Source organism: Cyclobacterium sp. SOCE241 (assembly GCF_056867545.1).
Genome location: NZ_CP149779.1, coordinates 3,287,268 through 3,344,938, shown reverse-complemented (window position 1 = coordinate 3,344,938; position 57,671 = coordinate 3,287,268). Strand labels below are relative to the sequence as shown.

At 38.4% G+C, this 57,671-nt stretch carries 34 protein-coding genes and 19 pseudogenes (1 of these 53 only partly in view); 28 read left to right on the top strand and 25 right to left on the bottom strand.

The genetic code is table 11. The annotated features are described in order from the left end of the window. Nucleotides 1–709, bottom strand: partial view of a hypothetical protein gene (locus WG932_RS16660; RefSeq protein ID WP_483084734.1) — the 5' portion only. Its footprint begins 611 nt before the window's first position; 709 of the gene's 1,320 nt are visible here — the first part of the coding sequence; the start codon lies at nt 707–709; its stop codon lies beyond the left edge, outside the window. A 172-nt stretch (nt 710–881) separates the two neighbouring features. Here WG932_RS16660 and rbfA point away from each other — a divergent pair, with 172 nt between their 5' ends. From rbfA to purU, 4 genes and pseudogenes are all read left to right on the top strand, one after another. Then, complete coding sequence (rbfA, locus tag WG932_RS16655; RefSeq protein WP_014019167.1) at nt 882–1,268, top strand: 30S ribosome-binding factor RbfA; 387 nt, start codon at nt 882–884, stop codon at nt 1,266–1,268. A gap of 73 nt (nt 1,269–1,341) precedes the next feature. Beyond that, a pseudogene (locus WG932_RS16650) lies at nt 1,342–2,564 on the top strand (FtsX-like permease family protein). A gap of 98 nt (nt 2,565–2,662) precedes the next feature. Beyond that, nucleotides 2,663–5,596: pseudogene (locus WG932_RS16645) on the top strand (DEAD/DEAH box helicase). A gap of 50 nt (nt 5,597–5,646) precedes the next feature. Continuing rightward, nucleotides 5,647–6,501 (top strand): formyltetrahydrofolate deformylase, encoded by an 855-nt coding sequence (gene purU / locus WG932_RS16640; protein WP_149392050.1) that lies wholly within the window; start codon nt 5,647–5,649, stop codon nt 6,499–6,501. 83 nt (nt 6,502–6,584) lie between these two features. Here purU and WG932_RS16635 read toward each other — a convergent pair whose 3' ends face one another. From WG932_RS16635 to WG932_RS16625, 3 genes and pseudogenes are all read right to left on the bottom strand, one after another. Then, nucleotides 6,585–6,989, bottom strand: coding sequence for an META domain-containing protein (locus tag WG932_RS16635; protein WP_149392049.1), 405 nt, complete (start codon nt 6,987–6,989; stop codon nt 6,585–6,587). Nucleotides 6,990–7,068: 79 nt separating this feature from the next. Beyond that, nucleotides 7,069–8,222 (bottom strand): annotated as a pseudogene (gene alr, locus WG932_RS16630) (alanine racemase). 3 nt (nt 8,223–8,225) lie between these two features. After that, the gene (locus WG932_RS16625; RefSeq protein WP_483084733.1) at nt 8,226–10,046 is read right to left on the bottom strand and encodes an amidohydrolase; all 1,821 of its coding nucleotides are present in this window, start codon (nt 10,044–10,046) and stop codon (nt 8,226–8,228) included. Between the two features lie 151 nt (nt 10,047–10,197). Between WG932_RS16625 and WG932_RS16620 the strand changes: the two genes are divergently transcribed. After that, nucleotides 10,198–11,160, top strand: a complete 963-nt coding sequence (locus tag WG932_RS16620) for a pyridoxal-phosphate dependent enzyme (protein WP_483084732.1) — start codon at nt 10,198–10,200, stop codon at nt 11,158–11,160. A gap of 1 nt (nt 11,161) precedes the next feature. Here WG932_RS16620 and WG932_RS16615 read toward each other — a convergent pair. From WG932_RS16615 to WG932_RS16605, 3 genes and pseudogenes are all read right to left on the bottom strand, one after another. Continuing rightward, nucleotides 11,162–12,309 (bottom strand): annotated as a pseudogene (locus WG932_RS16615) (cysteine desulfurase family protein). Between the two features lie 24 nt (nt 12,310–12,333). After that, nucleotides 12,334–13,721: pseudogene (glmM, locus tag WG932_RS16610) on the bottom strand (phosphoglucosamine mutase). A gap of 49 nt (nt 13,722–13,770) precedes the next feature. Beyond that, a complete protein-coding gene (locus WG932_RS16605) occupies nt 13,771–14,001 on the bottom strand; it encodes a hypothetical protein (protein ID WP_014019156.1) in 231 nt (76 codons plus the stop codon). Between the two features lie 134 nt (nt 14,002–14,135). Between WG932_RS16605 and mazG the strand changes: the two are divergent. After that, nucleotides 14,136–14,886 (top strand): annotated as a pseudogene (mazG, locus tag WG932_RS16600) (nucleoside triphosphate pyrophosphohydrolase). Between the two features lie 621 nt (nt 14,887–15,507). Here mazG and WG932_RS16595 read toward each other — a convergent pair. From WG932_RS16595 to WG932_RS16565, 7 genes and pseudogenes are all read right to left on the bottom strand, one after another. Beyond that, nucleotides 15,508–17,025, bottom strand: coding sequence for a GH3 auxin-responsive promoter family protein (locus WG932_RS16595; protein ID WP_149392044.1), 1,518 nt, complete (start codon nt 17,023–17,025; stop codon nt 15,508–15,510). Nucleotides 17,026–17,045: 20 nt separating this feature from the next. After that, nucleotides 17,046–17,776: pseudogene (gene lptB / locus WG932_RS16590) on the bottom strand (LPS export ABC transporter ATP-binding protein). Nucleotides 17,777–17,778: 2 nt separating this feature from the next. Beyond that, nucleotides 17,779–19,478 (bottom strand): annotated as a pseudogene (gene recJ, locus WG932_RS16585) (single-stranded-DNA-specific exonuclease RecJ). 108 nt (nt 19,479–19,586) lie between these two features. Beyond that, nucleotides 19,587–19,991: an SPOR domain-containing protein gene (locus tag WG932_RS16580; protein WP_483084731.1), complete on the bottom strand. Its 405-nt coding sequence runs from the start codon at nt 19,989–19,991 to the stop codon at nt 19,587–19,589. Beyond that, the gene (locus WG932_RS16575) at nt 19,942–20,181 is read right to left on the bottom strand and encodes a hypothetical protein (protein ID WP_483084730.1); all 240 of its coding nucleotides are present in this window, start codon (nt 20,179–20,181) and stop codon (nt 19,942–19,944) included. Before WG932_RS16575 ends, WG932_RS16580 begins: the two co-directional genes overlap by 50 nt. A 243-nt stretch (nt 20,182–20,424) precedes the next feature. After that, entirely contained in the window at nt 20,425–21,303 is an 879-nt protein-coding gene (gene lipA, locus WG932_RS16570; RefSeq protein WP_014019150.1) for a lipoyl synthase, read from the bottom strand. Between the two features lie 68 nt (nt 21,304–21,371). Continuing rightward, a pseudogene (locus tag WG932_RS16565) lies at nt 21,372–22,092 on the bottom strand (hypothetical protein). A gap of 414 nt (nt 22,093–22,506) precedes the next feature. Between WG932_RS16565 and WG932_RS16560 the strand changes: the two are divergent. The 3 genes from WG932_RS16560 to WG932_RS16550 all read left to right on the top strand — a co-directional run bounded on the left by WG932_RS16560 (nt 22,507) and on the right by WG932_RS16550 (nt 25,334). After that, nucleotides 22,507–23,055: an RNA polymerase sigma factor gene (locus WG932_RS16560; RefSeq protein WP_014019148.1), complete on the top strand. Its 549-nt coding sequence runs from the start codon at nt 22,507–22,509 to the stop codon at nt 23,053–23,055. After that, complete coding sequence (locus tag WG932_RS16555; RefSeq protein WP_149392042.1) at nt 23,036–24,355, top strand: outer membrane beta-barrel protein; 1,320 nt, start codon at nt 23,036–23,038, stop codon at nt 24,353–24,355. The genes WG932_RS16560 and WG932_RS16555 overlap by 20 nt, the downstream gene beginning before the upstream one ends. Before the next feature lie 85 nt (nt 24,356–24,440). Further along, entirely contained in the window at nt 24,441–25,334 is an 894-nt protein-coding gene (locus WG932_RS16550) for an FKBP-type peptidyl-prolyl cis-trans isomerase (RefSeq protein WP_483084729.1), read from the top strand. A 223-nt stretch (nt 25,335–25,557) separates the two neighbouring features. Here the strand turns inward: WG932_RS16550 and WG932_RS16545 are convergent, their stop codons facing one another. From WG932_RS16545 to WG932_RS16525, 5 genes and pseudogenes are all read right to left on the bottom strand, one after another. Continuing rightward, on the bottom strand, nt 25,558–25,842 hold the full coding sequence (locus WG932_RS16545) for a hypothetical protein (RefSeq protein ID WP_483084728.1): 285 nt from the start codon (nt 25,840–25,842) through the stop codon (nt 25,558–25,560). After that, on the bottom strand, nt 25,839–26,324 hold the full coding sequence (locus WG932_RS16540) for a sodium:calcium antiporter (RefSeq protein WP_483084727.1): 486 nt from the start codon (nt 26,322–26,324) through the stop codon (nt 25,839–25,841). The genes WG932_RS16545 and WG932_RS16540 overlap by 4 nt, the downstream gene beginning before the upstream one ends. Next, nucleotides 26,294–26,764 carry a sodium:calcium antiporter gene (locus tag WG932_RS16535; RefSeq protein ID WP_483084726.1) on the bottom strand — a complete coding sequence of 157 codons (471 nt, stop codon included), beginning with the start codon at nt 26,762–26,764 and terminating at the stop codon, nt 26,294–26,296. Before WG932_RS16535 ends, WG932_RS16540 begins: the two co-directional genes overlap by 31 nt. Before the next feature lie 12 nt (nt 26,765–26,776). After that, a pseudogene (upp, locus tag WG932_RS16530) lies at nt 26,777–27,417 on the bottom strand (uracil phosphoribosyltransferase). Between the two features lie 70 nt (nt 27,418–27,487). Then, nucleotides 27,488–28,759, bottom strand: coding sequence for an OmpA family protein (locus WG932_RS16525; RefSeq protein ID WP_483084725.1), 1,272 nt, complete (start codon nt 28,757–28,759; stop codon nt 27,488–27,490). Between the two features lie 175 nt (nt 28,760–28,934). On the opposite strand from WG932_RS16525, the gene WG932_RS16520 reads away from it, so the two are divergent. From WG932_RS16520 to WG932_RS16470, 11 genes and pseudogenes are all read left to right on the top strand, one after another. Continuing rightward, nucleotides 28,935–29,852: a M20/M25/M40 family metallo-hydrolase gene (locus WG932_RS16520; protein WP_483084724.1), complete on the top strand. Its 918-nt coding sequence runs from the start codon at nt 28,935–28,937 to the stop codon at nt 29,850–29,852. A gap of 79 nt (nt 29,853–29,931) precedes the next feature. Further along, the gene (hpt, locus tag WG932_RS16515; protein WP_014019140.1) at nt 29,932–30,468 is read left to right on the top strand and encodes a hypoxanthine phosphoribosyltransferase; all 537 of its coding nucleotides are present in this window, start codon (nt 29,932–29,934) and stop codon (nt 30,466–30,468) included. Nucleotides 30,469–30,495: 27 nt separating this feature from the next. Further along, nucleotides 30,496–31,067: pseudogene (locus tag WG932_RS16510) on the top strand (adenylate kinase). A gap of 115 nt (nt 31,068–31,182) precedes the next feature. Next, the gene (gene obgE, locus WG932_RS16505) at nt 31,183–32,172 is read left to right on the top strand and encodes a GTPase ObgE (protein WP_014019138.1); all 990 of its coding nucleotides are present in this window, start codon (nt 31,183–31,185) and stop codon (nt 32,170–32,172) included. 80 nt (nt 32,173–32,252) lie between these two features. Continuing rightward, nucleotides 32,253–32,819: a nucleotide exchange factor GrpE gene (locus WG932_RS16500; RefSeq protein ID WP_014019137.1), complete on the top strand. Its 567-nt coding sequence runs from the start codon at nt 32,253–32,255 to the stop codon at nt 32,817–32,819. A gap of 6 nt (nt 32,820–32,825) precedes the next feature. Continuing rightward, nucleotides 32,826–33,936, top strand: a pseudogene (dnaJ, locus tag WG932_RS16495) (molecular chaperone DnaJ). Between the two features lie 107 nt (nt 33,937–34,043). Next, the gene (locus WG932_RS16490) at nt 34,044–34,808 is read left to right on the top strand and encodes a hypothetical protein (RefSeq protein ID WP_483084723.1); all 765 of its coding nucleotides are present in this window, start codon (nt 34,044–34,046) and stop codon (nt 34,806–34,808) included. 147 nt (nt 34,809–34,955) lie between these two features. Beyond that, on the top strand, nt 34,956–35,858 hold the full coding sequence (locus WG932_RS16485; protein ID WP_483084722.1) for an ABC transporter ATP-binding protein: 903 nt from the start codon (nt 34,956–34,958) through the stop codon (nt 35,856–35,858). Next, nucleotides 35,848–37,155, top strand: a pseudogene (locus WG932_RS16480) (ABC transporter permease). Before WG932_RS16485 ends, WG932_RS16480 begins: the two are co-directional and overlap by 11 nt. A gap of 130 nt (nt 37,156–37,285) precedes the next feature. Beyond that, nucleotides 37,286–38,493, top strand: a pseudogene (locus WG932_RS16475) (sensor histidine kinase). 14 nt (nt 38,494–38,507) lie between these two features. Continuing rightward, nucleotides 38,508–40,018, top strand: a pseudogene (locus WG932_RS16470) (glycoside hydrolase family 32 protein). Between the two features lie 48 nt (nt 40,019–40,066). On the opposite strand, the pseudogene pruA reads toward WG932_RS16470, so the two are convergent. The 3 genes and pseudogenes from pruA to WG932_RS16455 form a co-directional block, all read right to left on the bottom strand. Continuing rightward, a pseudogene (gene pruA, locus WG932_RS16465) lies at nt 40,067–41,702 on the bottom strand (L-glutamate gamma-semialdehyde dehydrogenase). A 147-nt stretch (nt 41,703–41,849) separates the two neighbouring features. After that, a complete protein-coding gene (locus WG932_RS16460) occupies nt 41,850–42,545 on the bottom strand; it encodes a YjjG family noncanonical pyrimidine nucleotidase (RefSeq protein ID WP_483084721.1) in 696 nt (231 codons plus the stop codon). Between the two features lie 6 nt (nt 42,546–42,551). After that, nucleotides 42,552–42,935: an ArsR/SmtB family transcription factor gene (locus WG932_RS16455; protein WP_014019128.1), complete on the bottom strand. Its 384-nt coding sequence runs from the start codon at nt 42,933–42,935 to the stop codon at nt 42,552–42,554. Nucleotides 42,936–43,082: 147 nt separating this feature from the next. Between WG932_RS16455 and WG932_RS16450 the strand changes: the two are divergent. Beyond that, nucleotides 43,083–43,725, top strand: a pseudogene (locus WG932_RS16450) (carboxypeptidase-like regulatory domain-containing protein). A 121-nt stretch (nt 43,726–43,846) separates the two neighbouring features. Continuing rightward, nucleotides 43,847–45,487, top strand: a complete 1,641-nt coding sequence (gene pafA / locus WG932_RS16445; RefSeq protein WP_483084720.1) for an alkaline phosphatase PafA — start codon at nt 43,847–43,849, stop codon at nt 45,485–45,487. A 340-nt stretch (nt 45,488–45,827) separates the two neighbouring features. Here pafA and WG932_RS16440 read toward each other — a convergent pair whose 3' ends face one another. The 3 genes and pseudogenes from WG932_RS16440 to WG932_RS16430 all read right to left on the bottom strand — a co-directional run. Next, on the bottom strand, nt 45,828–46,205 hold the full coding sequence (locus tag WG932_RS16440; protein ID WP_483084719.1) for a nuclear transport factor 2 family protein: 378 nt from the start codon (nt 46,203–46,205) through the stop codon (nt 45,828–45,830). Between the two features lie 1,584 nt (nt 46,206–47,789). After that, entirely contained in the window at nt 47,790–48,035 is a 246-nt protein-coding gene (locus WG932_RS16435) for a glycoside hydrolase family 95-like protein (protein WP_483088665.1), read from the bottom strand. A 54-nt stretch (nt 48,036–48,089) separates the two neighbouring features. Beyond that, nucleotides 48,090–50,089: pseudogene (locus WG932_RS16430) on the bottom strand (glycoside hydrolase family 95 protein); the annotation flags it as partial. A 323-nt stretch (nt 50,090–50,412) separates the two neighbouring features. On the opposite strand from WG932_RS16430, the pseudogene htpG reads away from it, so the two are divergent. The 6 genes and pseudogenes from htpG to WG932_RS16400 all read left to right on the top strand — a co-directional run bounded on the left by htpG (nt 50,413) and on the right by WG932_RS16400 (nt 57,310). Further along, nucleotides 50,413–52,294, top strand: a pseudogene (gene htpG / locus WG932_RS16425) (molecular chaperone HtpG). Nucleotides 52,295–52,537: 243 nt separating this feature from the next. Then, nucleotides 52,538–52,948: an RrF2 family transcriptional regulator gene (locus WG932_RS16420; RefSeq protein WP_483088664.1), complete on the top strand. Its 411-nt coding sequence runs from the start codon at nt 52,538–52,540 to the stop codon at nt 52,946–52,948. A gap of 129 nt (nt 52,949–53,077) precedes the next feature. Next, complete coding sequence (locus WG932_RS16415) at nt 53,078–53,803, top strand: phosphoadenylyl-sulfate reductase (protein ID WP_483084718.1); 726 nt, start codon at nt 53,078–53,080, stop codon at nt 53,801–53,803. 37 nt (nt 53,804–53,840) lie between these two features. Continuing rightward, nucleotides 53,841–55,943 (top strand): HEPN domain-containing protein, encoded by a 2,103-nt coding sequence (locus tag WG932_RS16410; protein WP_014019120.1) that lies wholly within the window; start codon nt 53,841–53,843, stop codon nt 55,941–55,943. Next, the gene (gene cobA, locus WG932_RS16405) at nt 55,940–56,716 is read left to right on the top strand and encodes a uroporphyrinogen-III C-methyltransferase (protein WP_483084717.1); all 777 of its coding nucleotides are present in this window, start codon (nt 55,940–55,942) and stop codon (nt 56,714–56,716) included. Before WG932_RS16410 ends, cobA begins: the two co-directional genes overlap by 4 nt. A 6-nt stretch (nt 56,717–56,722) precedes the next feature. Next, on the top strand, nt 56,723–57,310 hold the full coding sequence (locus tag WG932_RS16400) for a precorrin-2 dehydrogenase/sirohydrochlorin ferrochelatase family protein (protein WP_014019118.1): 588 nt from the start codon (nt 56,723–56,725) through the stop codon (nt 57,308–57,310). Nucleotides 57,311–57,671 lie beyond the last annotated feature (361 nt).

The window sequence follows — 57,671 nt, the reverse complement described above, 5'->3', positions numbered from 1 at the left end:
CCATGATTGCGATGAGTAAAGGCAACATAAATATATAGCCGAGATCTTTGTAGGTGACATGGTAGATTTTTTCCAGCTTTAAGGCTAGCGTAAAATACATTTCTATAAAGTTTGATAAGGCGTCATGCCAAAAGAAAAACAAGGCACAGAAGGCTGTAGGTAATAAAAATGCTGTCAGAATAAGTGCGAGTTGTTGAAAGGAAAATCCATTTATAAGTAATCCTGAAAAAATTAATAGGGGTAAAAATAATAGGTAAGGAAAATGAAAACAAAAGGCAATTCCCGCATATATCCCCATAAGTAGGACAGAAGGTACGGTGTTTGTATTGACTGAGGTTTGACTTAATAATTTTGAAAGGGCCAACAGAACAAATGTGCTCCCCATTAAAGCAGGGGAGAGGGTCATGAAGTCAAAAGAAAGCTGGTACAACAACAGCATAAAAAATGCCGGGAGATAATTGGATTCATCATAAGCATTGTTTTCAATGAACATATGATTGGTATAAAATACTTGGAAAAAAATGATGGCTGATGCAATCATACGGAAGGAGAGCCATGAGTTAGAAAATAGGATATCATTGAACCAATAAACCATAGCTGATAATGGACCGGTATTGTCAATGATAGCCACATAGGGTATATCTCCTGAATTGATTTGTTGCCCTAAAAGTTTCCAGATAAATTCCGGTTGCAATGTAGGAATCTCCATTAAATAGTAGGGTGTTTGTAATAGAATGAAAAGGATTAGAATTCCTATCATTCGAAACGGGTCATTAATTTTGAAAAATTCCAGCAAGGTCTATATTTATTTTAAACTCAATTTACGAAATTAAAGGTTACCCGTATATTTCACTAAATTTGTAACGATTAAATATTTAAAAATGGAAAGTAAAAGACAACAAAAATATTCTAAGTTGATCCAAAAGGAGTTGGGCGAAATTTTTCAGAAAGAGGGAAGGCCTATTGTGGATAAGGCGATGGTCACAGTGACCCGTGTTTTAATGAGTCCTGACTTGGGATTGGCAAAAATTAATTTGAGTTTCTTGTTGGCTGATCCTGCAGAATTGATTGATAAAGTGGATGATAACAAGAGCCAAATCCGAAAATTTTTAGGGAGAAGAATTGGTAAATCAGTAAGGGTTATTCCCGAATTGGCCTTCTTCTTGGATGAGTCTGCTGCGTACGCTCAACATATGGATGCTGTGATCTCTAAACTTGACATCCCCGAAGCCCCGGAAGAAGATGAAGATGACGATGAAAACATTTAGTTGTAAGTATGGGTTAATATTTTCATTTTTAAGAATGTTATTGAAAAATCAACAAGGCTAATTAAATCAAGCATTGAATCTCTCCTATTTTATAGCATCAAGGTATTTTAAAAGTAAAGCCAAGAAAAATTTTATCACCGTTTTGTCGAGAATATCGATGGTAGGCGTTGCTGTGGGGACCATGGCCTTGGTGGTAGTGTTGTCAGTCTTTAATGGCTTAGAGGATTTGATCAAAGGCTTGTATGCCTCCTTTGATGCTGATCTAAAGGTGATGCCGTTGGAAGGCAAGTCTTTTGAAGTAGATGATGTCTTTATTGAGCAAATTGAAGCCATAGAAGGCGTGGAGATTCTAACTGAAGTAATCGAAGACAATGCATTGGTACGATACGGAGATCATCAGGTGGTGGCCACATTAAAAGGAGTTTCAGATAATTTTATAGCACAAGATAGGTTTAAAGCAGGCTATCTTAGTGGGGAAATGAGCTTGGGAGAGGAAAAGAAACCAAGGGCTTTGATTGGGCGAGGGCTGTCATATTTTTTATTACTTAACCTGGATAATGAATTTGAGCTGATCCAGGTGTTTTATCCCAAGGATCCGAAGTCAGGAAGCTTGACCCCTCAAGTATGTACAATAGGGAAGTGATCCAGCCTGCAGGTATTTTTAGTGTTGAAAAGCAAATCGATGATGAATATTTGATCGTTCCTTTGAGCTTTGCTTCCAAATTATTGGAGTACGGGAATCGAAGAACAGGTTTGGAAATAATGGTTTCTCCGGATTACAATGTTCAAAAAGTGAAGACCGAACTTAGACAATTACTAGGAGAAGCGTTTGTAGTACAAGATAGTGATGAGCAACACGCAAGTCTATTGATGACCATTAGGTTGGAAAAACTATTTGTGTTCCTTACCCTTACTTTTATTTTGGCCGTGGCATCCTTCAATATATTTTTCTCATTGAGTATGCTTGCTATAGAGAAGAAAAAAGACATAGCCGTTATTTTGGCCATGGGAGGGACAAAGAAATTGATACGTTCCATCTATTTAAAAGAAGGTGCAATCATTGCTTTTTCAGGAGCTTTGGTTGGCCTGGTTTTAGGATTTTTGATTTGTTGGGTCCAAGACAATTATGGATTGGTATCGCTGGGTGTGACTTCGTCGGTGGTAGACGCTTATCCTGTGAAAATGCAATGGACAGATTTTTTATATACAAGTGTTAGTGTAGTAATAATCACCATCATAGCCTCGTATAGACCGGCTTTGATTGCATCTAAAGTGAAGACTACCCTTCATCTGTAAGGTTTAAATGCAGTATTTATTTATTTCTTTTAAATAATTCTGTAATTTGCAAACTGCCAATTTTTAAAAAAGCACCATTTAGTTTAAATCTTGTTTTAATGAAAGTAGCTTCAGATAAGCCATTTGAAATCGTTTATTCCCTATTTAACCACGAGTTATTGGGGATTCTTTTGAATCTTTTGCTATCCAATTGGATGAGAAAGGAAGATTGTCATTTGCTTACCAGAATATTTCTTATCAAAATGCAAGAGAGTTTGGGGAAGGGCTAGATGATACAGACTTGGAATTAATTAAGCTGATGGATAGCATGCAGCAGGAAGCCATTGTCAAAAAGTACAATGTAAAAAATACCAAGCCTAAAGAGTTTTTAAGGAAGGTATTTGATAAAGATCATGTGACCCAGTCTAACAAGGAAGTTCAGAAACTAATAGAAGGTAAACTTGAAATTACAAGGGCCAAGATTTTGGATAAAATCCAAAACAAGCGGCTTTTTGAAATGGGAAATGATGGAAATCCTGTATGGAAAGAAATAGCCATTATGCCTGAAAAAGCTTCCGTATTATTTCATTTTAGAAGAAATGAAGAAAATACCCACTACTTTCCTACAATAAAATACCAAGGCGAAAAGTTGGAGTGGCAGTATAAAGGCAGTTATTTAATTTGCCACCAACCTGCTTGGTTGGTAGTTGATTCCATGTTAGTGAGCTTTGAAAAAGCTGTAGATGGGAAAAAATTGAGGCCTTTTTTAAACAAAAGGTTTATTGTCATTCCCCGAAAAGTCGAAGATTCTTATTACCGGAAGTTTGTCACTCAACTTGTTGCTTCATTCGATGTGTATGCCAAAGGGTTTGAAATAAAAGTAGCACGAGACAATCCTGAACCTGTATTGTATCTGGGCGAGTTGCCAAGGAATCCTACAGTGGATATGTTTGGAAAAAGATCGCTGATGAAGATGAAGAAAAAATGGTATTTGATCTAAGGTATCATTATGGAGATTATTCTTTTAGAGCAGACCAGGTCAAACCTACCAATGTTGAGATTGAGAAAATTGGTGATGAATATGTCTTTTATAAAGTTGTCAGAAATTTAAAAAAGGAAAGCTTCTACGGAGATTTTTGAAAAACAATGGACTGGCAGTTCGTGTAGGGAGACAGTCAATGCCCAAACGGGAAGCCTATGATTGGATAATTAATAATAGACCCCAGCTGGAAGATTTGGGAATAAAAATTAAACAAACAACCAGCGACAGCGGAAAGAAATATTTTATGGGTACCGCCAAGATTTCTGTTAATATAAAAGAGAAAATTGACTGGTTTGATGTAGAGGCAGTCATATCTTTTGGTGACTATGAAATATCCTTTCAAAAGTTCAAGAAGTTATTGCTTAAGGGGAAGTCAGAAATAGAATTGCCAAATAAAGAAGTTGGGATCATTCCAAAATCATGGTTTGTGAATTATGGGGAGATTTTTTCATTTATTGAAGACGAACAGAATGAGGATGGGAAATACAAATTAAAAAAACACCATATAGCCTTGGCACAAGAGCTGGAAAAGGGAAATCTGCTTAAACTCGGTCTAAGTGAGAGATTAAACAAGTTAAAGGACTTTTCTACAATTGACGATTATGAATTGTCTAGCTATTTTAAGGGAACCTTAAGACCCTATCAAAAAGCAGGGTACAACTGGATGCGATTCCTCAATGAATACAACTTTGGTGGTTGTCTGGCAGATGATATGGGACTGGGTAAGACCGTTCAGACATTGGCCTTATTGGCCATGGAGAAGGAGCGCTCGGAAGGTACTACCTCATTGCTGGTTATGCCAACTTCCTTGATTTACAACTGGGAGCTTGAAGCAAGAAAATTTACGCCCAAATTAAAAATATTAATATATACAGGAACCCAGCGAATTAAGGATTGTAGGCTTTTTGAACGCTATGATTTAGTGCTTACTTCCTATGGAATTACAAGATTAGATATAAACATTCTCAATGAATTTTATTTCAATTACATTATTCTCGATGAAAGTCAGGCTATAAAAAATCCAGACAGTATAATTTCCAAGGCTGTGATTCAATTGAAAAGTAACCATAAACTAATACTAACGGGTACACCCGTGGAAAATGGGACAATGGATTTGTGGTCACAGATGAATTTTATTAATAGAGGTCTTTTGGCAGGGCAAACAGCTTTTAAAAAGCAGTTTTTATTGCCCATTGAAAAAAAGAACGACAAAGATAAGATTTTGAAACTCAATGCCATGATCAAGCCTTTTATTTTGAGAAGGTTGAAATCTCAAGTTGCTACAGATCTGCCAGAAAAAGTAGTAAACGTGAAATATTCTTCAATGACTCCTGATCAAGAGCAGGCTTATGAAGATGTAAAAAACTATTTTAGAGAGAAGATTATTGATGAAGCCAGTATGTTGGGTAAATCCCAAAAATCCCTTACTTTATTGCGTGGACTAACTCAATTGAGGCAAATGGCCAATCATCCTAAAATGGCCGATGATAATTATGCTGGAGATTCGGGGAAATTGGAAGACATTTCTCATATGGTGAAATCTACTGTCAGTGAAGGTCATAAAGTGTTAATATTTAGTCAATTTGTAAAGCATCTTGGCATCGTTAAGGAATTTCTTAAGGATGAAAAAATACCTTTCGCCTATCTTGATGGAGCGACAGTAGATCGGCAAAAGGAAGTGGCTTCCTTTCAAGAGAACCCAAATATCAAAGTTTTTCTGATTTCATTGAAAGCAGGAGGAGTAGGGCTTAATTTAACAAAAGCAGAATATGTATTTTTGCTGGATCCTTGGTGGAATCCTGCCGTAGAGGCCCAAGCCATTGATAGAGCACACCGAATAGGACAAAAAAATAAAGTGATTATTTATAAGTTTATCACCCGTAATTCTGTTGAAGAAAAAATAATGGAACTTCAAGAGCGGAAAATGGCCCTTGCAGGAGAGCTGATTAGTACCGAAGAGAGTTTTATTAAAAGCTTGAATCAGGAGGATATCGTTGCTTTACTTGACTGATAATCCTTAGTTAATAAATAAAAATTCAATCACAATAGCACTATAACAAAATGCATACAGCCATTTTAATTGTACAATGTAAGGATAATAAAGGTATAGTTGCCGCCGTTTCCCAATTTCTATATGAGAACAATGGGAATATATTAGCTGTAGATCAGTACATTGACGAGGAATTAGGTGATTTTTTTATGCGTGCTGAGTGGGAACTGGAAACTTTTGCCATAGAAAAAGACTCCATTTTAGAAGAATTTAAGAAAAATGTAGGGTTCAAATATGAAATGCAATATTCCCTGTCATTCAATTTCCCGAAACCTAAAATGGCACTTTTTGTTTCTAAATTGTCTCATTGTCTTTTTGATATATTGAGTCGGTATTATTCCGGACAATTCAATGTGGAGATTCCTTTGGTTATTTCCAATCACCCGGATTTAGAGCCTGTAGTGAAAGCTTTTGGAATACCTTATTATCATTTGCCTGTTACCAAGGAGAACAAGTTTACCCAAGAGAAAAGACAGCTTGAGCTTATGAAAGAGCATCAAGTTGATTTTGTTGTTTTGGCCAGATACATGCAGATTTTATCCGGCGACTTTATTAAAAACTTCCCCAACAACATTATCAATATTCACCATTCATTTTTACCTGCTTTCGTAGGGGCAAAACCCTACCATGCAGCCTATAAGCGAGGGGTTAAAATTATTGGCGCTACTGCCCACTACGTTACCGAAGAACTAGATGCAGGACCTATTATTGAACAGGATGTAGCTAGGGTTCGTCATCACAATACGATTGACGAATTGGTGCAAATAGGTCAGGATGTGGAAAAGGTCGTGCTTTCCAAAGCTATCAAATACCATTTGGCAAGAAAAATTCAAGTGGTGGGCAATCGCACAATTATTTTTAACTAATCTAGGCAATAAAGGATTTTTAATCCGGTGCCAAAATTTATAGCCCTTTGGGAGTGCCCTGTCTGAAATGCCATAGGGCATTTTTATAATTGCTCCAGTTCTACAAGTATATTCCCACTTTCATCTTGTAAAATGAGTTTACCTGCGTAATAGGAGTATTGCTTACTGGATTCTAGATTGGATAAAAACCTTTGTTCCAATTGCTCAAGTTTACAGGACCTATTGTCTGTGTATAAAGTCGAAAACTGAATCTGTTCCTGATTGTAGGTCGCTCCTCCCCTAAAATTGTTGCAGCCTGCAAATCCACCGATTTCTTTTCCATCTTTAAACTCTAAAGAGAGTTTTGCCAATTCACTTTTGCTTGCAGGAGATCCGGAGAGATCTGTAACCTTCCAGTCATGATCAGCTAATTCTACAGGTTCTGAATGGCATGAAAATAAGAAAACAGCTATTAATAGAACAAGACTCGATTTAAAATATAAATTCATTGTAAAATGGGTTTGGTTATACATATGGGATTAAAATCCACTTTTAGTATACTACCACAAACACCATTCTAAAAATGAATTATGTAACAATTTTTCTTGGAATATCATGAGGAAGTCTGGTCAATAATTCATAATTGACTTGTTGGGTGGACTCCCCAAAAGAGGCAACAGTAATTTCATTTCTTTTTTGGCGGCCGATAATCACAACTTCGTCTCCCTTATTTACTTTTTTAAGGTCTGTGACATCTACAGAGATGGTATTCATGGTAACATTACCAACCACAGAAAGCACCTTTCCATGTATTAAAACCTTCCCCAGATTACTTAAACTTCTACCAAACCCGTGGCAATACCCTACCGGTACCTGAGCAATAAGCATGTCCCTAGACGCCATATAGCTGTTACCATACCCTATAAAATCACCTATTTTAATTTTTTCAGACTCATAACTCGGCTTTTCCAGCTAATGAGCCTCCTGAGCGGATTCTTTTTGTTTGGTGCCAGTTGCTTAAATTTAAACATATAGGTCTCCTGACTTGGCCAAAAACCATACTGTGCAATTCCAATTCTCACCATATCCATGATGGTTTCGGGGTAACTTAGTGAGGCTGCTGAACAAGCAGTGTGGTAGCGATCAAAGTGAACCCCCTTGCTATTGAACCAATCTTTGAACTTATGGTATTGCTTGATCTGATTCTGTATCCTAACATAATTGGCGACACTTTCTGCTCCGGCATAGTGGGTGCATAGACCGCATAGTTGTAAGTGATCGCTATTTTCTTCCAAACTAGCCAATAGTTCTTCCTTCTCGTCCCATTCAAAACCGGTTCGATGAAAACCTGTTTCCACCTCAATATGAATTTTTGCTTTTATTCCCAGTTCTTTACTTTTCTTAATGGCTGCTTCCAGTCTATCCATTTCAAAGCAATAAAAGCTTATTCCATTTTCAATTAAATAGGGGAGGTTTTCATTTTCTACCATCCCCATTACCATAATCTGGCTGTTCTTTTTCGAGGAATTTTTAGCCCTGATGGCCTCATCTGTACTAAAAGCACTAAAATGTCTTATGCCTACATTTTCAGCGATTTTTACGATGTTTTCTATTCCGTGACCGTAAGCATTACCCTTAATTACTGAAGAGATCGTTACATTATCACCTATTTGACTTTTTATAAACCGTATATTATTACTATATGCACTTTTGCTAATCGCTAGGAATGAGGTGTGCTCCATTTTTTAATGATTTAATCTTTGAATAATTGCGCAAAATATATCGACACCTATAGGTAATAATTCATCAGGGAAGTCATAGCTGTTTTCATGTAGCTGGGGATGATTTTTTCCCGAGCCTAGACCAAAAAGATAGCTTTGGGTAGTAGCTGATAAAACTCCAAAATCTTCAGACCACCTAAACGGTTCATTAGCATGTCTTTTTGCTAATTTCAAATGCTCTACTGCTTCATTTACCAATTCTCCGGCATCTGTATCGTTTTCCACCACTTGAAACTCTTCAGTGAAACTGATGGAACATTTTAAACCTTGGTCTGCAGCTATTTTTCTTGATATTGAACAAGCCCTTTCCGTCAAACTTGTCATGATATCATTGTCAAAAGTCCGAAGGGTAGCCATCACTTTGGCTTCTCCGGGTGTGGTGCCAAAAGCTACTTCACCCAGTTGGGCATGAATAATAGTCACAAGAGAAAAGCCAGGCATCTGTTTTGGGAGCTCTTGTAATCCAGAAATCAACTGACAAATAGCATTTGCGGGACTTATGGCATCCTCCGGGTGAGCGGCATGACTTGTTTTGCCCTTTAAAGCAATGATCATGCCTTTGGAAGCAGCCGTAAATGCTCCTTCTTTTAATACCACTTCTCCCAAAGGATATCCGGGAAGGTTATGCAATGCAAAGGCATAATCCGGCTTTATTTTTTGATAGTGTGGGGACTCGATAACTTCTTTTGCCCCCATACCTGTTTCTTCTGCAGGTTGGAACAATAAGATTACCCTTCCTTTTTTTGGTCTTTGCTTACTTATTGTCAAGCCAATCCCACAAAGTATGGCCATGTGACCATCATGTCCGCAAGAGTGTGCTACTCCCGGAATATTGCTTTTATAATTAAAGTCGTTATTCTCAGTAATAGGTAAAGCATCAAGCTCAGCCCTGAACAGGGTGCTTGGTCCTTTATCTTTGCCATTGAACACTATGGCCAAACCATGTGTGCCCAAGTCTTCTACAATTTCATCCGGTGATAAAGCTTCGAAATAGGACTTGATTTTACGGGAAGTGTATTTTTCCTTTCCTGAAATTTCCGGTGCCTGATGCAGCTGTTTTCGAAGTTTGCTTATTTCTTTAATTATAGAATTCATTATGTGTTTTTCTATTGACATTCTCAGCTTGAAATCCAAGCCATGCTGTTGGGTCCGGGCAGTTTTTTTGTACCAATCTTTTTGTGAGCTTGAGCATACTCCCGGATAGTCTCCTGATTCTCCTTTTAAATTTTTTATCAATTGAAAGTGCAGGTGAGGAGGCCAGTTCCCATTTTCAAAGGACGATCCTAAATGTCCAATTTTTTCGCCTTTTTCAAAGATCTGCCCCACTTTTAAATGTTGCAGGTCTATATGACTTAAATGTCCATAAAGACTGTAAATTAATTCCCCATGAAATGAATGCATGAGTATTATTGTAGGACCATAATTGCCATAACCTTTATTGTCTCGGAAACTGTGAAGGGTACCATTTATCGGGCAATGGACTGCTTTTCCGGAAGTAGACCAAATGTCTATTCCTAGGTGGATGTTTCGAAATTTACTTGCTGAACTGTCCTCAAAAACCCTGCTTCTTTGGTAAATGTTACGCATTTCTAAATACCCGCCGATGCCATACACTTTTTTGTTTTGGACCAATTGGTTGTTGATATAATGCTCAAAAGCATGGGTGTCTAAAAGATCAATTTCCTTTAACTCCAAATTGGTTGTACTCATGTCTAGCGAAATGGTGTTGTTTCCATTCAACTCTTCTCCCATGATAGGGTAAAATTCCAGGTGATTTATTGACATATTGCTTAAATAAAATGCAAACCTAAGTCAAAAATTTTTTTCAATATAGGGAATATAGTTTGTTGCAAAATGGCAGTGGCCATTTTTCTTCCTTTTTGATATTCCTTGTAGAATAATTGTCTGTTTTTTAGATTATATGCAATTTTGGAAGATGAAGAAACAGCCAAATATAACAGCCAAAAGTATTCGAGAAGCAAGAGAAAGAATTGATCATATGGTTCATTATACGCCTGTTTTGCATTCTGAAGCTATCAGCAAAGTGGCAGGGTGTGATTTGGTTTTTAAATGTGAAAACTTTCAAAAAGTCGGTGCTTTTAAAGCAAGAGGAGCAGCCAATGCCGTGCTTAAAATGTCTCCCGAGGAAAGGAGGAAGGGAGTTGCCACCCATTCTTCCGGTAACCATGCTGCAGCCTTGGCTCGAGCTGCACAGGTTGCAAATATTCCATCCTATATCGTGATGCCTTCAAGTGCCCCACAGGTAAAAAGAAATGCAGTGGAGGGTTACGGTGGAATAGTAATTGAGTGTGAACCTAACTTAAAGGCAAGGGAAGAAGGTTTAAAAGCTGTGGTAAACCAACATGGAGCCACTTTTATACCTCCCTATGACCATCCCGATGTGGTGGAAGGTCAGGCTACTTGCGCCTTGGAGCTTTTGGAGACTTATCGTTCTCTAGATTTTTTAATCGCCCCCGTCGGTGGAGGTGGTTTATTGGCGGGTACGGCATTGGCTACAAAATTTTACTCACCAAATACCAAAATCATTGGGGCAGAACCAGAGGGTGCTAACGATGCAAAGATGTCATTTGAAGCCGGTTATAGAATTCCTGTTCAAACACCTAACACCATTGCTGATGGTTTGCTTACTTCATTAGGAAAGTTGAATTTTGAAATTATCTTCAAAAATGTTGACTATATACTTACAGTATCAGACCAAGAAATCATATCAGCCATGCGCCTGATATATGAGCGTATGAAAATTGTGATTGAACCAAGTAGTGCTGTGCCTTTGGCTGTTGTTCTGAAAAATAAAAATCTATTTGCTAATCAAAATGTGGGCATTATCCTTTCAGGAGGTAATGTAGATTTAGCCGGCTTGCCTTTTAAATCTTCTTGATTTAAGGAAGGTACAGATCAGCCAAAGTTTTCACTACACGGTCAACTTCAGCTTTTGTGTTAAAGCGACTAAATGAAAACCTAACGTTTTCTCTTTGTGGATTTGTTCCGAGCGCATTCAGTACATGTGAGCCTAATTGAGCCCCACTAGAACATGCAGATCCGCCCGAAACTGATATCCCATTTAGATCCAGATGAAACAAAAGCATGCCTTCGTTGCTCTCAGATGGAGGGAAGCTTACATTTAACACGGTATACAAGCTCTCATCTAGATTACCCGATAGCCCATTGAAAGTTACTTCCGGGATGGCTTTTATTATTTGATTTTTAAAGTATGTTTTTATCCCTAGGATCTCCTCAGCGTGGGCCGTTTGGTTTTCATAAGCCAGTTCAAGGGCTTTTGCTAAGGCAATGATCCCCGCAACATTTTCAGTTCCTCCTCTAAAGCTTCTCTCTTGTCCGCCACCAAAAATAAAAGGGTCAATTTTTTTATTCTTGTTGATGTAAATAAATCCTACTCCTTTTGGTCCATGAAATTTGTGTGCCGAACCCGAGAGAGAGTGAATTGGTAATGTTTTTAAATCAATCGGGTAATGCCCCATTGTTTGAACCGTGTCCGAATGAAAATAGCTGCTGTGCTGTTCACACAGTGCAGCTATTTTCTTTATGTCATTTAGATTTCCGATTTCATTGTTTCCATGCATTAAACTCACCAAGCTATTGGGTTCATTTTCCAATAGCATTGCCAATTGTTCCATATTTAGTCTGCCTTGGTTATCACATTCCAGCAAGCTTAACTTTAAGTTTTGCTTCTTAGCAAGTTGTTCTGCTACATGCAAGACAGCATGATGTTCAATGGGTGAAGTGATGATATGTTTTATATTATAGGTGGCTATTGCTCCACAAATAGCCATATTGTCAGCTTCTGTGCCACCTGAAGTAAATATGATTTCCCTGGGCTGACATTCAGTAAACCTGAAATTTTTTTTCTGGCTTTTTCCAATGCAGCTCTAGCATCTCTCCCATGACTATGTACAGATGAAGGATTGCCGAAATTATGCTTAAGGTAAGGTAACATTTCCTCAAGCACACGTTCATCTATAGAAGTTGTTGCTGCATTGTCAAAATATAGACTAGCCAATTCATTCATGTTTAGTGTATGGATAGTTTCAGATTATTTTTCTGAAATTATCTCTTTAATATCTAGGATAATTTTATTTGCCAAGTGCTCAGCGGTTGCTGAGGTGCCGGACTCAGAATAGATTCGTATTATAGGTTCTGTATTAGATTTTCTTAAGTGCACCCATTCTTTATCAAATTCTATTTTCACCCCATCAATGGTATTGATTGGATATTTTTGGTATTTACGCTGAATTTTCTCCAAAATGCTGTCTACATTGATTGATGGAGTAAGTTCAATTTTATTTTTCGAAATAAAATATCCCGGATAACTTGCTCTTAATCTGCTTGCAGATTTACCAAATTTTGCCAAATGAGTTAGGAATAAACCTATACCCACCAAGGCGTCTCTTCCATAGTGAGATTCAGGATAGATTACTCCACCATTACCTTCACCTCCAATGATTGCATTGGTGGCTTTCATTTGGTTGACCACATTTACTTCTCCAACTGCTGCTGCATTGTATTCTCCTCCCCTAAGTTCAGTTACATCTCTTAAAGCTCTTGTGGAACTAAGGTTTGAGACAGTATTTCCTTTTTGTTGCGACAGAACATAATCTGCCACTGCAACTAGTGTGTATTCTTCTCCGAAAAAGCTACCATCCTCATTTAAAAAGGCCAGCCTATCTACGTCCGGATCTACTACAATTCCAAGATCAAAATTTCCATTCTCCAATTTTAAGGAAATATCTCTAAGGTGTTCTGGTAATGGTTCAGGGTTATGAGGGAAGTCACCATTTGGTTCACAGTACATTTTTTCTATGACCTCTACTCCTAAGGCTGTTAATAACTTAGGTATGACCAGCCCCCGGAAGAATTGACACAATCAATGACTATCTTAAATTTTCTCGCAGCGATGGCAGCAGGGTCAACGAGTTTTAAGTCCAATACATGTTGGATATGGATGTCCAAGTAATCTTCTCTCTGAGAATAATTACCTAATTTTCTTACCTCTGCAAAAGTGAAGTCTGCATTTTCAGCCTTTTCTAATACTTCTTTGCCTTCACTATCTGAAATAAATTCACCTTGCGAATTGAGAAGTTTTAGTGCATTCCATTGAATGGGATTGTGGCTAGCAGTAATGATTATTCCACCTCCAGCGTTTTCTCTAGGTACAGCAAGCTCCACAGTTGGAGTCGTACTCAAGCCCAAGTCAATGACATCAATCCCTAATCCTTGTAGGGTGCTTGCCACTAATTGAGAGACCATCTTTCCGGAGATTCTGGCATCTCTACCCAATACAATTTTTTTGTTTGATGAATTTTCTAAAACCCAGGCACCATAGGCAGCTGAGAATTTCACAATGTCTATAGGGGATAGTCCATCTCCGGGTTTTCCGCCTATAGTTCCTCTAATACCGGAAATCGATTTAATTAATGCCATTGAAAGAATTTAATGGAAGGTTATAAAAATGAGTATTGGATGATTGTTCTTATTTAAATTTAGCCATGACCTTGTCTACCTCATTGTCAGGGTTGCCACAAGAGCTACCGTCGTCTACTTTTTTACCGCAGTAGCCGCAAGTTTCCCCCTCCTTATTCAAATAGGGGTTTTGAGAGGCACAAGTGCCTTTAAATTGTCCGTTTTTTAAGAATATTAACCTTACAGACATTAAAATGAAAAATAATGCCAGGAATGCCAATGTTAAATATACAGTTGTCATATCAATTTTATTTCTGCAAATTTACGTAATACTTTCAAAACGTATATACCGAAATATAAGTTTCCTCCCTTTTATATGAATAATCCGAAAAAAGGAAAGAGCAGTTAGCTGCTTTTGACAAGCTATTGACCATCATGGACGAACTTCGTGAAAAATGTCCTTGGGATAGAAAACAAACCATTGAGAGTTTAAGGCATTTAACCATTGAAGAGACATTTGAGCTTTCAGATGCCATCTTGAACAATGATTTGGAAGAAATTAGCAAAGAACTAGGTGATATATTGTTGCACATCGTCTTTTATGCGCGACTAGGTGACGAGAAAAAGCCTTTGATATTGGGAAAGTGATTGGTCAGTTAAATGAAAAATTGATCCGAAGACATCCTCATATTTACGGAGATATTTCAGCCGATGACGAAGAGGCTGTAAAACAAAATTGGGAAAAAATAAAACTGAAGGAAAAAGGAAATACCAGCGTATTAGGGGGAGTTCCTCGGTCTTTACCGGCCTTGATCAAAGCCATGCGTATCCAAGAAAAAGCCCGGGGGTTGGTTTTGATTGGGAAGAAAAACAGCAGGTGTGGGCTAAGGTTGAAGAAGAGATGGGGGAGTTTAGAGAGAACTTTGATGCCACAGATGAAGTCCCTGTCAATCAAGAAGAGGCCACCAAAGAATTTGGGGATCTCTTATTTTCTTTAATTAACTATTCTCGGTTTATAGGTGTAAATCCTGAGGAAGCTTTAGAGAAGACCAACAGAAAGTTTATCTATAGATTTCAATACTTAGAAAATGCTGCTAAGGCTTCAGGAAAAACCTTGGGCGACATGAGCCTGGAGGAAATGGATACCTATTGGGAAGCAGCCAAAAATGAGGAGAAAAATAAGTGATTTAAAAGAAAATTCTGATCAGGGAGTTATCCACTTTTTATGCTTAGATTAAAATAAATAAAATATACTTATTTTAAGTTTTCCACAAATCCTTGATTTTATTAATATCTATAACTTACTCATTGTCAAAAGTATAAGGCCTTCTTATTGAAGTGTGTGGATAAGTCTAACGAAATGTGGATAAATTTTTCTTGCTTTTTGATTCTTCAAATGCGTTGAAATCAAGCTGTTTTTGTCTTGTTTTATTCAATGGGTTTCAGACGAGTACCATTCGTTTTTCACTGTTGATTTCCCCATGATTTAAAATCTTCTTTGGTTTATGAGCTTTAGTGCAAAATGAGTAAACTTAGACAAGGGGAGGCTTGATAAATTAGTTGTTTAAAAGGTACCTTTGATTCGTAATGCTTGGATTGAAAGCTTTATAATGTTATAGATTGCCATGCAATAGACAATCAATTGTCTGCAGGAATCACTTGGAAATCTGCCCCTTTAAGCTGTTTTTAATTTCAAGGTAGCGGAGATGCTATGCGATTGTTCCAAGGCAGACCTGTTTTCTTGTGATTTGAAGACTCCTTGAGAAAGCTTGGTACAAGCATTACGAATTCTATTATATCTTAAAGGTCAAACAAATTTTAATATCTCCTCAATATATTCCCTATTGTTAGAAAGTCTAGGGACTTTGTTTTGACCACCCAGGCGCCCTTTGGATTTGAGCCATCTTGTAAACAAACCTTCAGATGCAAAATGGATAATAGGTAGTTTTAATACCATATCCTTATACCTTTTAGCGTCATAGTCCGAGTTGACATTACGTAATTCCTGATCTAGCCTTTGAAGAAACTCATCCTTGTTATTGGGTAACTTGACAAATTCAATAATCCATTCGTGGGTGCCTTGTTCGTGATTGCTGTCAAAATATACCGGGGCAGCTGTGAAATTACTGATGGTCGCTCCGGTGGCATTGCAGGTGATTTCCATGGCTTTTTCGGCATTCTCCACAATTAGCTCTTCCCCAAAGGCATTGATGAAATGTTTGGTTCTACCGGAAATCTTTATTCTATAAGGATTAATTGAGGTGAATTTTACCGTATCTCCAATTTTGTATCTCCACAATCCCGCATTGGTTGAGATTAGCAATGCATAGTTTTTATCCTTTTTCACTTGATCTAAAGGGATAATTTCCGGGTGCTCGTTTTCTATGTCTTCCATGGGGATAAATTCATAAAAAATCCCATAATCAAGCATAAGTAGTAATTCATCAGAATCTTTTTGGTCTTTGATGCCGAAAAAACCTTCAGAGGCATTATAGGTTTCCATATAATGCATGTTAGGGCTGGGGATGAGGCTTTCAAAAATGTTTTTATAGGGGCCAAAGGCCACGGCTCCATGAAAGAATACTTCCAGGTTTGGCCATACCTCCAAGATGTTTTTACTATTGGTTTTTTCAAGTACTTTTTTAAGTAGGACTAAGGTCCAGGTGGGGACTCCTGTAAGGCTGGTGACATTTTCCTTCAGGGTCTCTTCAATCATTTTTTCAATTTTCGCTTCCCACTCACTCATCAAGGCCACCTCTAAACTAGGTGTTCTGGCCATTTGAGCCCATACCGGTAGGTTTCTTGTGATTACGGCTGAAATGTCTCCCGAAAAGCTATTTTCATTGAAGTCAAGGTTGTTTGTTTGCAAACTTCCCCCAATGGTAAGGCTCTTCCCGGTAAATAATTTGGTTTCAGGGTAATTGTTGATATAGAGGGAAAGCATATCTTTCCCACCTTTAAAATGGCAATCTTCCAGACTTTCCGGGGAGACCGGGATAAATTTGCTTCGAGAAGATGTGGTGCCGGATGATTTTGAAAACCAATGGATAGGTGTAGGCCACAATACATTTTGTTGGCCTTTCATGGTTTGCTCGATATAGGGTTTTATGGCCTCGTAATCATGAACAGGCACCCATGCATTATAATCTTCATAAGCAGAAATTTTCCCGAAATTATATTTCTTTCCAAACTCAGTATGTTTTGCCGTATGTATTAACTTGAATAAGATCTCTCTTTGCGTTTCAAGTGGGTTGTTTTTAAATTTTTCGATCTGGCCTATACGGTTCTTTAGGATCCAGGTCATAAAAGTATTGATCAATTCCATGGTGGAGGTGTATTCCGTTTTTATATTTTTCTTTTCAGCTCGAAATTTTTTCCCAGATAAACTTTCCTAACTTGCTCATCGGCTGCTAATTCTTCAGCGGTTCCTGCTTTCAGAAGTTTCCCTTCAAACATTAAGTAAGCACGGTCTGTAATGGATAAGGTTTCATTCACATTATGGTCAGTAATGAGGATGCCAATGTTCTTGTTTTTTAATTTGGCAACAATGCTTTGGATTTCTTCAACAGCAATTGGATCCACGCCGGCAAATGGCTCATCGAGCAATACAAACTTAGGGTCTACAGAAAGTGCTCTGGCAATTTCTGTACGTCTTCTTTCACCTCCGGAAAGCACCATGCCCAAATTCTTTCTTACATGGGTTAGGCTAAACTCTTCCAATAGCTCTTCAACCTTTTCCTTTTGAGCTTTTTTAGGAATATTACTCATTTCCAAAACAGCCATGATGTTTTCCTCTACTGTAAGCTTCCTGAAAACAGAGGCCTCCTGGGCAAGGTATCCTATACCTAGTTTGGCTCTTTTGTACATGGGCAAGGGGTAATGTCTTGGTTGTCCAGGTAAACTGTTCCCCCATTGGGTTGTACCAATCCCACTATCATATAAAATGAGGTGGTTTTCCCTGCTCCATTGGGGCCTAAGAGTCCCACTATTTCTCCTTGCCCTACTTCTACGGAAATGTCGTTAACTACCTTCTTTTTCTTGTAGATCTTAACAAGGTGCTCTGCCTTTAATATCATGTTTAATCAAATTTGATATCCTTAACGTAAAGTTGCAAACTACTGGTATTTCTAAATGTGTTTTCTCGTATTTCAAACGCTATATTGAATCGCATTTTGCTATTTAATAAGTCGAAATAATCGGCAAAGCCAAATCCGATGCAAACAGGTTTAGTGCTCTGTCCATCTTGAATAATGTCAAAACGTAAATGTTTGTCCTTAAGCACACGTACATTTTCAGCAAAGACCTGATTGGCACAAAAAACGGGTTCCGGATTCCCCGGTCCAAAGGAGTCATTTGTTTGAGGATATTATAAAACCTATAGTTGATTTGATCTAAAATTAATTCATCATCTATCTCCAAAATCGGTTTCATGTGGATTTCAGATACCCTATTGCTTACCACCGATTCAAATTTCGCTTGAAATGCAGGGACATTTGCAACAGATAAAGTGAGACCGGCAGCATATTTATGCCCTCCAAATTGTTCCAACAAGTCACTACACTCTTCTATGGCTTCGTAAATATTAAAATCATATACAGATCGAGCACTGCCTGTTGCCTTATTGTTGGATTCAGTAAGAATGATGGTTGGGCGATAGTATTTTTCAATACAGCGTGAAGCTACTATGCCGATTACTCCTTTGTGCCAGTCTTCTTTAAATAAAACTGTACTTTTAAATTCTCCTTCCAACTCCCTTGTTTCAATCATTTCTAATGCCTCACGAGTGATATTCTCATCAAAATTTTTTCGTGCGGCATTAACGTCTTCAACAAGTTCTGCCCGTCGAACAGCCTCGTCGAGATCTTTAGAAATGAGGAGTTCTACTGATGCTTTGGCATGTTCCAGCCTTCCTGAGGCATTGATCCTTGGGCCAATTTTAAAAACAATGTCTGTAATGTTTATGTCTTTTTCTAATTTTCCTTTTAAAATAAGCGCTTTTATTCCCGGTCTGGGGTTATTGTTTAATCTTTCAAGCCCAAAGTAAGCCAGGATTCTGTTTTCTCCGGAAATGGGAACAATATCAGAAGCAATACTGATAACCAGCAAGTCTAGGAAAGCGTAAAGGTTATTTTGATTTCTTCCTGTAAATTGAGAGAAGGCTTGAATGAGTTTAAAGCCAACTCCGCAGCCACTTAATTCTTTAAAAGGATAGGAGCAGTCTTTTTTTTTAGGGTCTAAAACAGCAATAGCTCGTGGGAGGGTTTCTCCGGGAGTGTGGTGATCACAAATAATGAAATCCACACCCAGTTCATTGGCCAAATCAATTTTATCTAAAGCTTTGATCCCACAGTCAAGCGAGACCACCAAGCTGAAATTATTTTCGGCAGCAAAGCGAACTCCTTTTTCAGAAATACCATAACCCTCCTTGTATCTGTCCGGAATATAAAAAGCTACATTAGAATAAAACGATTGAATAAATCCATAAAAAAGAGCCACAGAAGTGGTTCCATCTACATCGTAATCCCCATAAACCAGTATTTTTTCATTTTTCTCAATTGCTTGATGTAACCTTTGAACGGCCACATCCATGTCTTTCATGAGGTAGGGGTCATGTAATTTATCCAAGTCAGGTCTGAAAAAATCCTTGGCTTGTTGAAAATCAGCAATGCCACGGTTTACCAGCACATTGGCAAGTGTTGGGTTTACATTTATTTCATTGCTTAGGTGTTCTACTAATTCGGAATTTGCCTTGTCTTTATGTTTCCATCTATAGTCCATGGCGCGTAAATTACAAAACAAACAGGCGATTCAACTAAAAAACACCTTAATAATTTTAATATAAATTGCTCATTTTACTTAAGGTCCATACATTGAGTGCATTACCAATTATTCAATGACTTCTGAAAGTACTTCCTTAAGAGCGACTCTCTTCCCGTCTTTGTAGGGTACAATCCAAGCCTCCTTTACCCCGATTTTCCGGAGTTTCTTCTTGAACAGATCCGCCATGTCGTAATCTCTAAATTGGCCCAATATATATTTAATATAGCCGTCCTCATCGATTATTTTCATGTCGCTGCCATTCTCAGTAAGGTCCCTTAAATCAAGCTCGTCAAATGCAGCCAGTTGAACTTTAAAAACAAGTCCTTTATTCCACTCATCGTTGAGCGTATTTATATTTTCGCTAGACTCTTGGTTTTGTTCAGTACTTAAGCTGATAACTTGGCGGGCGAGCCTGTCAATTTCATTTTCTTTTATGTTGATTTGTTGCTCGATATAGGATATTTTTTCCAAAAGGTTGAAATTTTCTTGGGATAGTTTTTTTTTCCTCAACCAAAGCTTTAAATGCCTCAGGGCTCATCTCTTTCTTTTGTTGTTCCCAAGATTTGTGCTCTTCTTTTGTTAGCCCACCTACTGTCTTAGAAGAACAGTTGAAAAAAACTGTAGCGGTAATTACTATTAGTAATGTTTTGGTAAAAGTCATTTTAATGCACATTTAAAATCCCGTAATAATGCTAAGGTATAGACAGGCATAAGGTACAAAAAATTAGCCATTATCCTTTCCTTCCTTAAAAAAATCATAGCACCCCGTTATTCAATCTTACTATTGACTGGGGTGCTATAATCAAGTATTGGGTTAAACTGTTGTATTACAGTTACCTATTTTAATTATTTTCATGTGAATAAGAAACCTTTGCAATAACAGGGTTGCTCATGCATTTTCAAATTAAACATTCACATGGCGCTCTGCATGGTAAGAGGACCTTACCAAGGGGCCTGATTCTACATATTTCAAGCCTCTTTTTAGGCCTTCTTCCCGATAAGCATCAAATTGGTCCGGATGAATAAACTCTGCCACCTCTATATGCATTTTGGTAGGCTGTAAATATTGGCCTAGAGTTAGGATGTCGCAACCATTTTCAGCTAGATCGTCCATGGCCTTATGCACCTCGTCTTGCTTTTCACCTAAGCCTAACATTATACCTGTTTTTGTCCTTTTGCCAAACTCCTTGGTAAGTTTGATTTGCTCAAGTGATCGGTGATATTTGGCCTGAGGCCTTACCCTTCTATAGAGTCTTTCCACGGTCTCTACGTTGTGTGAGACCACTTCTTGACCGGCACTTATCATCCGGTATAATGCATCCCAATTGCTCTTTACATCAGGAATTAGAGTTTCTATGGTGGTTTCAGGTGAGCGTTTTTTTGTTTCGGCTACTGTTCGGTACCAAATATCCGCCCCTTTGTCCTTAAGTTCATCCCTATTTACTGAAGTGATTACAGCATGTTTTACTTGCATCAATGTAATCGCTTCAGCAACTCTCCTCGGTTCATCTTCATCATATTCCGGGGGTCTACCGGTGGCAACTGCACAAAAAGAGCATGACCTGGTGCAAACATTGCCTAGAATCATAAAGGTTGCAGTTCCGGCACCCCAGCATTCGCCCATATTTGGACAATTTCCACTTTCACAAATAGTGTGCAGCTTATGTTCATCCACTAATTTGCGAACATGAGCATATTCTTTACCCACAGGTAATTTAACCCTTAACCAATTGGGCTTTTTTCTTTTGGTTTGTTCTTCAGAAATTACAGGTAATTCTATCATATCGGGTTGTTAAATCCGTTCAAAATTAGTCATTAAATTTGAGTTAACCCAAATGAATACCGAACTCTCTATCTTCTAAACCCATAGTAGAGGGTGACAAATGCCGATTGGAAGATTTGCCTGTTTTCGGTAGTAGGCATCAAGGGAATCTCTTTGGTAAAACCTTCTAATTGATAACCAAGTTCCAACCCTGTCACATTTGACTTTAAAAACCAAATTCAAAATTGATGGCTGCTTTGGCATTTCCACCAAAGGCAATTTCAGATTCTCCAATTCCTTCAAAAAGTCTACCCGGCCCAAGGATATCAAATTTACTTTGATGGATTTCCGGGTCATATTGCTCTCGCACAGTTTCTGTCCGATTAATGTAATATTCTATATAATATGGAGCAAGTAATCCTATGGTTGGTCCAATGGCAGCTAAAAAGGATATTTGGACTCCTTGGTGAGGGGCTTTTTTAAATGCAATAATCTCTCGACCATATTGAGGGCGGATGGCATAGAGGTAATTTGATTTGCCAAAAATATAAGTGTTTCCTAAAGCGGTAGGATACCTCACTTCCTTAGGGTTTTTGACATTGGCGAGTTCTAAATTAAAAAATTGGAACAGGTTGTCATTAATCCTGGAACCAATTTTAAAACTTATTCCCCAATCAAACCACCATTGGTGTTTTTATTGATGCCAAAGAGAACTTCTTTGTCATAGTCATAGTTGCCGGATTCTTCTTCTTGGGCCATTAAATGAAAACAAGAAGCGAAAAGGAAAGTAAACAATAGGAAATATTTCATTTCTTTAGTTATAAGCGATTAACAATTTAAACGCTAAATTTACATTTATTGTTATTTAACAGGTACTAAAAATAGTCAGATTAAGTTTATCATGCAAAGGCAACAAATTAAGTTAAGTTAATGAACAGTCTTGATTGAAAAAATGAACCAAAAACACCCTTTTTTCAATAGCTTGTCATTGACCATGAGAGTTTATAAAAATGAATTGCCCTTCTTAAATATTTTAAAAATGAATTGTTTTTTTAGTATGCCGTAAAGCGCTGTGATATAGGTTTATAACTGTGTTGCTTAGTTTTTTTAGAGGAGTGATCCTTTTGAAAATAGGAATAATTGCAGGAAAATAGATCAGGTACTGTAGCGTTTTTTAAGTAACGTCCGTATAGGTTAAAAATATACCCAATAAAAAATAGGCTTTTGGAGAAGGATCTCATACAAGAAGCACAAAAGCGAGATAAAAAGTCGCTAGAAAGGCTTTATAGGCACTTTTATGGCTATGCTATGAGTATTGCTCTAAGGTATTCCGGAAATCGGGAAGAGGCCTGCGAGATTGTAAACGATAGTTACATGAAAGCTTTTGATAAATTGGATCAGTTCAGCTTAGACAATTCTTTCAAGTCTTGGTTTCGGCGGATAATAATAAATACTTCCGTGGATTACTATCGCAAGAATTTAAAGCATCAAGGGATCATGGATATCGACAAAGCTCATGCCGAAACTTACAATCCGGATATCTTAGATGAGTTATCAAAGGAGGATATCTTAAAATGTCTTGGGGAATTGCCGGATATATTGCGGGTGATATTTAATATGTACGAGATAGAAGGGTACAGGCATGCAGAAATTAGTGAAAAGTTAGGTATTCCCTCAAGTACCTGCCGTACTTATTTGGCAAGGGCAAAGGAGAGGTTAAGAGACAAAATTATTGCACTTAATTATATAAAAAATGAAGGAGCAGTTCGATAAGAAACTAGCGGAGAAAATAGAAGCCTCCTTCAGCAATCATGAGGAGCCATTTGATCCTAAACAGTGGGAAAAGTTTTCAGATGCTTATTTTAAGCCTAAGAAAAAGGCATGGTTGATCTATTGGCCATTTATTACTGCTGGGGTTGCAGCTAGTTTATTGTTCTTTTTCTTTTATTTTCCAAAACAAGAAGAAATTGGGCAAAAAGTGAAATCCATAACCGATGCAGTGGTAAAAGAAAAATTACCTTCTTTTAGAAAGGAAAAACAAAATGTGGATCCGGAGAACAATATTGCCACAAGGGCAAAAGTGGAGGAAAATAAAGAGCAATCTGAAGCCCCTACATCAACTACTTCCAAGTTAATTGGACAGAAAAATAAAAATGTAGATAGAAATCAAATTCCTGTAGTTACAAAACAGGAGGAAAGTTTAATTCCTTCAATGATAGAAGATATTTCTTCTACTTGGGATGAATTTCAGGCTGCCATAGAGGCGAGTTTTGATACCCTTCAAAACCAAACCAATTCAGGCTTAGGGAGCACCAAGGCAATGTCTGTTGCTGAAGCCCAATCATTGGTGGACCAATGGAAATCCTCAAGTTCAGGAGATGAGCCGAAAGAAGTGGTCTCTTCTGCCAAGACTTTTAAGCTTGGACTAATGGTAAGTCCCCAAGCCAATTCCAATCCTGTGTCAGGGATGAATTTGGGCGCAGGTATCATGTCTGAGATCTCATTGAGTAAAAAGTTGAAATTAGATGTGGGTTTGGCCTATGCGAATCAACGCATGGATGCGCAGGCCAACCAAGGCATGAGAGAAATGCTTGCTTTACCAGATGGAGATTACCAAAAACTCAATAGTAATATAATAGAAACTGATTATAGGCTTAATTTTGCCTCTTTGGATATCCCTATCAACCTGAAGTATAAATTTTACGATAAGGAACAAACAGGCATGTATTTCATTACCGGGTTATCCAGTATGATATATTTAGATCAGAACACAGTTGAATCTTACCAAGCGCAATCTTTGTTCAATGCAAATAGCATTAATGGAGCGCTGGAATATGCGCCTTCTGTGCAAAGCTTTAGTAATGTATATACACCTGAAAGTGGCCAAAGCAATGCTGATGTTGCAGGTCTCTTAAACCTTTCATTTGGATATGAGTATAAGTTAAACAAAGGGTTTTACGTCTCGTTTGAACCCTTTTATAAATTGCCGCTTGGGAGTCTTACTTTCGCCAATCAGCAGTTCTCAATTGGAGGAGTTAACCTGAGAATGAATTTCAATTTTAAAAATAAATAACAAACCAAAAATTAATTGATTACCATGATTTTAAAGAACAAATTTACTTGGCTTTTAGGTCTAGTTATTTTAATGACGTCTTGTCTTGATGACCCCCACAGAGATTGAATTGGATATGGAAAGAGATGACCTTGCCTTGGAGTATTACATTAATTCAAATAATATCGATGCAACGAAAACACAATCTGGATATTATTATACTAAAACGGTTGAGAAACCTGACGCAGATCTATTTGTAAGCGATGATTATATAGGGGTATATTATGAAATCAAAAGTCTTGATGGTCAATTGATAGACTCTCACTTAGATGAAAGTTTGGAACCTAAAATTTTTAAATATAGTCAAGATGGATTATGGCCTATAGCCATTACTTATGCTTCAGGTTTGGCTAAAGTTGGTGAAGAAATGACCGTTTACTCCCCATCCTACCTTGCCTTTGGAAATTATAGCTATGAAACTTTAATATTACCATCTTCTAACTTAATCATTAAATTAAAGTATGCTGCCAAATATACTGAAGAGGAGCTTAAAGAGAGAGAGGAAGCAATGCTAGCAGAATATATTGCTTCTGAACAATTGGAAGGTTTTGAGGAAGTTGCAGAAGGTGTTTATGTGAGAACCATCACAGAAGGAGATGATTCCAAAACCGAATCTCAGCTGGGAAGTACGGTTTCGGTTGACTTTGAATTGTTTGAATTAGGAGCTGATGAACCTGTTTACGAATCATATGAAAGTAATCAGCCTACTTCAGTATCTGTAGGTAATTCCGGCCTGGAATTTTTAAATGAGGGATTAATAGATGTTTATCCGGATCAAAAATTGGAGATACTTTCCACTTCATTCAATGCGTATGACCAGTCTATTCAAATATTCCCTTCAGTAATCAGAGAGGATCTCGTAAACTTGGGCGAGCAAATAGATTTAGTGAAACCTTTTACTCCGATTTTATTTAAAGCAGAGGTGCTTTCTGTAAATTAATAATCGTTGAATTAAATATTTAAAGAAAGGGATTGGTTTTCAATCCCTTTTTTATGCCCAAAGGTCTCTTAATAATGGGATTTTCAACAATTCCTCGATGCTTAAGCCAAAAACAAATGCCCAAAAAGAGCACTTATAAACATCGAAAATAAAATTTTCTTTTTCGCTACGCCAAATGATGTCAGTACTACTGTTCCCCCAATAGGCGTTAAGATAAGTGGTGTTAAGAATGCGATACCCCAAACACCAAATTTCTTCCACACTTTGATGGTGTTTCTAGTGCGTTTAGAGAATTTCTTTGATTTTTTTTTGATGATAATGGTCCAGTTTTTTTAAACCATTCTCCCAAAAAGGTAAATAGAAATACTGATGTCATCATGCCCAATACGGTAACCAGAATAATTTCTATTAAACTATATCCTGCTGCAGCTCCTAAAAGTGGACCAGCTATAAATTTAAACAAGCAAAGAAAATAGATTCCCGCAAATTTTATCAAGTACTCACTCATGAAATAAGGATATAAATATAGAAGAGGTATCCAGTCAATAAAACAACTCCTTTTAGTCTTGTGATAATATAATTGATTCGCATAATGGGAAGGAGAATAATTGTAAAACCTAACATCCATACAAAATCTGTAAAAATAAACGCTGTGGCTACATCTATAGGTTTGATGAGTGCTGTAATACCTATAATAGAGAATACATTCATTATATTACTCCCTAAAATATTTCCTAGTGCCATTTCAGTTTCTTTCTTCAATGCGGCCAATACTGAGGTGACTAGTTCAGGCAAACTAGTGCCAATTGCAATAATTGTCACCCCAATTATTCTCTCACTCACCCCGAAGTTTCTTGCAATTAAAGAAGCATTCCCTACCACTAATTCGGAGCCGAAATAAAGGCCTGCGGCTCCCCCTACTAATTGTAATACAGCCAGCCAGGGAGATTGTTTTTTCATCAAAAGAGCTTCTTCTTCAGTGAATTCCACCCTTTCAATCGTTTTAAAAAATACCAATTGAGGCCAATGAAACAAGAAAATAAAATGATTCCTTCAAACAAGGATATTACCCCATTGAAAGCCATGATATAAAATAATATGGAGCTAATTAGCGTAAAAGGATAATCTAATTTCAGTGTGGATTTTTGTATATATATGGGGAATATTATAGCGCTAATACCCAATACAAGGCTAATATTTGAAATATTGCTACCTATCACATTGCCTATGGTAATGTCACTTGCTCCCTTAAGTGAGGCCGTCACACTTACCAATAATTCAGGTGCAGAAGTTCCAAAAGCAACAATTGTTAGGCCTATTAAGCCGGGGCTTAGTCCCAATCTTGCAGCAATAGCTGATGCGCCATCAACAAGAAATTTCCCTCCCATTAATAGAATTAGGAAGCCTAGGGCCAGTATTAAGTAGCTCATTTAAATAATATTTTAAATTTTAGGACCAAATGCCAGGTCACCAGCATCCCCTAATCCGGGGACGATGTAAGATTGTTGGTTTAATTTTTCATCCAAAGCCCCTATCCAAAATCGATAGGGAAGTTCTAGATTTTCTTGAATGTGTTCAAGGCCCTCAGGGGCAGCAAAAGCACAAACGATTTCAATTTGTTTAGGCTTACCATATCCTTTTAAGGCCTCAATACTTTTTAAAAATGATTTTCCTGTAGCAAGCATGGGGTCAACCATGATCACAGTCTTTCCTGTAAGGTCAGGCGAAGCCAAGTAATTTAAAGAGATTTCTATATGCTCTTCACCTTCCTTCCGATAAGCGCCTATAAAACCACTGTCAGCATGATCGAAAAAGTTTAAAATACCTTGATAAAATGGTATAGCTGCTCTCAAGACGGCAATAATCACAGGCTGTTCTTTAAGTAAAGGTGTTTCTACCTGTGCCAAAGGGCTGGTTATTGTGTGTAAGGAGTAGGGGAGTTCTTTAGAAACTTCATAAGCTAATATTTCACCTACTCTTTCCAAGTTTTTTTGAACCGTAATCGATCCTTTTGAATGTGGATGCTACGAAGTTCAGCCAAAAACTGGTTGGCAATAGAATTATTTTGGTTTAGAATAAACATGATAGGACAAAGTAAAACAAAAAAACCCGATCTTTTAAGATCGGGTTTTAAATATTATTTATGAATCCTATTATTGGATCTCAAAACTTACTCTTCTAGCCATTTGTCTGGCATCTGTAGAAGATTTGTCTACACTTGTATCTTCTCCATAACCTTTGTAAGAAAGTCTAGATGCATCTACACCTGTAGCTACTAGCAAATCATAAACAGACTTAGCTCTTTTTTCAGAAAGTTTCATGTTGTAGTTCTCAGGGCCTAACTCATCAGCATAACCTTTGATTTCAACCTGAACACCTGGATTTCTCTTCATGAAGTTTGCTACATAATTAGCAGAAGAAGCAGAATATCCTAGAGGTTTAGAGCTATCGAATGCAAAATAAACGTTTACATACTGGTCGTTAATTGCTTTTGCAAGGTAATCAACTTCTTCTGTGTCTTCTGGAGCACATCCTTCAAGAGAAGCTGGACCTGGAACGAAAGGACATTTGTCTAAGTGATCAGGAAGACCGTCACCATCAGAATCCATAGTAGTACCTGCGGAATTCACCCTTGCTCCTGCTGGAGTATTAGGCTCTTTATCCAAATAATCAGGAACACCATCGCCATCAGAATCTTTTAGCATATCCTTGATCTCACCGATCTGAGTAGCTAATTCATCCTTTGTAGCATACTTGTTTTCTCTGATGTACCAATCAGCGTGAGTATCATTACTTCCTAAGTAGAAAGTAAGACCTAAAGTACCGGTCCACCATACAGAATTCATTCCGTAGTATCCATCATCAGCAGCAGTGATATCAGAAGCTCCGTCGAAAGCTACTGATTGACGTCCTGCAACGAAATTTGTGATGTCACCGTTTAAAGCAACTCTATCACTTAATTTAACTTGCAAAGTCATACCAGTACTAACATTGTACTGTTGGTCTTTTATGTCTGCAAATTGATTTTCTTGAGGTGAAAGTTGGCTGATTCCGCCGCCAAAGTGACCCAAAAGATTGAAAGTTTGTGAAAAGGTTTCCCAGTTCAAGATTCTTCCAAGATTTGCAACTCCTTGTAGGTTTAGACGGTAGTAGTTTGTTGAGAAATCAGGAGTGTCGCTAGCATTTTTAAAACTACCGATACCAAAATCTAATTTGGTTCCGAATTTTTCGTTAAACATATACCTGACCCCAAGGTCGGCATGTCCTAGATTAAGGGTAGGTGAGAAATAACCTGGCGTCATAGGAGCCATTGGTTTGTTGAACCCTCCATTAACCTCTACAGACCATTTGTTGAAGTCGTCTTGAGCATTAGCACCTACAGCTAAAGCACCAACCATTAGTGTTGATAGTATTATTTTTTTCATGATAAAAAATTTTTTACAACATTCAGTGTTTTAATTGATTTTGATTGCTATTAGATTTTTACTCGGTTTATGATACAAATGTATATTAATTTACGGGAACTTTAAACATCTATGTCAATTGTTTCAATAAAAACTAATTTGATCCCGAAATTTATAAAAATATTTAACATAAACTATGCCATTCACAAATTTATTAAAAGAAATTCTTCAAATAGAAAGTGTGTCAGGTGATGAAGCAAATATATCTGCTTTTATCTTAAACCATATTTTTGAACGTAAAGACAAATGGAAAGTTACACCAAATATTTATTTTGGTGAAGAATTTCAAGACAATATTGTTCTTGTTTTTGGAAAGCCCAGAACTGCAGTGTTCGCACATATGGATACAGTTGGATTTACGGCTAGGTATGAGAACCAACTTGTACCCATTGGTGGGCCAGAACTAATGGATGGTGTATGGCTTGTTGGACAAGATGAGGCAGGTCCCATTAGGTGTATGGCCAAGGAAATCGATGGAAATGTTTACCATGATTTTCCAAGGAAGATTCAAACCGGAACTTTACTTTCTTTCGAACAGCATGTAAAAGTAGAGAACGGATTTCTGGAAGGTGCCTTTTTAGACAATAGGTTAGGGGTATTTACCTTGTTGCAATTGTGTGAGACAATAGAAAATGGAGTACTAGTATTTAGTACTTATGAAGAGCATGGAGGAGGGTCTGTTCCTTTTCTGGTTAAATTTATCTATGATCATTGGAAGATTAAGCAAGCCCTTATTGCGGATGTGACATGGGTTACCGAAGGTGTTCACTTTAATGAAGGAGTAGTCATTTCTATTCGGGACAGTTTTATCCCTCGGAAGAAATTTGTCGATAAAATTATTGAAATGGCTCGTGAATCGAATATTCCTTTTCAGCTTGAGGTGGAAGCCTATGGGGGAAGTGATGGGAGGGAGATCCAAATGAGCCCTTATCCAATAGATTGGTGTTTTATAGGACTTCCGGAAGAAAATCCCCACAGCCCGGTAGAAAAGGTGGCTTTATCCGATTTGGAAAGCATGCTCAAATTCTACCAATATTTATTGCAATATTTGTAATGGTTTTGATTATGTTCTTAATTTACAACCTCAGCACTTATTTAAATATTTAGCGATCCTCAAAACATATCCGTATAGAATGATTCAATTAAAGCACCTGGTTTTTGAGCAATATTTAAAAGAAGAGACCATATTAAAAAGGGTGAAAGAACTTGCCGAAGCTATAAATCAAGATTATCAAGGAAAAAATCCCATCTTTTTAGCTGTTTTAAACGGTAGTTTTATGTTTATGTCTGATATTTGCAAAGAAGTTTCTGTAGATATTACCGTAAGCTTTATTAAAATTGCTTCTTATACCGGTATCAATTCTGATGGGAAAGTCAGGGATTTGATAGGCTTAGAAGAGTCGCTTCAAGGAAGAGATGTCATTATTGTTGAAGATATTGTGGATACGGGTACAAGTATGTCGCATTTGCTTGAAACAATTAATGCCAAAAATCCTAAGAGTGTAGAAGTGGTCAGCCTATTGACAAAACCGGAAGCCCTTAAAAAACCTATTAACATTAAGTATGTAGGTTTTGAAATTCCCGACCTATTTGTGGTAGGTTATGGCTTGGATTTTGAAGGTCTGGGGAGAAATTTAAAAGATTTATACCAAATTGTTGATAAAAATTAATACTCTATTCATATTAAAATTACACTTATGTTAAATATCGTTTTGTTTGGCCCTCCCGGAGCAGGTAAAGGGACCCAAAGTGAAAAGTTGATAGAAAAATACAATATTGAACACATATCCACTGGAGATTTATTCAGAAAGCATTTGGGCGAGGGTACCGAGCTAGGAAATTGGCCCGAAAATACATGGACGAAGGAAATCTTGTGCCGGATGAAGTTGTAATTGGTATGGTAGAAGACAAGATCAACCATTCATTGGATGCCAATGGAGTAATATTTGATGGTTTTCCCAGGACTGTTGCTCAGGCCGAAGCGCTTGACGCACTGTTGACTAAAAAAGGGACAGCCATTTCAGGGATGATAGCTTTGGAAGTTCCTGAAGAAGAGTTGAAAAACAGATTGATGGAAAGAGGTAAGACCTCCGGAAGGGTGGACGATCAAGACGAGGAAAAGATTAACAATAGGATTAAGGTTTACAATCAAGAGACTTTGCCGGTGGCCAATTTTTACGAAAAGCAAGGGAAATTGTCCAAGATTCATGGTGTGGGTGCCATTGATGAAATCTTTCAAAAGATATGTGCTGTTGTAGATAAGTATTAATCACTATCTTTGCATGATGAAATTATGGCTGAGCTTTTAAGCTTGGCCATTTTCTTTTCATCCAAACCTTGGTTGTAGAAGAATAAAAAGAAGGACTAATTAAACGAGAGAAGTAGTGGCAGGATCCAATTTTATTGATTACGTGAAATTTTGTTCCCGTTCGGGTGCAGGGGGAAATGGGTCAGTTCATTTCAGACGAGAAAAGCACGTGCCCAAAGGAGGACCTGATGGTGGTGATGGTGGCAGAGGAGGGCATATTATTCTAAGAGGGAATGCACAACTATGGACTCTCCTGCATCTGAAATACAAGAAACATGTGATTGCAGACCGGGGGAATAACGGTGAAGGAGGAAGAAGAAAGGGTGCGGATGGAAAGGATGTTATTTTAGAAGTACCCATAGGTACTGTGGCCAGAGAGGCAGAGACCGGTGAGATCAGATGTGAAATTACCGAAGATGGTCAAGAGTTTGTTTTAACCCCCGGAGGGAGAGGTGGACAAGGAAATGACCACTTTAAGACTTCGACCAATCAGGCCCCGCATTATGCTCAGCCGGGTGGGGAAGGGATAGAAGAATGGATTATTCTGGAGCTTAAGCTTTTGGCTGACGTGGGTTTAGTGGGGTTTCCTAATGCAGGTAAGTCCACTTTATTGGCCAGTGTGTCTGCTGCAAAGCCGGAAATTGCTGACTATGCTTTTACCACACTTATTCCAAATTTGGGCGTTGTGGACTATAGAGATGGGAAGTCCTTTGTGATGGCAGATATCCCGGGGATTATCGAAGGAGCTGCCGAAGGTAAGGGCTTAGGCTTAAGATTCCTACGACATATTGAGCGGAATTCAATACTCTTGTTTTTAGTGCCTGCAGATGCCGACCATATAGGTGAGCAATACGCTATTTTATTGGATGAAATCAAGAGATACAATCCTGAACTACTGGATAAAAAACGAATTTTGGCCATTTCCAAAGCAGACCTGCTGGATGAGGAACTGATGGAAGCACTTAAACCTGAAATACCTCAAGATGTTCCCCATTTGTATTTTTCATCAGTGACAGGTTTTCAGTTGCCGGCACTTAAGGATTTGATTTGGAGAGCATTGCAGTAAGTGTGTCAGAATGTCATATTAAATAAAAATGGCAAGTTAATTGTTTAAAGGAGTTTGATTGAAGATAAAAGAATTGAATAATGACAGATAATGTGAATGAAGAAAAGGAGCAAGGCTTAGATCAGGCAGATATAAGCGAAAACCTTAAAAATGAAGAAGATCTGAAACAGAATTCCGCACAGGAGGATGTGGAAGAGGAAATTAAAGGTGAAGCGGAGTCGGACAGTTTGGCAAAGGAAAACCAAGAACTGAAAGACAAATATGTCAGGTTGTATTCTGAATTTGAAAATTATCGAAGAAGAACAGCAAAAGAAAAGCTGGAGATGATTAGTTCAGCTTCAATAAGCCTGATTCAAGAAATTCTTCCAGTAATGGATGACTTTGAAAGGTCTTTTAAAGTAGAAGGCAATGACCAGGAAGGAAGCAAGCTAATTTACAATAAATTAGGGAAAATTCTTGAATCTAAAGGTTTGGTACCAATGGATGATTTAATAGGAAAGGAGTTTGACGCAGAATACCATGAAGCAATTACTCAAATTCCCGCTCCTTCAGAGGAATTGAAGGGGAAAATTGTTGACGTTGTTGAGAAAGGATACATGCTTTCAGATAAGGTGGTCCGATTTGCAAAAGTGGTAATAGGAAACTAAAAACTTATGGCTAAAAGAGATTATTACGAAGTTCTGGGAGTAGCTAAAAATGCAAGTCCTGAAGAAATAAAAAAGGCTTATAGAAAATTGGCCATCAAATTTCACCCGGACAAAAATCCTGGTGATCCTACTGCCGAAGATAAATTCAAGGAAGGAGCAGAGGCTTATGAGATCCTAAGCAATCCTGAAAAAAGAAGACGTTACGATCAATATGGTCACCAAGGTGTAGGAGGAAATGCCGGCTATGGTGGCGGCGGCATGAATATGGATGACATCTTTTCCCAATTTGGAGACATCTTTGGTGGAGGTGGAGGATTTGATTCCTTTTTTGGGGGCGGTGGACGTAGTTCCAGACGTACTAAAAAAGGAACAAATCTTAGGGTCAAGTTGAAACTTAACCTTAGGGAACTTGCCAATGGGGTAGAAAAAAGATCAAAGTAAAACGTCACATGATTGCTGACGGAGTAACTTTCAAAACCTGTTCTACTTGCCAAGGTCAAGGACAAAAAAAAAAGTAGTCAATACCATGCTGGGCCAAATGGTCTCTGCAAGTACTTGCCCTACCTGTGAAGGTAGTGGTCAAATCGTAGATAAAAGACCACCAAATGCAAATGCCAACGGATTGGTGGTGAAGGAGGAAATTATACCTATTAATATTCCTGCCGGTGTTTCTGAAGGCATGCAGTTAAGTTTATCCAGTAAAGGTAATGAAGTACCTGGTGGTATACCGGGTGATTTATTAATCCTTATTGAAGAAATTGAGGATGATGAATTGGTCAGAGATGGAAACAATGTTGTTTATGACCTTTACCTTAGCTTTATAGATGTAGCCCTAGGAGCATCATTAGAAGTGCCAACCATTGATGGAAAGGTTAAAATTAAAATTGAACCGGGAACTCAGTCAGGAAAAATCCTTAGATTAAAAGGAAAGGGTATAAAAGAACTTAATGGATATGGTAAAGGTGACCAGTTGATTCATATCAATGTTTGGACACCAAAAGAAGTAAGTAAAGAGGAAAGGGAAAAGCTTGAATCGTTGCGAAATTCTGAAAATTTTAAACCGAATCCCGGACATTCTGAGAAAAGTATATTTGATAAAGTTAAAGAATTTTTCTAAAAAGAAACGGTATTCGCCCTTTTCTTTTTAGAAACCTTTTCCATCTTCTATCGTATTAATTCCCTATGTTTAAGGAATTAAATATATCGATATGTTTGGTCATTTTTATGACCATTTCAACTGAGGCACAAATTCTGCGTCATTTTGAAGTGGCTGAGCGAAATGACATAGATCTGGTGAGCCTCAATTTCTCTAGTTATAAAGGTGTGTCTCATATCAACAGGTCCTATCATGGAGTGCCTTTATATGTAGATGCAGAACTTGGGAAGGTAAATATTTTGCCATCTTTTACCCACGATTTGGTAGATGGGGTACTTCATGCCCGGTTGGTACATAAAAACGTAGAGTCAGAAAGTTTAAGTAAAAACCTCTCATATAGGCTTTTTTCAAGCAGTGATGATGACTATGACCATAAATGGGAGGTTGGGCTAGATCCCAATTATCTCTATGATCTTCATTTTCAGTTTGGAATTGGTAAAGCAAGACTTGATTTTTCAAACTTGCCTGTTTCAAATTGTATTGTGAAAACGGCATCTGCGGATGTGTTTTTAGACTATGCCAATCAAGTCTCCAATTCTGTAAATATGGATACCTTGTCAGTAGCCATTAATATGGGATCAGTGTATGCCAACGACATGCAGTTTTCCAATGCCCGTCTTATGATGTTTGATGTAAACTATGGTTCTGTCAATTTAACTTTTAATGATACCATGGCCGGAGCTTCCCAGATTCACACCATGGTAGGAGCCGGTTCAGTAAAAATTAAATTACCTCCAAAGAACCTCCCGTATTTGGTCAAGATTAAGTCAACAGCTATGTGCAGGACCAAATTGCCATTCAACTTGAAAAAATTGATGATAAAACTTATGTGAGTAAGGGCTATTCAAAAGATGCTGAAAATCTAATGACCTTTTTAATTGATGTTTCAGTGGGTTCCGTATCTTTGGAATAGTTAGATTTTTGAATGGTGATTTCTGTTCATTATAAAGTTTCAAAACAGTTGATAAACTTTTGTTCATTTGGAAATATTAAGCATTCGATCATTAAATAAATCTTACGGATCACATGTAGCCCTCAAAGATTTTGATCTTTCTGTAAGTCAGGGTAAAATTTTTGGCTTATTGGGGCCCAATGGTGCAGGTAAAACAACGCTCATTCGAATTGTTAATCAAATAATAGACAAAGATTCAGGTGAGATATACATCAATGGTCAAGCCTTGAAAATGGATCATGTTCGGAATATAGGCTATCTGCCCGAGGAAAGAGGACTCTATAAGGGAATGAAAGTTAAGGAGCAATTGTTGTATTTTGCTCAAATTAAAGGTTTAGGAAAACAAGAAGCCAAGCATAAAATCACCAATTGGTTAGATAAACTGAACCTTAGCCAATGGAAGGATAAAAAGATCCAAGACCTGTCTAAAGGTATGGCTCAGAAAGTACAGTTTATAGCCACCGTTATACATAGACCTGATTTACTGATTTTAGATGAGCCGTTTTCCGGTTTTGATCCGGTAAATGCAGAGATTATCAAAAATGAAATTTTTGAATTGCGGAACCAAGGGGTTACGATTGTATTGTCAACCCATAGGATGGAATCTGTTGAATTGCTCTGTGATGAAATTGCAATGATCAATAGGTCGCGAAAAATCCTAGATGGCACCATTCAGACCATTAAGCAGGAAGCCCGAACGAATGTGTTTAAAGTTAAGATGATTCCTGATAGCATGGAGTTTGTACCCATGGGTGAGGAATTGCGTAGACAGGATGGTATGCTGGAGTTTAAATTGGACATAAAAGATCAAAAACCCAATGAACTATTAAGTTTGCTCATGACTAAGGGGGAAATTCTTGGATTCGAAGAAATTGTACCAAGTATAGAAGAAATATTCATTCAGAAAATTAATGAAAGCCATGGGGAATAAAATCTTCTTAGTCATCCAAAGAGAGTACCTCGCAAGGGTTAAAAAACGTTCTTTTCTCTTGGCAACACTTATTACACCGCTCATCTTTCCTACAATTCTAGGCTTGTTTTTATGGGTAGGTATGTCTGATACCGTTGGAGAAAACAGAAAAGTGATAGAGGTGGTAGATGAGAATAATTCTTTTTTTAGAGAGCAATGAATTGTATTCTTTTTCTTACGGGGAGCTAAGGGCAGAAGATGCCAAGTTATTGGTGCAAGAAGGGTTGAGATTTGGTTTTCTTTACATTCCAAAGCTAGACATCCATAATCCAGAAGGGATTGTTTTTTATAGTGAAGAAACCCCGCCAATATCCATGATTACCAATTTAGAGTCCTCCTTAAAAAGTAAAATGGAGTCTCTCAGGCTACAGGCCTCAGGCATTGATCCACTGCTATTATCCGCCTTTAAAACCAATGTAGACATACAATCAATCATTGTTAGTGAAGCCGGAGGCGAGCGCATTTCAAATTCTGTTGTGAATTATGCCATAGGCTTTCTTGCAGGGATATTGATCTATACTTTTATTTTTGTTTATGGAAACCAGGTCATGCAGGGGGTGATTGAGGAGAAGTCCAGCAGAATTATCGAGATCTTGGTCTCTTCACTGAAGCCTTTTCAATTAATGATGGGCAAGATTATAGGTATTGGTGCTGTGGGATTGACACAATTTTTAATCTGGATACTTTTGATAAGTTTGGTGTCATCTCTGGTGATGGGGTATTTTGGCATGAAGATGCCTCAACAACAAATGCTGGAAATGTCAGCACAGCAAGGCCTTTTTCCTGCTGAAGGGAACCCTGAAATTGTTGAGATTTTGCAGATGATTCAAGGCCTTGACTTTGTACAGATTACGCTGACATTTTTAATTTATTTTGTAGGTGGGTACTTGCTATATGGCGCCTTTTTTGCAGCCATTGGAGCGGCAGTTGACAGCCCCTCAGATGCGCAGCAGTTTATGTTTCCTGTGACCATACCTTTATTGGTAGCCTATATGGGGCTATTTATATTTGTATTGGATGACCCCAATAGTAATGTATCATTTTGGCTTTCAATAATTCCATTTACTTCCCCTGTAGCCATGATGGGCAGGGTTAGTTTTGGGGTGCCTTGGCATCATTTGGCACTTTCAATTTCACTTCTTGTGGCCGGTTTTTTTCAACCGCTTGGCTGGCCGGAAAAATTTATCGGATAGGGATTTTGGTTCATGGTTCCAAAGTAAATTATAAGGTACTTTGGAAATGGTTAAAACAAAATTAAGATCAAAGCAATTCTTTGTTTGCTAAAATGCCGGCTGAAATATGGAATTTTCTGCCTTTCTAGGCAATAATGCACGCTTTATATTGTTTCTCATTATGAACTTACTTAAGTTCGGGAACATCAAATTGCAATGAAGAAAAAATTCCAAGACCTTGCCTCTTTAGACCTCTATCAGAATAGGAAAAAGTAAAATGGGCCATATTTGTTTTTTCCGTTGTTATAGGCCTAGGATCAATATGGTATACCAATACCTTGGTTGAAGAGCTTAAAATTCGTGAAAAACGCCAAGTAGATTTGTACGCAGAGGCATTGGAATATGCTTCTGTAAATTCTGATAACCTCACCTTTGTATTTCAGGTGATTATCCAAGAGAATAAATCCATTCCGGTAATTACAGTGAATGCCTCCGGGGAGCCAATGGAATATAAAAACATCAAATTCCCTTCTAATAGCACGGAAGAAGAGATTAGAAACTATTTATTGGATGAGTTAGAATCCATGAAAGCCCTGTATGAACCGATCAGTCTCTCAGATGATGTTTTTATTTATTATAGGAATTCAGATTTACTCACAAGATTACAATACTATCCCTATGTGCAACTCTCTGTAATTTTGGTTTTTGGCCTACTTGCATATGCATTTCTGAATCAGAGCAAAGTTGCGGAACAAAATAGGTTGTGGGCAGGCTTGACCAAGGAAACAGCCCATCAATTAGGTACCCCATTGGCTTCGCTTATGGCTTGGATAGACTACCTACGGAATTCTCCAGTATTTGATGAAAATAAAGAAGTGATTCTTGAAATTGAGAAAGATGTTAATAAATTAACCGTAGTAACGGAACGCTTTAGTAATATAGGGAGTACTCCTGTCATTAAACCAGAAAATGTTTACCAAGTTGTAGGAGATGCCATCAATTATTTAAGGCCTAGAATTTCCAATAAAGTAAGCATTGAGCTTAATTCCCATGCGGAAAATATTCACGCCCAAATGAATAGGTCATTGTTTGAATGGGTGATAGAAAATATTTGTAAAAATGCAGTAGATGCCATGAAAGGGCAAGGTGCTATTCGCATAAATATTGTTAAAGAGAGTGAGCAATTTGTGTTCATTGATATTTCTGATACCGGAAAAGGCATAGAGAAAAAGATGTTTACCAAAGTCTTTAATCCCGGCTTTACTACAAGGAAAAGAGGTTGGGGCTTGGGTTTGACTTTGGCCAAACGTATTATTGAAGGCTATCATAATGGCCGTATATTTGTCAATGCTTCTGAATTAGGAAAAGGTACTTCTTTTAGAATTGTTTTGCATGGAGTTAAAGATAAGGATGAAATAGAATAAAAAATTAAATCATTATGGTACTGAACAATCAAGTATTCGTATTATTTCTGATTTCACTGATAGGTTTCTCTTGCACTTCCCAAGTAGAAAAAACCGGAGACATGGCCTATGAAGCTGGTACCTATAAGGAAAAGTATAGACCTCAGTTTCACTTTAGCCCTCCTGCCAATTGGATGAATGACCCAAATGGCATGGTCTATCACAAAGGAGAATACCACCTTTTTTATCAATATTATCCGGATAGCAATGTCTGGGGTCCCATGCATTGGGGGCATGCCGTTTCTAAAAACCTGGTAGAATGGGAAAACCTTCCCGTTGCCATAACTCCGGATAGTCTTGGATGGATTTTTTCCGGTTCTGCTGTGTTTGATAGCGAAAATAGTAGTGGTTTAGGTACAGCTGAGAAACCGCCTTTGGTTGCCATCTACACTTATCATGATAATGTGAAAGGGGATGCCGGAAGGATTGATTTTCAGACCCAAGGCATTGCCTACAGTTTGGACGATGGTGTTACTTGGGATAAATTCAATGGTAATCCTGTTCTCGCCAATCCGGGAATTAAGGATTTTAGAGATCCCAAAGTGACTAAAGTAGAGGTGGAGGGCAAGACGCAGTGGATAATGTCATTGGCGGTAAAGGATAAAATAAGTTTTTATTCTTCACCAAATCTTTTGGAATGGACGCATGAAAGTGATTTTAATCCCGATTGGGCTGCTTATGGTGGCGTTTGGGAATGTCCGGATCTATTTCCTTTACCGTCCCCGGGGGAGAGCAAAAATGGATTTTATTAGTAAGTATTAATCCTGGTGGACCAAACGGAGGGTCGGCGACCCAGTATTTTGTTGGGGATTTTGATGGGGAAACTTTCACTACCGGCCAGAAAGAAGTCAAATGGCTGGACCATGGTACCGACAATTATGCAGGAGTAACTTGGTCCAATGTTCCTACTTCGGATGGGCGTAAGCTATTTATCGGTTGGATGAGTAATTGGAACTATGCACAAGTGGTACCAACCGAAGTTTGGCGTTCGGCAATGACTTTGCCAAGAACTTTATCCTTGTATAAGGAAGGGGAAGAATTATGGCTCGCCTCGAATCCGGTGAAAGAGTTGGAGCAATTAAGGGAGCAGTCCTTAACGATAGAAGGTAAAAAAATAGCACTTGAAAATGAACTTCTGGAATTTTCTCTACAACCAAAAGCAGATGATTTCTTGGCCACTTTTGAAAATGAATTTGGGGAAATACTATTAATTGGTAAAAATGGAGATGAGTTATTTATTGATCGAACCAATTCAGGTATTATCGACTTTAAGGATGGTTTTGCTTCAGTAATGACTGCCCCGCTCAATGAACTTAAAATAAATGAGCTGAAGATTTTATTGGACAGGTCTTCAGTAGAAGTATTTGTCAATGATGGAGCTCTAGCAATGACAGCCTTGGTGTTTCCTGAACATGGCTATTCTGATCTTTTGTTAGATGGCTTTGAAGCAGAGAACAAGCTTTATTCACTTAAAAGTATATGGTAAAAGAAAAAGGCATTACTGTTTTACAAGTAATGCCTTTTTCTTTGTGTATCATTTTTCTGATTCTAGGAATGGGTACCTATAATCTGTGGCGCTTACAAAAGTTTCTTTGATTGTTCTGGGAGAAACCCAACGAAGCAAATTAATCATAGAACCTGCCTTGTCATTGGTACCCGAAGCCCTGGATCCACCAAATGGTTGTTGCCCAACTACTGCACCTGTCGGTTTGTCATTGATGTAAAAATTGCCTGCAGCATGTCGGAGTTTGGTTGTAGCCAATTCAATGGCATACCTGTCTTTGGAAAAGATGGCACCTGTAAGGGCATATGGAGAACTTTGATCTACCAGTTCCAGTGCTTCTTCAAAATGGTCTTCCTGATAGACATATAGGGTCAATACAGGTCCGAAAATTTCTTCCACCATGGTTTTATACATAGGGTCTTGCACTACAATCACCGTAGGTTCAATAAAGAACCCCTTGGTTTTGTCACAATTACCTCCGGCAAGTATTTCTACATTTGTTGCTGTTTTGGCATCTTCTATATAAGCACTGATTTTATCAAACGCTTTTTCATCGATTACTGCATTGATAAAATTGCCAAAATCTTCTGTTCCTCCCATTTTCATGGAAGCTAGGTCAGCCAATAGGTGCTCCTTGACAGACCCCCAAAGGTTAGAAGGGATATAGGCCCTTGATGCAGCGCTGCATTTCTGTCCCTGAAACTCAAAAGCTCCACGACTCAATGCTGTTGCCACTGCTTTTGGGTCAGCAGATTTATGGGCAATTACAAAGTCTTTACCTCCGGTTTCTCCAACTATTCTCGGATAGGTTTTGTACTTGGAAATATTGTTTCCAATTATTTTCCACAGGGATTGAAACACTCCGGTAGACCCGGTGAAATGGAGTCCGGCAAAATCAGGGTGCGAAAAAACAACATCTCCCGCATCAGGACCATTCACATAGATCAAATTGATTACCCCATCGGGAAGTCCTGCCTCCTTAAAGACTTCCATTAATACGCTGGCAGAATAAATCTGAGTTTCGGCAGGTTTCCAAACCACGGTATTTCCCATCATGGCCGGAGCTGTGGGTAAATTTCCTGCAATGGCTGTAAAATTAAAAGGAGTAATGGCAAATATAAAGCCTTCCAAAGGTCTTTGTTCCAGCCTATTCCAAACACCATCACCGCTAATTGGAGGTTGTTGGGCATAGATTTCTGTCATGAATTTGACATTGAACCTAAGAAAGTCTATCAATTCACAGGCTGCATCTATTTCGGCCTGAAAGGCATTTTTGATTGGCCAAGCATGGTGGCTGCATTGATTTTGTCTCGGTAGGGACCTGCCAGTAGGTCAGCAATTTTTAGGAAAATGGCTGACCTTTGTTCCCATTGCATGTTTTCCCAAGCCTGCTTGGCACCTAAAGCTGCATTAATGGCTTGAGTAACATGCTCTTTGTCTCCCGAATGAAATTGACCGATTTTATGCGCTCTGTCATGTGGAGGGTGTATGGTGGTGGTGTTTCCGGTTTTCACTTCTTCACTTCCGATATACATCGGAATGTCCACCTCTTGGTCTCTTGCTGTTTTTAGGGCATTTTGTAAAGATGCCCTCTCTTCAGATCCGGGTGCATAATTTTTTACGGGTTCATTTTTTGGTTCCGGAACATTAAAAAGCCTTTAAGCATAGTTGTATGGTATTTTTACTCCGGTTATGAGAGAACAATCTATTGATTCTTTGTCATTCGACTATTTTCCCACACACAGAAGTTGATTAATAATGTGGTTATAAATCAAATATACAAATTATCACTCGCTTTAAAGAATGGATGGGCTTATAGAATATTTCCAAGCTCCGATAGGTGCTTTATTGTGAATGTAGGCTGGATTGTGATTTTTGTATTTAGTGGATTGTAATAAACCTGATCGATTTCGGCATTTTGTGCACCTTGAATATCCGATAATGGATTGTCCCCAATCATCAGACATTGCCGGGCATTGGCTTTTAATTTAACCAAAGTATGTTCAAAAATCCTTTTGTCAGGCTTTCGGAACCCTGAATTTTCAGAAGTTACAATCAAGTCAAAATAAGCATCCAATTTGGAAGATTTGAGTTTATTGTATTGACTTTGATTAAACCCGTTAGTAATGATATGTAATTGGTATTTGGTTTTCAGGTAGTCCAGGGTTTCAAAAGCCTGGTCCATTACTTTAGGTTTGGATGATGTTCGTAAAATAAACTCCTCTTCCAGATCCCTTGGGATTTTAGATACAGGCAGATTTGCCCTGGTGAAAACCTGCAAAAAACGCATGGCTCTAAGTTGATCTTTGTCAACCAAACCTCGGTTAAATTGCTCCCAAAGACTATGGTTGGTCAATTGAAAAGCCTCAAAAAACAATTCGAAATCAGGATTTCCCAGTTTTCCCAATTCATAATTGGCAAATAGTTCTAATAGAGAATCCCTGACATTGCTGTCATAATCCCATAAGGTATGGTCAAGGTCAAATAGTAGATGGCTGTATTTTTCCACGGATTGTTATTTTCTGTAAGGATTGTTTTCAATTTTATTGATGGCCAATTCCCTATTGGAATGCAATATCTCATAAACTTCCTGGTCACGTAGAAGGTTTTGATCTTTTTTAATGAATTTTAAAATTTGGTTGAGAATTTCGTGTGCTTCATCCAAAACATAATAAAAAGTCCATTGGTCTTTTTTTCTACTGCCAATTAAACCTGCATTTTTTAAATAAGTGACATGGCGGCTTGTTTTGGTTTGGGTGAATTCTAAAATATGCTCGAGATCTGAAATACATAATTCTTCATTTTGCATAAGCAAGTGGAGTATTCTCACCCGAGCTTCTTCGGAAAGGGCTTTAAAGACCCGCATTCCATAGTTTAAACTTATGTTTTTTAACCGCATTTAATTAACTTTAACAAATAAATCGCTTTGAAGTTAATGAATTCAAAGGTAATTCACTTAATATCGTAAATTCATTGGGCTAATTATAAAAAGCCGGAAATTTCTTGTTAATATATCGGGGGGTATACCTCGAGTAAAATTATAAAAGTGAGACAAAGACTTATCCTTTCATTTGTTGTTTTATTGGGGATTTTGGGAAATTCAAGAGATGTCTTTTCTCAGGAAACCAATGACAAAAAAATAATTCAGTTTTCAGGTATCATCCTGAATGCAGACAGTACGACTGCCATTCCAGGTGTAAATATCTATGTCCCAAAAAAGGTAGAGGTACAAGCAGTAATCGATTCGGCTATTTTTCAATGCCTGTGCTTGCCGGAGATAGCATTGTCTTTTCTTATATTGGCTTAAAGCGACAGACTGTAACCATACCCGAAGACATTGAAAAGGACGAGGTGAGTTATATCCTTACCATGGTGCAGGATGAAATTGCCTTGGAGGAAGTTCAGGTGATGCCTTACCCTACAGAGGAAGAATTTAAAAATGCTATTCTTGCCGTCAATGTAGATGCGGAGCCACCACTTAATAGGGGAATCTTAGCCCTCAATTGCTCTTGCGTTGGGCAGCTGAAATGCCTGCTTCAGGCAATGAGAATTTCAGACAATTTACCAATCAGCAAACCCAACAAACATTGGACCGTTACGGGCCGAGACCTATGCCATTGCTTAACCCATTTGCTTGGGCACAGTTTATCAAATCCATTAAAAATGGAGATTTGAAGAACAAAGACTAATTGTTAAGGTTTAAAACTTTTATTTTCCGTTTATCCCAATTTTGCGCATTTGTAAGGCACATCCCCCACTTTGGGTTTGCAAAAAGTTATATTTACAGGCAAAATTTTAAAATATAGCCATATGAAAAAATTGATAATACTGGGATGTTTACTGTTCTCCCAATTCAGTTTTGCTCAGGAGTACTCTGCGAGGGAAATTGAGCGACCAAAATTAGTTGTAGGAATTGTCGTGGATCAAATGCGACAGGAATATTTTTATAGGTTCCACGACCGATATGTTGAGGGAGGATTAAAGCGATTGATGCATGATGGTTTCATGATGCAGAACGGTCATTACAATTATATTCCTACCTATACCGGGCCGGGGCATGCTTCGGTATATACAGGCACTACTCCTGCTACTCATGGTATCATTGGCAATAACTGGTACATCCGTGCGATGGATGATGATATTTATTGTGCTGAAGATAGTACTGTTTCAGCTGTTGGAGGAAGTGAAAGCAAAGGGAAAATATCTCCGAGAAACCTGCTTACTACTACCATTACGGATGAGTTGAGGTTTGCAACAGGAAAACGATCCAAGGTGGTAGGTGTGGCCATCAAGGATAGAGGAGCCGCTTTGCCGGCAGGACATTTAGGGGATGCCTATTGGTTTGACGGCGGTACCGGAAATTTTATGACCTCAGATTATTACTATGAGGAATTGCCTTCTTGGGTGAAAAGTTTTAATGAGCGGAAGTTGGCTGCAAAATACCTTGACCAGACCTGGGAAACGCTTTTTCCAATAGAAACCTATATCCAGGGGGCCTCAGATGACAATGAATTTGAATCACCTTTTAAGGGAAAAGCCAGACCTACATTTCCCTATGATTTGAAAAAATTGCAGAAAGACAATGGTGGCTTGGGTATGATCAGTTCCACACCTTATGGCAATACTTTTACTGTTGAAATGGCCATGGCTGCCATTCAAGGTGAAAAATTAGGGCAAAGAGGAGAAACCGACTTTTTGGCTGTGAGTTTTTCTACTCCGGATTATATCGGTCATAGATTTGGTCCTCAAGCCATAGAGGTGGAGGACAATTACCTGCGCCTAGACAGAGACCTGGCCAAATTTTTTGATTATCTGGACAAAGAAATTGGCAAAGGCCAATACTTGGTTTTCCTTACCGCTGATCACGGGGTTGCGGATGTAGTCAACTATATGAAAAGTGAGCGCGTAACAGCCGGAAGCTTGGATACCAAAGCTTTAACTACTGGTTTAGATGATTTTATCAAAGGAAAATATGGAGAAGGAGATTGGATATCCAATTTCTCCAATCAGCAAATATTCCTCAATAGGGAGTTGATTGCAGAAAAAGGGCTTTCCCTGGGTGAGGTTCAGACTGAGATTGCAGATTACTTGCTGACCTTTGATGGTATTAAGGAGACTTATACCGGCGAAACGATGCGCAACCATGAATTTACCACAGGTCTGAAACATTTATTGCAAATGGGTTACAATCACAAGGCCTCCGGGGATGTGATGGTGGTTATGGAACCGGCTTGGCTTGCCAATGCAGGAAAGGGTACTACACATGGCACAGGTTTTACCTATGATACCAATGTGCCAATTGTATTTTATGGTTGGGGTGTAAAACCGGGTAGCAGTAGCAGGTATGCGACCATTACAGATATAGCGCCTACTTTATCCATGATGTTAAAAACCAGGCTTCCAAATGGAGCGACCGGTCAACCTATCGTTGAAATTGTTGATGCAAAATAACTCCTATAATTAGTTTATTGTATTGGAAATGCCTGGCTTAAAGTCAGGCATTTTTTTGATATTGTGAATGATTTTTTTAATTCGGATTTGATAATATTGGAAAATGTAACCTAATACCCCTGGCTTGGAAGGTTTTGTCAGCATGTTGCAGAAAAGAGCAAGAATACCGATAACATCAGGTGTGTTCTTTTTCATTTATCACGGGCTGTAACTGTGGTTACAAAAAATTCGCCCTTCAGGGCTCACTGCTAGGAGTAAATTGCATCTACTCCTTCTTATTTATAGGGAATTTAAAAGTGAAATGCATACAAAATTCAATTAATTAAAACCGACAATAAAACTAAAACATGCTATTGTTATTGGCTGCATTGGTAGGCACCTGTTGGATGGAATCCCAGTGTTCGCAGATTTTGCCGGCCTCATCAAACCTGAAAAAGTCCATGGTTACATATTGGTCATTTCCTGGCCAGATTTGCCGAGTATGAAGGGCTACCAAGTCACCCTCAGCAATACAACGTAAGAATTCGATGGTTTTTTCGGGGTATTCTCGCTGCATTTTATCAAAATAATCAATAAAACCCTGTGTACCATTGGCTACTGCAGGGTTGTGTTGAATGTATTCCTTACCCACATATTTTTCTACCGCCTCTTTTGGCTTTCCAAGGTAGGCCGTTTTGTAAAAGTCGATGGCGTTTTTCTTATTTGTGACGGTGTTCATGGTTTTAGGTTTTTTGCAATGGGGATTGTATGGGTTAAATTAATCTGAAAATTCTAATAACAAACGTTTAGCTATCTCAGTGGTTATGATTTTGTCAGCATTGTTGCAGAAAAAGAGCAACAATGCCGCCAAAATCAATTAGTGTTTTATTCACTAATCCGGTGGCTGAGGCCACCGGCAATAATCATGTCAACCCTGTCGGGGTTTTTGTTTTGCGTATTGATTAGGATTTGGTTTTTATTTAGGAAAGTGAAGTTATGATTTTGTCAGTATTGTTGCAGAAAAAGAGCAACAATGCCGCCAAAATCAAGGTGTGTCTACCGTTTTTCACTAAGGGCTAACACCCTTGGTTGATATATTTCGCCCCATCAGGGCTTGGTGTGGTCAAATGAAATAATGTGCAATCAGGTTAGGAAATTGACGTTATGATTCTGGTGGTATATTCCGATTACGGTGGGTTGATACCACAGGGTTATTGTAGTTGAGGCCCTATAGGCTTCTATATGTATTCTACAATTACGTCACATCGGCTATAATCCTTTCCTCCTATTGGTGATTTAGGGTTTGCAAAAAGCGTTACATTTAACGGAACATGGAAGGATATCCCTATGTGGATTATATTGACTCGTAAAAAAAATCTTGAATGAGCACATGATATTTTAGGCAATTGTTGGCCTTCAAAGGTTATGTTTTTTGGAGATGGATAGCGGGGTTAAAAAAATGAGTTAGCTCCAACAAGGAGATCCACTCATTTTTAGCCCGAAATTCAGCTCCAAAAATCAAATGATGGTAATGCAAATGACCTATTACCCCTAAGCCTTATCCATCATTTGAAATAAGATTTGACAGCCTTGATTTTTTGGTTCGTTTTTCATCAAGGAAAAATGAACAGTGAAGATAGGGGGTGTTTTAATCAGTTGATATTAAGGGTTTAAGGTGGTTTTGTTTTAAGAAAAACCATCATAAGAGGAGATTTTGTCAGCATTGTTGCAGAAAAAAGCAACAATACCGCCAAAATCAATTGGTGGTATATTCCGTTTACCGTGGGTTGACACCGCACGGTTATTATTGTTGAAGCCCTTCAGGCTTCTTGATGTGTTTAAAAATGACGTATCACCAGCTGGCACCCGTGACTGAAGTATTTCACCTTGTTGGGGCTTGGTGAGGTCAAGTGAAATAATGCGCGATCAGAGTAGGAAATTGACGTTATGATTTTGTCAGCATTGTTGCAGAAAAAGAACAACAATGCCGCCAAAATCAATTAGTGTTTTATTCACTAATCCGGTGGCTGAGGCCACCGGCTATAATCATGTCACCCCTGTCGGGGTTTTTGTTTTGCGTATTGATTAGGATTTGGTTTTTATTTAGGAAAGTGAAGTTATGATTTTGTCAGTATTGTTGCAGAAAAAGAGCAACAATGCCGATAAATTCAATTGGTGGTATATACCGGTTTCCGTGGGTTGACACCACACGGCTATTGTTGTTGAAGCCCTATAGGATTCTTTATGCATTAAAAACATCTCACAGGCTGTTGCCTGTGGAGCTGAAGCTATCACCCTCCAGGTCTAACCATTTTATTAAAATTTATAAAAGGACCTGTGAAGCTCCTTTTTCCAGGTCTATTTCATATTCCCTACCTTGACACAAAACCTTTGTTTTACCACCTGTTATTGATAGTATTTCCGCTTTTTTAAGTTTACCATCTTCCCACTCCATGCTTATTTCGAAGTTGCCCCTGGCCTTGAGTCCTTTTACTTCACCGGTGTTCCATGCTTGAGGTAGGGCTGGTAGCAATCGGATAATTCCTTCTTCATGTGACTGTACTAGCATTTCGGCTATGCCTGCTGTCGCGCCAAAATTGCCTTCGATCTGGAAAATTTTACCCAGCAAGTCAAACATATTGGGAGACAATTGAGTGGCCATCATTTCATGGATATGCTCAAGTCCTTCTTCTCCCTTTTGCAAGCGGGCAAAGAAATTGATGATCCATGCCCTGCTCCATCCGGTCTGTCCTGCACCACCATATGTCAATCGCCTGTTAATGGTTTTCTCGGCTGCTTTAAATAATTCAGGAGTAGCCTTTGTGATTTGGTTGGAAGGATACAAGGCATACAGGTGAGACATGTGCCTGTGGCCGGGTTCCACTTCTTCATGGTCTTCATACCATTCCTGAAGGGTGCCGTTTTTCCCGATTTTGATCGGTGGTAATTTGCTGGATGCTTTTTTTATGGCTGCAGTCAATTGCTTGTCTCCAATGATTTCCTCTGCTTTCAAGCAGGCATTGAAGATGTCATTAATGATTTGGATGTCCATGCTTGCAGCAGTTGTGTTTCTTGTGGCTTTACCTGTTTTTGGGTCTATATAGGCGTTTTCCGGTGAGTAAGAAGGGAAGTGACCAATTCACCTTTTTCATTCTCCTTTAGGAAGTCCAAAATAAATTGTGCGGCACCAGCCAAGACAGAATATGCTGTCTCCTTTAAATACTCCTGGTCTTGGGTGAACTCATAATGTCTCCATAAGGACAAGGACATCCATGCTCCGGCAAGCGGGTTGGAATAGCCATTGGTCATTTGAGAGTCCTTGGTGGATCCAGATGGAGTAGTTCTTCCAAAAGGATTGCTGACATGGTGTGCCATCCAGCCGGAAGATCCGATAAATTTTTCTGCAGTTGTCTCCCCATTTTTTGCCAATTTCTCCATGAAATTGGATAATGGAACAAAGGACTCGGACAAGTTGGTCTGATCAGCAGGCCAGTAGTTCATTTGCAAGTTGATGTTCAGGTGGAAATCTGACTCCCAGGGAGCCCACATCTCTTTGTTCCAGATGCCTTGTAAATTGGCAGGAAGAATGGCCCTGTTGACAGAACTGCCCATCAAAAGATACCTGCCGTATTGAAAAAACAATTCCGTAATGTGATTGTCATTGGTGCCTTCTCTTACCTGATCTAGTCGTTTGTCAGTAGGAATGGTGTCCTGAAGTGGGCTTCCTAGAGATAGGGCTACTCGGTTAAACATTTTACTATGTGCTGCAGTATGCGCGTCTTTAGCAGTGTTATAAGCTGTTTCCAGGGCGCCTTTTAATGATTTTAAGGCCTTGTCTTTTGCATCAATGTTTCTGTCAAAGTTCAGCTTGGCTAAATTATAATCCGTCGCTGCGCTAACAATAACGGTATATCCGGTGCTGTTTTCAATGTTGAGGGTATTCTCATTTCCACTCATGCTTCCTTCATCCAAAGTAGCAGTTATTTGAGAGGCGAATTTCATATGCCTGCCTGTTTCTCCTGAACCTCCGGGATTGTCCTCATAGCCATCAGGGTCGTCAAATACCTGACCATCTACAATAAGTATCTCACCTTCACCTATGCTTTGAACAATGTCTTTTTCTCGATCAAAGCGAATAGTACTGTTTACCGGCTCTCCATCCAAACTCTGAAAACGATAAAAGATCACGTCGTATTTGTCGGAAGAAAATGCTTCCCGTAGGTATCTTTTCCCATCAATAGTGTAGGTGGAAATTACGACTCCGGTTTCCAGGTCTAGGGTCCTGCGGTAATTTTCAGGAGATTTTTGATGGTCAAAAGTAATATGCAATTCCCCAAGTGGTTCATAAGATCGAATGGAAGTCGGCGATACGGCCAAATGTTCCATGCCGTATTTTAAAGCTTCTTCGTATTTACCTTCCATGTTTAATTGTTGAAAGGCCGCATAATGCTTTTGTACATCTTCGGGGTAAGGGTCTTCCGGCATTCCTGCCCAAAGGCTTTCCTCATTAAGCTGAATTTGTTCCTCTTTCACCCCGCCAAAAATCATGGCCCCTAATCTCCCATTGCCTATTGGTAAAGCTTCCAGCCATTCATTGGCGGGAGAGGTGTACCAAAGCTGCATTTTTTGAATTGTTGGTTTTCCTAGCTTCACTTTGACAGCTTCCTAGAAACAATGTCAGGTTTAAAAGTAATAAGACAATAATGAAACGCATGCTCAATTGGGTTTGATGGAAAGGCATAATACTAAAATATTTTCATTCCTTTTCTTAAATTACTGTAAACGGAGTTCATAATTTAGACAAGGGAATAATTTAAACGCTAAGCCTTGATTTTTCATCTGCCTCTAAGGGGTACTGACAATTTGACATTAAAATGAGTTTGGAACAAGTCTTGATTTAAGCGAATCGAAATAATTGACATTGTTTAAATAAAAATAAAAATACCATGCAGGAAAAAGGTACAATTTCGATTCATACCGAAAATATTTTCCCCATTATCAAGAAGTTCTTGTATTCTGATAATGAAATCTTTTAAGAGAGTTGGTGTCCAATTCAGTGGATGCCACACAGAAAATTAAAAGGTTGGCTACGTTGGGGCAGTACAAAGGTGAGCTAGGAGACTTAACCATAGATGTAAATTTTGATAAGGATAAAAAGTGGATCAAAATTACTGACCGTGGTTTGGGTATGACGGCCGAGGAAATCAAAAAATACATCAATCAGATTGCCTTTTCGGGTGCTTCCGAATTTGTGGAAAAATTCAAGGATGCCAAAGATGCCAATGAGATCATAGGTAAGTTTGGTTTGGGTTTTTATTCTGCATTTATGGTGGCAGATACCGTTGAGATAGATTCATTGTCCTATCAAGAAGGTGCAGAACCTGCCAAATGGACCTGCGATGGAAGTACTGAGTTTGAAATTTCCGAAGGAACTAGAACAGAAAGAGGTACAGAGATTACCTTAAATATTAATAGCGAGTCAGAAGAATTCCTGGATAAATTCAAGCTTCAAGGAATTTTAGACAAGTACGCTAAATTTTTACCTGTACCGATTCGATTTGGCACCAAAACGGAAAGTGTAGAGGATGGTGTGGATGATAAAGGAGAGAAGAAATGGAAATCGGTGGAGGTTGACAATATCATCAATACAACCAACCCTATTTGGGCCCAATCACCAAGTGAGCTTACTGATGAAGATTATTTGAAGTTTTACAAGGAGCTATATCCAATGAGTGAAGATCCGCTTTTTGGATTCACTTGAATGTAGATTATCCTTTTAACCTTACCGGAGTATTGTATTTCCCTAAGGTAAAGAATGATTTTGAGCTTCAAAGAAACAAGATTAAGCTCTTTAGTCGTCAGGTGTTTATAACGGATGAAGTTAAGGACATTGTACCTGAATTTTTAATGTTACTTCATGGGGTAATTGACTCCCCGGATATACCGCTAAATGTATCTAGAAGTTTCTTACAGGCAGATAGTAATGTTAAGAAAATCAACAATTACATTACCAAAAAAGTAGCTGATAAACTTGGAGAACTTTATAAAAAAGACAGGAAAGTTTATGAAGAAAAATGGAAAGATATTGGGCTTTTCGTGAAATACGGCATGATCTCAGAAGATAAATTCTATGAGAAAGCCAAAAACTTTGTCTTACTGAATAACACCAATGGGGAATATTTTACCTTGGATGAATACCAAGAAAAAGTGAAGCCGCTGCAGACAGGGAAAGATGACAAATTAGTTTACCTGTACGCAACAGATGCGGATAAACAAGATACTTTCATTCAGTCTGCGAATAAAAAAGATTATGATGTGTTATTGATGGATTCACCAATAGACAGCCATTTTATCCAAAACATTGAAAGCAAGCTGGAAAATACCAGTCTGAAGAGGGTGGACGCTGATGTGGTGGATAAGCTTATTGAAAAAGAAGGTGGCTATGAAAACCTATTGAGCGAAGATCAGTCCAAGAAGGTGAAAGAGATTTTTGAAAAGTCCATTGCCAACCAATCTTATTCGGTGGAAGTTGAAGGCGCAAGTCCGGAGGAAATGCCTGTGACTATTACCATGGATGAATTTATGCGGAGGATGAAAGATATGGCGCAAAACGGTGGTGGAATGGGTTTTTACGGTGCCATGCCGGACAATTATAAAGTGGGAATTAACGGAAACCATCCCGTTATTGATAAAATTTTGAAAACTGAAGATGAGGAGGCACAATTGAAACTTGCCAAGCAAGCATTTGATCTGGCTTTGGTTTCTCAGGGATTGTTGACAGGCAAAGCCTTGACAGCCTTTGTGAAACGAAGTGTGGATTTGATTTAATATACTGATTTTCTTACTTATATAATAAAATAAGCGTTTGGTTAATACCAGCGCTTATTTTTTATTTATATCCGTTAATTTTTCAATTTGTTATAATCAAACTTAAGAAATTAAATTTTTATTGGAAAGTCCTTATCTTTAAATTGAATTAGTCAAGGAGACCTTCGGTGAAATAAGGAAGAGAGTGAATCTTTGCTGCTTTTGCCGGTTTAACGTTAAGCAAACCTTTACAAAACCCATGCTATCAAAAAAACAAAATATGCTTTTCATGCTTTGACCTATTTGGGTAAACATAAGGATCAGGGAGCTGTTCCCATTCAAGAAATCTCTACCCACCACAATATATCCCATAAGTTTTTAGAAAACATTCTTTTAGAATTGAAGAAAGCAGGTTTGCTGGGCAGCAAGAAAGGCAAAGGAGGAGGGTATTACCTGATAAAACTTCCCAATGAAATCCCTTTGTCAAAGGTAATACGACTGCTTGATGGTCCCATTGCTTTGTTGCCTTGTGTTAGCTTGAACTACTATGAACCCTGTGAAGAATGCGCCAGTCAGGAGAAATGTGGGCTAAATATGGTAATGGCAGAGGTGAGAGATGAAACCCTTAAAATATTAGAAATGAAAACCTTACAAGATATTTTGGAGCGGGAATAATTTTTTTCCATTTACTCTATAATATTTGTAGGTTTTGTGTACTTTTGTGTTTCCGGAAGACTGTGTAAGTCATGGCCGGATAAAAGGTGATTTTCTAACCCACAATTACCTTCAGCAAAACGATTTAATATGATTGAAGCAAGTGAAATTAAAGAACTTATTCAAAGGATAGAAAAATTATCTATTGAAGAGGCTATGGGACTATTGACAGACCTATTCCCAAATGAGGTTATATTCTCCACATCCTTTGGTCAGGAAGATCAGGTGATAACTCAGAAAATAGCCAATAATAAGCTTCCAATTGAAATTTTTACTTTGGATACCGGACGGTTGTTTTATGAGACCTATGACTTGTGGTCCAAAACGATTGTCAAATACGGAGTATCGATCAAGCCATTCTACCCCAATACAGCTGCTGTTGAGGATTTGGTTAGTAGTAATGGAATCAATGGTTTCTACCAGTCGGTAGAAAACAGGAAGTCATGTTGCTACGTAAGAAAGGTTGAGCCTTTGAAGCGTGCCTTACAAGGGAATAAGGTCTGGATTACCGGTCTAAGGGCAGAACAAAGCCCTAATCGCCAAACCATGCAGTTATTGGAATGGGATGAAGGAAATCAGATATTGAAGTACAATCCTTTGTTGCATTGGACCATGGAGGATATGTTGAAATATATCAAGGAAGAAAGCATTCCATACAATACCCTTCATGACAAAGGGTTTGTGAGTATTGGTTGTGCCCCATGTACCCGCGCGATAATGCCGGGAGAGGATGCCCGTGCCGGAAGATGGTGGTGGGAAGCTTCTCAGAAAGAATGTGGTCTGCATGAGCAGGGAGCCATTGCCAATAATTCCTAGTTAAATTAGTTACAGCTAAAACTGAAAAATATTTAAGATGCAAAGTTTCAGAACTGAAATAGAAAATCCGGTAGTAGAAAAAGATATTCTTGAACTGGAGAAAAAAATAGCCCTTTTTAAAAACGGGAAAATTGATGATGAAAAATTTAGAAGTCTTCGATTAGCTCGTGGAATATATGGGCAACGCCAGGAAGGCGTTCAAATGATACGTATTAAATTGCCTTATGGTAGAGTGACGTCTAGCAAGCTTAATAGGATCTGTGATGTGTCTGAAAAGTACTCCACAGGAAGGTTGCATATCACTACTAGACAGGATATCCAAATCCACTATGTCAGCATAGACAGTACGCCTGAACTTTGGGCAGAATTGGATAAGGATGATGTTACCATTAGAGAAGCATGTGGTAATACTGTAAGAAATGTGACAGCTTCCGAAACTGCAGGAATAGATCCCAATGAACCATTTGATGTAACGCCATATGCCGACGCTACATTCAGGTACATGCTTAGGAATCCCATTAGTCAGGAGATGGGGAGGAAATTCAAAATAAGTTTTTCTTCTTCTGATGAGGATACCGCACTTTCTTATTTACATGATCTTGGTTTTATTGCCAAAGTTAAGCAGGAAAATGGGGAAGAGATCAGAGGATTTAAAGTGCTATTGGGTGGAGGATTAGGTTCTCAGCCCAGACACGGTGATGTGGTATATGAGTTCTTGCCTACCGATCAAATCATACCGTTTATTGAAGGAGTAGTTAGGATTTTTGATAGGCATGGAGAAAGAGCGAAGAGGATGAAAGCTAGGATGAAATTCCTTATCACCAATCTTGGTGTAGAGGAGTTTTTGAAATTGGTGGAAGAGGAAAAACTTGCCCTTCCTTTTCAAAATTATCCAATTGATGTCACAGAATATGAAGCTGAAAGGGTTTTACCTAACCCGGAGATGCCTGAATTTACTGTGCCGACGGATGAGAATTATAAACGTTGGAAACTGACCAATGTATTGCCTCAGAAGCAAGAAGGTTATTTTTCTATCGGCGTGAAGGTGCATCTTGGTGATTTTTATTTGAAAGAAGCCCGACAATTGGCAGCTTTGGTTAAGAAATATGCCAGTGATGAAATTAGGTTTACTCTTCGTCAGAATCTATTGATAAGAGACGTGAAAGAGGAGTTAATTCCTTTCTTTTACCAAGAATTGGAAAAGTTAGGAATGGTAGATTATGGATACAATTCTGTAGGAGATATTACTGCTTGTCCGGGTACAGATACCTGTAATTTAGGTATTGCCAGCAGTACCGGTGCTGCTGCAGTAATGGAGAAAGTGATCTTAGATGAATATCCGGAGTTTTTATTAAATAAAGACCTGACTATTAAAATCTCCGGATGTATGAATGCCTGTGGGCAACACAATATGGCCTCAATAGGCTTCCAAGGAATGTCTATGAAAGTAGGGAAAGCAGTCTTGCCGGCATTACAGGTGTTGTTGGGTGGTGCCACCTTTGGAGATGGAAAAGGTAAGTTTTCAGATAAAGTAATCAAGGTGCCAAGTAAAAGAGGTCCTGAAGCTTTGCGCGTCTTGTTAAATGACTTCAAGTCAGGGGCGGAGAATAACGAGAGCTATGCTGCTTATTATGAGAGAAAAGGACAAATGTATTTCTATGAAATGTTGAAGCCTTTGGCCAGTACAGATAATATCATTGACAGTGACTTTATTGACTGGGGTAATGATGAAGCTTATGTCAAAGCTATCGGTGTAGGGGAATGTGCTGGTGTTGTGATTGATTTGGTATCCACCCTATTGTTGGAAGCGAGAGAGAAATTAGCAGGTGCTGAAGATAGTTTGAAAGAGGAAAAATGGTCAGACGGTATCTATCAGACGTATACCAGTATGATGAATGCAGCCAAAGCCATTCTTACTGCAGAGGGAGCCAAAACCAATAGCTATGCGCATATTGTAAACGAATTTGATAAGCATTTTACAGAAAGTGGTAAGATTAATCTACCGGAATCATTTTCTGACTTGGTTTACAAAATTAAAGAAAATCAACCATCCCAAACCTTTGCTTTGGCTTACTATAAAATTGCAGAACAGGTATTTGATGCAATAAACGATTTCAGAGCTAAAGAAGTACATGCATGATGAATGAGATTAGACCAAGGGTTACCCTGGTAGGTGCCGGTCCCGGTGACCCGGAATTGATTACATTGAAAGGTATTTTGGCACTTAACAAGGCAGACGTGGTGTTGTACGATGCCTTGATAGATACTTCTTTGCTCAATCATGCACCAGATAAGGCCCTAAGGATCTATGTAGGCAAGCGAAATGGTAGCAAGAAAAACCCACAGGAAGAAACCAACCGGATGTGTGTTTACTATGCCAAAAAATTTGGGCATGTGGTAAGGCTTAAAGGCGGAGACCCTTTTGTCTTTGGAAGAGGCGCGGAAGAAATGGACTATATCCAAGAATTTGGGATTAAGGTAGATGTTGTTCCCGGTATATCGTCCACTGTTGCCGTTCCTGCAGCTGCTGGAATACCTGTAACTAAAAGGGGTGTTTCAGAGAGCTACTGGGTGATTACAGGTACCACATCGAATGGTGAATTGTCAAGAGATTTATTGCTGGCCAGTAAATCCAAGGCTACAGTTGTCCTTTTAATGGGGACAAGGAAGCTGAGAGAGATTGTGCGTATTTATGAAGAGCAGGGCTTTACAGATAAGGCCATAGCTATCATAGAGCGTGGGACTACTCGTGAGGAAAAGATCGTGGCTGGGACCATCGCCAATATTGAAAAGAAAGCGCATGAAGATCAAGTAGGAGCACCTGCTATCATTATTATTGGTGATGTGGTTCGAGAAAGTCCGAAATTAAAAGCAATTTATGAGGCTGTTGTCTTTGAAAATAAACTGAATTAGTTAATAATGAATGAATTGTATCCGGTTTTCTTAAAGATGCACCAATTAGAAACCTTATTGGTTGGCGGTGGAAATGTCGGATTAGAGAAATTAACTTTTCTGTTGAAATCAAGTCCGAATGCTAAGGTGACTGTTGTTTCCAAAGCCTTTTTGGAGGAAATTGTTGAAATTGCTACAAATAACGCCAACATATTATTGGTGAAAGGGGCTTACAGTGAAGAGTATCTCAATGAAAAGCATCTGGTTATTGCAGCAACTGATGACAAAGAGGTCAATAAGCAGGTTTATAGAGATGCTAAAAAGCGCTATTTGCTTGTTAATGTAGCAGATACTCCTGAGTTCTGTGACTTTTACCTTGGGGGGATCGTAACCAAAGGCAATATTAAAATTGGCATCAGTACCAACGGGAAAAGCCCTACTACTGCCAAAAGGTTACGACAACTATTTGAAGAAATTATCCCAGATGATATCAATGAGATGGTTGAAAACATCAATAAGTATAGAGCGACCTTAAAAGGTGATTTTGAGGAAAAGGTTGATGCTTTAAATAAACTAACTGTAGGCTTGATGAAGAAGAATAATAAAGACGAATAAATAAAAAAGGGGCTGTTTAGCCCCTTTTTATTTGTTCATTTTTCAAATCATTGATGTAGGATTTCAATAATTTTAATTTTTGTTCTTCATTCAGTTTTAAATCGGACTGTAAGAAGCGATCAATGTGTCTATACATGGTTATTTTGGTTATTTGTAGAATTAAATATAACATTTAATTTGGATAAAGGCCAGTTTGTTGGGCTTTTCCCTAAAAAATAACCATGTGTTTTCTACCTATTGTCAAGACGAATTGGCAAAAACTAATTTGTAGACAAGTAACCAATTTACGGCTCAACTTGTCAATCAATCCGTTTTATTGGATCAAATGAACAATAGGCAAACCAATAAAATTAAAACGTAC

Excerpts from the sequence above, each read along its gene's own strand:
- WG932_RS16535 (WP_483084726.1), bottom strand. The coding sequence starts at position 26,764 with ATGAGCTACTTAATACTGGCCCTAGGCTTCCTAATTCTATTAATGGGA.
- WG932_RS16455 (WP_014019128.1), bottom strand. The coding sequence starts at position 42,935 with ATGCGGTTAAAAAACATAAGTTTAAACTATGGAATGCGGGTCTTTAAA.
- WG932_RS16555 (WP_149392042.1), top strand. The coding sequence starts at position 23,036 with ATGAAGGAGCAGTTCGATAAGAAACTAGCGGAGAAAATAGAAGCCTCC.
- WG932_RS16435 (WP_483088665.1), bottom strand. The coding sequence starts at position 48,035 with ATGCTAGTACAGTCACATGAAGAAGGAATTATCCGATTGCTACCAGCC.
- WG932_RS16520 (WP_483084724.1), top strand. The coding sequence starts at position 28,935 with ATGCCATTCACAAATTTATTAAAAGAAATTCTTCAAATAGAAAGTGTG.
- WG932_RS16410 (WP_014019120.1), top strand. The coding sequence starts at position 53,841 with ATGCAAAGTTTCAGAACTGAAATAGAAAATCCGGTAGTAGAAAAAGAT.
- cobA (WP_483084717.1), top strand. The coding sequence starts at position 55,940 with ATGATGAATGAGATTAGACCAAGGGTTACCCTGGTAGGTGCCGGTCCC.
- hpt (WP_014019140.1), top strand. The coding sequence starts at position 29,932 with ATGATTCAATTAAAGCACCTGGTTTTTGAGCAATATTTAAAAGAAGAG.
- WG932_RS16620 (WP_483084732.1), top strand. The coding sequence starts at position 10,198 with ATGAAGAAACAGCCAAATATAACAGCCAAAAGTATTCGAGAAGCAAGA.
- WG932_RS16545 (WP_483084728.1), bottom strand. The coding sequence starts at position 25,842 with ATGAGTGAGTACTTGATAAAATTTGCGGGAATCTATTTTCTTTGCTTG.
- WG932_RS16440 (WP_483084719.1), bottom strand. The coding sequence starts at position 46,205 with ATGAACACCGTCACAAATAAGAAAAACGCCATCGACTTTTACAAAACG.
- WG932_RS16500 (WP_014019137.1), top strand. The coding sequence starts at position 32,253 with ATGACAGATAATGTGAATGAAGAAAAGGAGCAAGGCTTAGATCAGGCA.
- WG932_RS16575 (WP_483084730.1), bottom strand. The coding sequence starts at position 20,181 with ATGACTTTTACCAAAACATTACTAATAGTAATTACCGCTACAGTTTTT.
- rbfA (WP_014019167.1), top strand. The coding sequence starts at position 882 with ATGGAAAGTAAAAGACAACAAAAATATTCTAAGTTGATCCAAAAGGAG.
- WG932_RS16490 (WP_483084723.1), top strand. The coding sequence starts at position 34,044 with ATGACCATTTCAACTGAGGCACAAATTCTGCGTCATTTTGAAGTGGCT.
- lipA (WP_014019150.1), bottom strand. The coding sequence starts at position 21,303 with ATGATAGAATTACCTGTAATTTCTGAAGAACAAACCAAAAGAAAAAAG.
- WG932_RS16625 (WP_483084733.1), bottom strand. The coding sequence starts at position 10,046 with ATGTCAATAAATCACCTGGAATTTTACCCTATCATGGGAGAAGAGTTG.
- WG932_RS16525 (WP_483084725.1), bottom strand. The coding sequence starts at position 28,759 with ATGAAAAAAATAATACTATCAACACTAATGGTTGGTGCTTTAGCTGTA.
- WG932_RS16595 (WP_149392044.1), bottom strand. The coding sequence starts at position 17,025 with ATGGAATTGATCAATACTTTTATGACCTGGATCCTAAAGAACCGTATA.
- WG932_RS16605 (WP_014019156.1), bottom strand. The coding sequence starts at position 14,001 with ATGACAACTGTATATTTAACATTGGCATTCCTGGCATTATTTTTCATT.
- WG932_RS16635 (WP_149392049.1), bottom strand. The coding sequence starts at position 6,989 with ATGAATTTATATTTTAAATCGAGTCTTGTTCTATTAATAGCTGTTTTC.
- WG932_RS16400 (WP_014019118.1), top strand. The coding sequence starts at position 56,723 with ATGAATGAATTGTATCCGGTTTTCTTAAAGATGCACCAATTAGAAACC.
- WG932_RS16415 (WP_483084718.1), top strand. The coding sequence starts at position 53,078 with ATGATTGAAGCAAGTGAAATTAAAGAACTTATTCAAAGGATAGAAAAA.
- purU (WP_149392050.1), top strand. The coding sequence starts at position 5,647 with ATGCATACAGCCATTTTAATTGTACAATGTAAGGATAATAAAGGTATA.
- pafA (WP_483084720.1), top strand. The coding sequence starts at position 43,847 with ATGAAAAAATTGATAATACTGGGATGTTTACTGTTCTCCCAATTCAGT.